The organism is Pseudoalteromonas sp. K222D (genome assembly GCF_017653575.1).
GTDB lineage: Bacteria > Pseudomonadota > Gammaproteobacteria > Enterobacterales > Alteromonadaceae > Pseudoalteromonas > Pseudoalteromonas nigrifaciens.
Window position 1 is genome coordinate 1 of the sequence record NZ_JAGGDL010000020.1, and the last position, 57,671, is coordinate 57,671.

The following is a 57,671-nucleotide window of genomic DNA, read 5'->3' on the forward strand; positions in this document are numbered from 1 at the left end:
GCTTTATTCCACAAGAATCGACAATTTCCCGCATATTGCGCCATTTTAGCGTTAATATCGGGTGTTGTTTTTAAACGGAATTTATAAGCTTTGCGAATAATCATACTGTTATTATATACAGTTAATTAAAAAGGAACAATTCATTTAGCCGCTTCGCGACTATCGCCTTATATCACCGACCTAAAGGAACGGTGTTTTACGGCAAAAGTCGATAAAGTAACGCTTAGCGTATGTTATTACTCACGTTTACTCTAAAAATTTAATGTAGGATTTACTATGGCTAAATCAATACTCACTGCTTTTTTATTTATACTTCTAGCGGCATGTTCCACTCAGTACCCCAATCAGCAAGTAACGGGTAAACAATTTCCAACGATTAATGGTGAAAGTTTAACGCAAAATAAAGTGACCATTCCAAGCGATTTTAATGCAGATAAAACACTTTTGCTTATAGGCTATAAGCAAGATAGTCAGTTTGACATTGATCGCTGGTTAATTGGTTTAGACATGAGCGGTATTATTATTCCTACCTACGAACTACCCACTATTGCAGGTATGGCACCTCGTATGTTTAGCGCATTTATAGATAGTGGTATGCGCAAAGGAATTCCAAAAGAGCTTTGGGCAGGGGTGATCACTATTTATAAAGACGGCGAAAAAGTACAAAAATTCACTGGTAATCAAAACCCCAACAATACCCGTGTAGTACTTATAAATAACAGCGGTAAAATACTTTATTTTTACGATAGAGGCTTTTCAGTTGACGCACTGAATAAGTTAAAAGTGACTATAAACTAAATTTATTGATTGCTCTTTTTTATAGCTTTACTCTAAGTTTTAATTACTTGTGCTAGCTAGCTCTAGCCTCTACTAATGTGAGTTTTTGTTTCGTTAATTATAGTGTTTTATACAATAACTAATGGTTGTTCTGGGTTAAATTAATAGATACTTAAGGCTGCAAAGCACGCTGATAGTTAGCTGCAAAATAGGTGGTTAACAACTGTGAACAAATGTAAAAACTGTATTGTAAGTTGTTCAAAAATTAGGTAGTGTTACATAAGAATTCTAAGGAAGAGTTTTATGTTACAGCAATCAGCTTTTATAAAAACAAATTTAAAATCATCGGCTTACTCGTATAGTTATAAGGATATTTTAAGAACCCTCCAGGCTTTGTTCAACACTATAAATATGGATGATGCACTGCCAAAAGTTGAGCAACGTGCACAATATACTTTGTATCTAATTGATGGCGCCACGCATAATTGGCACAACCTTGTACCTGCAGATTTAATCGCTTTAGCGAGGCAAAATAATGTGGTGATATTTAATGTTGAGCGTAAAGCAATATGTGAGAAAAACTTACTACTTAACCATGTTAATGGTGTGTTTTATAAGTCGACGCCAAGTGAGGAAGTTTTTAAAGGTTTAGTTAAAATAAATGCGGGCGAGTTATGGTTTACTAGAATGATACTTTCCCAAGCATTTAGCGATATTTTAGTTGCAACCTCTTCGTTTAATAGTTTACACGAAGGCATAGAATTAAAGCAGGACGATTATCAACATTTAACTAAACGAGAGCGTTCAGTTATTCATCTAATAGCACAAGGGGCGAGTAATAGTGTTATCGCAGATAAATTAAATATTAGCGATCATACAGTCAAAACTCATTTATACAGCGCATTTAAAAAAACAAGTTCTCGTAATAGGATTGAGCTAGCTAACTGGGCGCAGCGTTATATATCGGTTTTATTACCTATGAGTAAACAATAATTACATGCATTAAAAAATGGCTACTTTTATAAGTAGCCATTTTTGTTTGCTATTAACTTACTTTTTTAGCCCACAAGCCTTTATCAATACCTTTGGTTATAAGATCAGTGAGCGCTTTTTCAATTGCTTGAGTAACACAAATGCTCATAGGTTCATTATCGCTATAGCCAGCTTCTGCCTCGGCAAGGCGCTTATAGCTTACATACCTAAAAAAACCAGCACGCATTTCTTGGCTCAATACTTTTTTACTGGTTGCTACCGAGAGTAATACTTGCCCTGTACGTACGTCTACGGCACGTAAATAAATAGATATAGCATCTTCTCTATATAATTCAGATGCACCTATACCAAAGTACTCCATTCCTAGGCCACCGGTTTTTACATTGGTGTCATAACTAATAATACCGCCTTCTAAAATAATTTTAGCTGTTGTTAATGGCGGTAAATCGGCTTGATTTGGGTTTTCTGACTGGGCAGCACGAATGATTTTCCGCTCAGTTAGTATGTTTTGCAACCCTTCGCGCTCAACCGGTGTAAACCAATCTGATTCATGCAATGCCTGAATTAATATGGAATTAGCCCCTTGAGTAACTGCGGTTGAAAAAGAGCTAACATTCGTTTGCGGTTTGTATTGACCCGTTTGATCTCTAAATGAATAAACAGAGACGGGAATGCTGCCCATTGGCTTGGGTAAGTTTTTTAAATCAGCAAAAATCTCAGTAGGCTCTAAACTTATGGCTTTTTGTTGCGATGGCGGAATTAAATTTCCTATCGTTGTACAGCCCGTTAAAGTAAGTAATATTATTGTTATTAGCAGTTTATACATTATCCAAACCTCGGTACTTCGATGATCACAATGGTGCCATCTAGCATATTTGTTATTTTTACAGTAATAGTATCTGTGGTACTGGTGATCACTTCAATTTGGTAGTCACCACTCATAAATATAGAGTCTTGATTAAATATGCTGTCTTCAGAGTCTTCACCAAATGCCATATTGGTAATTTCTCTGACCATTCTATTTAGGTAAGTACGCTGTAAAGAGTCTTGAAATTGTTCTGCATAATCTCTTTCGATGACAGGTGCTTTGTGTTTGTTTTGCGCTTGAGCTTTACTCAACAACATATTTGCATTGAGTGGGTTGCCGCCAAAACTTGGGTTAATTGGGGTGTAAATTAATTCAGTTGCACTAGCTGAAAAGCTTAGAGTTATTATTATAAGTAGTATTTTATTCATTTTACCATCCGTTTACAGCCATATCGGGAGACGATACAGCCATGTTTGAGCGAGCCATTGCATCTATTACAATATAAACTGCTTGTTCAACGCGTTCGTCAAGAGGCTCTAACCTACGACCTAAATAAGTTGCATAAATAAGTTGGTTATTCATTATTAAAGAAAGCCTGGTGCCAGCCTTAGGTAGCACGGTTTCTTTTATTTCAATATTAAAACCCGCAGTTGAAGGTAAGTCTCTCCAGTAGTTTGAAAACTTGTAATAAAACTGATGGCCAAAACGGCTAATACTTCTATCGAGTAATAAGCCATCTATTTCTAGTTCATCATTTGCAAATGCTGCAGGTGAGAAGCACAGTAAAACTGATAGTAAGTAGCTAATATATATGCTTTTATTATTTTTCATATTATAAAAGGGGGGAAGTATACCTCCCCCCCACCTTAGCAATTACATTTGCGTAACTGTAGCTGTATTTCCGTCACCAATTTGCGTAACAGATACCATGTTATTCGAGCCGATTATGCCGCCTTGAACAAGGTTATCGTTACCAATTTGATTAACAGTAAATGAAACATCCTCTCCAGCAATTAAAAAGGCTGACTGATCCATACCTGTAACCCAGTTTCCTTCACCTTCTTGTGAAATATCAATGCTATGGCCGCTACCTTCAACCATAATGTCAACTAAGTTGATTTCACCGGTTTGCGATATATCAATTCGGTTTGCATTACTATCTAATATACCAGCAAGAGTAACCATGGTTTCATTTGCTACACCACTTTGCATGATATCAATATTGTTATCATTAGAAGTTAGTGCCGTATTAGGGTAAGAAGACTCTACAACTGTTGTATTTTCGTCACCATTTTGAAATACATCTACATCGTTACCAGTACCATTAAAGTTAACCAGATGTGCGGCATTTAAATCACCAACTTGGTTAATTAAAAACTCATTATCTGAACCAATAACACCCATGTATGCTTCGTTCCCAAAGCCATTTTGAGTTGCAGTTAATTCGTTATTATCACCAATTAATTCAGCTGTAGCTGAGTTGAGAGTATCTAACTGAGTAATAGTAATTTCATTATTATTGCCTAAAAATAGAGCCGAATCTGCTGTATTGCTAGTACCTTCTTGATCAAGGTCTATTTCGTTATCACTACCAACAATAGCAGCAAAGTTAACTGCATTAGATTCACCATCTTGCTCAACTTTTAGCTCATTAGCATCACCCGATACATCGCTAAAGGTTGCTATGTTGCGCGAGCCATCTTGTTCAATATCAAGGTCGTTATCATTACCTTGTAAAGAATTGATTGTAAATGCGTTCCAATAAACCCCTGATTGCTCAATATCAATAGTATTTTGATCACCGGTTAATGATGTTATTTCAGCTTCGTGCCACTCACCAGTTTGTACTGCACTGATTTCGTTGGCATTACCTTGCATATCAAGGTTATAAAACCAATGGCCACCAGCACCCTGAGCTACATCAATCGTATTATCGTCACCCGTGATAATGTTTATAGCTTCGTTATTTACTAAAAAGCCAACACCCTCTTGGGCAACAACTAAAGAGTTGTAATCACCGGTTACTTGCGAGATTAAACCGTTAGCAACACCATCTTGAGAATACTCTTCTGTATTACTATTGCCCACAGTAGCAACGCCTGCGTAATTACCAGTTTGGTTTTGCGTAATTTCTGTGTAATTTTCATTACCATCAATGGTAGCGAGCATGGTGTTGTTATCACCTGCTTGTACTAATAATGCATCGTTATTGTTGTTGTTTTGTATCAAAGTCATGTTATTTGATGTGCTCATTACAGAAATGGCCGTACCTATTTCTGAATTTGAGGCTGATTTAGTATCTGTATTTGCATAAGAAGCGAAGCTTGCACCCATTGCAACTGCAACTGCGCAGCTTAAAATTGATTTAGTTAATTTCATTATTTATTCTCCTTGAATAGTAAAAATAAAATACCTAGATATTATCTGTTTTAATTAGGTATTTTCTGTTTCAGCATGCCGTGCTGATATAATGTGTTGTGATCCACTTGATTACTTTTAAGTATGTAAAGTGTTAAGTATGACCAGCGCTCACTGCTTATTTGCATCTTAGATAAAGTACAAGCTGCTCACAGTGAAACAATAATCATGGTGTTAACTGTATTAGTTAATTTTAATTTGTTAAATCATCATTTTTTACCAATTTTAAAGTACTTATATTTCATGTGCTTATGGTTGTTTTTTGTTTTTATTATGGTTTTATACAAAAAGCAGTAAAAAAGAAGGAGGTCTACACTTTTAACTTATTTAACAAGTTCATAACAACGGCTGTATTTTATGTTTTTCCGATGAAAATCTAGTCAAAATGATTGGTTTTTGCTTTTCTTGCTTGTGTAATTTTATCTTTAGCTGTTTTCTAATAGCTTGCCATGTGATCCCTTGTACTGAAGTAGTAAATAAAATTACTTAGTGTTACTAAGTTAACCCAAACTATGGATAGAACAATGAAAACAAAATTATCTATTATTACACTTGCACTTCTACCTTGCTTAGCCGCCGCTAAAGTGCCCGATGTTGGTGTGATGCAACAACAAGATGCAGCGACTAGTGATTCTTTAATTGTTAAATATAAAAAAAATGCCACCCCAGCAATGCGAAAGCATGCAAGATCTTTAGTTAGAGCTAAAATTTCAGATTTAAATAATGATGAAATAGATGACAGCTATACCTCATTACTTTCAGGTCGCCTTGCTAAGTTTAAAGTAGCGGGCATGAGCACCAAAGAAGCGATTGAGCGCTTAAAGTCGCACCAAGCCATTGAATATGTAGAACCTGATTATAAAGTTAGTATTGCGAATGTACCCAATGATCCCCGTTTTGATGAACTTTGGGGCTTACATAATGTAGGCCAGTCAGGTGGTACCGTTGATGCAGATATTGATGCTCCAGAAGCATGGACTATTTCTATTGGTAGCCGAGATGTAGTGGTAGGTGTAATCGATACCGGTGTTGATTATAGCCATAATGACCTTGCAAGTAATATGTGGGTAAATACCGCTGAAATTGCAGGAGATGGTATAGATAATGACGGGAATGGTTACATAGATGACATTTATGGTATCAATGCAATTACTGATAGTGGCGATCCAATGGACGACCAAGGGCATGGTACTCATGTGTCAGGGACTATTGGTGCAAGTGGCAATGATGCGATCGGTGTTGTAGGGGTAAACCATGAAGTGTCTATTGTTGGCTGTAAATTTTTAGCTGCTGATGGCACGGGGAGTACTTCTGGGGCAATTAAATGTATTGATTATATGATTAGCCTTAAAAATTCAGGTGTTAACCTTCGTGTGCTAAACAATAGCTGGGGCGGCGGCGGGTTTAGCCAAGCACTTGCTGAAGCGATTGATGCAAGCGAAGCGGCGGATATACTTTTTGTAGCTGCGGCAGGTAACGATGCATTAGACAATGATCTTAACCCTCATTATCCATCAAGCTATGAGCACGATAGTATTTTATCTGTAGCAAGTACAGATCGTAATGATGCTATGTCGAGCTTTTCACAATGGGGCTTAACAAGTGTTGATTTAGGTGCCCCAGGTACTGCCATTTTATCTACTGTGCCAGGAAACGCTTATAGTAGTTACTCAGGCACCTCTATGGCAACGCCTCATGTTGCTGGTGCTGCAGCACTTGCTTTATCAGTTAACCCAGATCTAACAGCGTTAGAATTAAAAGAGTTATTAATGAGTAGCGGCGATGCTAACGCAGCACTACAGGGTAAAACGGTTGCTGGTACACGATTAAATGTAAACCAAGCGCTAATTGACGCAGATCCAACCCCAGGTTTTAAACTCAGCGTTAGCCCTTTGTCACAGGAGATCACTGCGGGTGAGTCAGCAAGCTATACGTTTAGTGTAGGCTCAATTGCCAATTGGGATGGTGATGTTGCGTTTGCATTGACAGGTAATTTAGATTCAGCGTCACTTTCACGAAACACTGCTCGCCCAGGTGAAGAAGTACAGTTAGTAGTACCTACCACTGAAGAGACGCAGTGGGGTGAATATGAGTTTACCGTTACAGCAACGTCGGATGATAGAGTTAAGGAAAGCACTGTAAAATTAATGGTTAAACCTATGGGGTTGAATGATTTTACTTACAGCAGTGATGAAAATATTGCTATTCCTGATAATGCGCCAGAAGGTGTAAGCTCTGTAATTACGATTGCAGATGAGTTAACCGTTTTTAATACAGTTGCCGATGTTAACATTAGTCATACTTGGTCTGGTGATTTAATTGTAAAGCTTATCTCAGCGCAAGGCACTACAATAACGTTACAAAATAAAGAGGGCGGTAGCTCAGACGATATTATTAAAAGCTTCACTTCGGATACATTTAATGGCGAAGTAGCCACTGGCGATTGGGGATTACATGTACAAGACACCGCTGGTGCTGATACAGGTAATATAAATGGCTGGTCACTTACTTTAAGTGCAATTGGAGAGGTAAGCCCGCAACCACCACGTGCTAGTTTTAGCGTTGAAACACAAGGCTTAACGGCTTCGTTTACCGATAGTAGCACAGATGCTAATAACGATATTACACAGTGGCAGTGGAGCTTTGGTGATGGTGCGACATCAACCGATGCAAGCCCTGTGCATGCTTATGCAGTGGCAGGTAGCTATGAAGTTGAATTAACTGTTACCGACAGCGAAGGCAATACCAACGCATCAACTCAAACTGTAGTAGTGAGTGATGTAGAGATTGAGCTAAGCCTTAAGCGCGCTAATAAATCACGCTTAGGCACAATGCGTGTAGAGCTAAGTTGGCAGCAAGTGGGTGCTCAGTCATTAAATGTATATCGTAATGGCGAGTTAGTAGGCACAACCTCAGATAACGGTCGTTATCGTGATTATGTACGTGGTGCAACACTACCTGCGTACGACTATCAAGTGTGTGTAACTGAAAACGTGTGTTCAAACATAGTGACAGTAACTTTTAACTAATAAAATAGTTACCTATTAATATGACACAAGCCCAGCAATGCTGGGCTTTTTAGTGTCAGGTTTTATTAAAAAAGCGGCAGCTAATCTATTTTAGTTGTGATTTAGCAACTAACTAAGTTTATATTTACTCACAATTAGCCCGTTCACATCGGCGTAAAGCCAATCATTAGGCTCAATGCAGACACTTAACATGGCAATAGCTTGATTGTTTTCACCACAACCTCGCTTTAACGTACAGCGTGGTGTTGAGCCAAGCGCCATAATAGGTAAATTTAAGGTAGCAAGAATCTCAATATCTCGGCAACAACCATTTATAACTATACCTTCCCAGCCATTTTTTAAAGCACGCTCTGCCATAATATCGCCAATAAATGCAAAGCGTTTACTAGCAAAGCCGTTAATAACCAGCACTTTACCTACGCCATTTTGATGAAGTATTTCAGCGGCAAACGAATTGTCATCGGGGCACGTTACAGTAACGACTTGACCACTAAAGGTGGTTTTGTTGCCAAAGTGCTGTAATCCACAGTCGGCTACTTGTACGCTATCACGGTGTTCGTCGTATAGATCGGGAGTCGTGAACTTGTTCATATTTGCTTTCTCTGTTTAGTGAGTTATTTAACCACACCACTGTAAAAGTGGTAATACGAGACAAAAGAGTCAGTAACTTTAATTTACCTAGCGTTTGTGCTGCTTTGCTAAATTTAAACACTGAATGGCTGTTTACGCTTATTGCTTATAACTATAGTGATAATATTTAGCTTTGATAATGCTAGTTATGCACTGCAGATTAACGGCATGTTATTGTTAAAACAAAAAATTACTGTTAGTTTAGCTTCAGATTATTAAGTAGTACTTTAGGTTTAATATGGATTTTATAAGCAAAAATAAATATACACTTTATGGAGTCGCTGCAATATTACTGTGGAGCTGCTTAGTGGCATTACTACGGGATATTTCTGAGTTGTTTAGCCCCATTGGTGGTGCTGCGGCTATGTACTCTGTAAGTGCGATATTTTTAATTTTGGTTATGGGAGTGCCTAAGTTTAGTGGTTTTTCGAAACGCTACTTGGTAGTAGGTACTTTATTATTTGTGTCGTACGAAATTTGCTTGGCACTTTCTATCGGTATGGCAAATAGTCGTCATCAGGCTATGGAAATGGCGGTAATTAATTATTTATGGCCCACGCTGACTATATTGCTCTCTATTATTATTGGGCGTAAAAAAGTAAGTTACTGGGTTTACCCAAGTATGATCATTGCTTTTTTAGGGGTTGCTTGGTGTATTACGGGCGATCAAGAAATGTCAGTCGATACGTTAGTTACTAACTTTGCTGATAATCCTGCTACTTATTTAATGGCATTAGCTGCCGCGTTTATATGGGCTATTTATTGCGTAGTAACGCAAAAAATAAGTAGTGGTAAAAATGCTATTACGTTATTTTTTACTGTTACGGCAATGAGTTTGTGGGCGCAATATGGTTTTAGTAATGAAGCGCCATTAACGTTTTCAATCAGCTCAAGCATGACATTGTTACTTGCGGGTGTAGTTGTTGGCAGTGGTTATGCACTGTGGAATCAAGCGATTATTGGCGGTAACTTAATGCTGCTAGGAACGCTTTCGTACTTTACACCGGTGTTTTCTACTATTATTTCGGCGTTGTATTTGTCTATTACGTTAAGTGCTTCGTTTTGGCAAGGGGTAGTACTAGTAACAGTTGGCTCGCTAATTTGCTACTTTGTAACGCGAGATAAACCCCAAAAATATAATGTAGAAGTAACGACTTAAATAAGCAGTCCGCTAAAGTTTAGTTACACCTAAAGCTCTTTTATAAGGGCTTTTGAAATTTATTTAGAGTTTTAACCTGCGTGAGTAAATTGAGCACTTTTTGCTGGCCAAATGTGTGTGCAAATTGCTCGGCTGTTTGGCCTGCTTTGTTTTGATGTGCGTTGTCGCAATCAAGTGATACCAGTGTTTTGGCTATACTAAATTCACCTCTAAAAATAGCGGCCATTAGCGCTGTGTTGCCTCGGTTGTCTTCCATGCAAGCATTAGCGCCTAAGTGCAAAAGTGTGTTAACCGTGTTTTTATTACCATGGTAAGTAGCAATCATTAATGCGGTGTAACCTTTATTGTTGTAGCTGTCGATAGGAATGCCGGCACTTACAAATTGCTTAATTACAGCGGTATCGTTGGTACGTGCAGCAGCAAAGTAATAAGCAAATAAACTCTCGTATTGTGTTTGCGCTGAGTGTTGGTTTTCAAGTTGTGTACTAGGTGTTTGTGTATCCGTTGTATTTTGAGCGTAAACACTACTGGTAAAACTTATTAGTAGCACTACTATAATTAATAAATTACGCATTACTTTATACCTTTTAAAAAGAGGAAGGGGATTGGTTGCCTCCTTCCTCATGGTTGTGGTTACTTATATAACAGCTTGTTTAGTTGGGACTAATGTTTTGTAACTTGCTAATTACAGGTTAGCTGCAAGCTGCTTAACTATTTTAATATCGCCATTAATGGCTTTAGTTAAACGTGTACCGTACTCACTATCAGCTTTGTAAAAGTGGCTAAGCATTTTGTGCTTAACGTTACTGTCTTTTATTTTTACTAAATCGCCCGCTAGGTTATTGATCAGATTAGTACGTTCTTGCTTACTAAAACCTCGGTATAAAACACCTGCTTGCGCAAAGTTTTGCTGCTTTTTAATGGCGGCTTGTTGTACAAAACCTTTAAGCTCTGTATTACTCCTACGGGCAATTGGGTTTTCAGCTACGTTTTCTTGGCTTGGTTGATAGTTTACGTTGCTTTGAGTATTACCATAGTTCATTGCGCCGTCTTGGTTGTAGTTAACTACCTCCACTTTTGCACGGTTAATTGGCAACTGTTGATGGTTAGCACCAAGGCGATACATTTGCGTATCTGCGTATGAAAATACACGCCCTTGTAATAACTTATCTTCTGAGGGTTCAATACCCGCAATAATGTTAGACGGTGCCATTGCTACTTGTTCTGTTGACTGAAAAAAGTTAGTTGGCATGCGATTAAGCGTTAATGTACCTGCCTTCACTTCTTTTACACCTAACCACATTTTTGTTGCATCTAATGGGTTGTAATCAAAGTCGTCAAGCTGCGACGGATCAAGCGTTTTAATGTACAGATCCCATTCTGGGAAGTTACCTTTATTTACTTCGCTGTATAAATCACGCGTTAAATGTTGAAAGTCTTGGCTTTGAACTTCAGCGACTTCTTTTGCATTTAAATTCTCAATGCCTTGTTTACTTACCCAATGAAATTTAACGTACTTAACATCGCCCGATTTATTGATCATTTTATAAGAGTGAACACCCCAACCATCCATTTTACGTAAGCTTGCTGGTGTGCCGTAGTCGCTATAAACCCACGTTAACATGTGAGTAGAGCCTGGTTCGTATGAAAAAAAGTCAAAAACACGGTTAGGATCTTGAATGTTATCTACAGGTGATGGCTTTAATGAATGGATCATATCTGGAAATTTAATTGCATCACGAATAAAAAACACCGGTAAGTTAAGGCCCACTAAATCCCAGTTACCTTGATCGGTGTAAAATTTAATCGCAAAGCCACGTGGGTCGCGCAGTGTTTCTGGGCTACCTTTTGAGTGAATTACCGATGAAAAACGTACAAAAACGTCAGTTTCTTTACCGACCTCGGTAAAAGGTGCTGCCATGGTTAAATCATCTAAACTTTTTGATGCCACAAATACACCATGAGCACCCGTACCACGCGCATGTACCACACGCTCAGGAATACGTTCACGTGCAAAGCGTTGTAGTTTTTGAATTAGTTGTACGTCTTCTAATAACACACTGCCGCGCTCGCCTGCAGTTATTGAATTTTGGTTGTCGCCAACAGCTGCGCCGTTGTCTTTAGTTAATGTAGCCGCGCTTGCTGGTAATGCCATCGCAAGTGTTAACGCGCTTAATGTTAGTTTTGTATTCTTGTTTATTGCGTTTAATAAAATATTCATGTCGACCTTATTATTTAAAATTGCCGGCAGTGCTGCTGGCTGTTTAACTGTTGAGGAGTGTATGAATATTCCTTTGTTCGGTAAAGTTGATTAAATAGATTGGAATAATTCATAAATAAGATTGCAAGAGGGGCTTAAAATATACTTTTAGATCCAATTTTAGGTTTATATATTTTTTGTAAACTTGATTAAATACAGCGGCTTTTAGTTTTGTTTATTTATGTTTGTAGTAGCGACAAGTAAATTCGTTCACTTTTTGTTGACATTCAAAAACAATAAAGGGAATATGCTCGCTAGTCGGGCTTATGCTCATTTGGTGTTTTGCACAAAAAGTAAATGTTTAAGGTAACCCAATGAACGCTAAAATTGATTTAGTAATATTTGATTGCGATGGGGTAGTCATCGACAGTGAAATACTCAGCGCTCAAGTGTTGATTGATATGCTTGCGTATTTAACGGTTAACATTGACCGCGGATATGTACAGCAACACTTTTTGGGGTGTAATTTTAAAACCGTAAGTCAAAAAATCCAAAACGCCTTTAATGTCACTTTGCCAAATAGCTTTGAAGATGATTACCGAGAAGCGCTCTTAAACGAGTTTGGTTCAGCGCTCAGTACAACCGATGGCATAAACGAAGTACTTAATAACTTAGCTGTGCCCAAATGTATTGCCACAAGTAGCAGTCCAGCACGTACAGCTAAAGCATTAGATATAGTTAATTTAAGTAACTGTTTTAGCAATACGATATTTACCAGCAGTGAAGTAAAGCGTGGTAAACCCGCCCCCGACTTATTTTTACATGCAGCTAAGCAAATGGGCGTAAAACCAGAGCATTGCTTGGTAATTGAGGACAGCGAAGCTGGCGTATGCGCAGCCATAAATGCCAATATGCAAGTACTGCATTATAGTGGCGGGCAGCACATGCAAGCGGCCATTAACTATGTTCATAAAGCGTATCCAAATGTTGCTCACTTAACCCATTGGCAGCAGTTTTTTACAGCTTATCCAGCCCTTAAAAGTAAAAACATTTAAACATAACTACTTATACCAACACACATTTATAGGGTTTATAAGTGGCAAAATATAAGCGTTGTTAGTACTGATATTAATTATAAAAACTAAAACAAGTGGTTACGCGTTTATAAAACTAAATTATAAGAAGCAAAGTCTTTAGGTATTAAGTACTTTGCTGTTAACAACTAGGAAATACCATGGCAACGAGTCCACACACACACACATTTAAAGATGTAAACGAAGAGCAACTTCCGGTTGCTAATAATAAGCTTCACGGCTGGAAACATTTTGCAGGGCTATACGCTGGTGAACATGTTGCTGCCACTGAATTTGTTATTGGCGCAACCTTTGTTGCATTAGGCGCATCAACCATCGACATTCTATTGGGGTTATTAATAGGTAACCTGCTAGCAATGTGTTCTTGGTGGCTAATTACGGCACCCATTGCAGTACAAACCCGCTTAAGTTTATATAACTACTTAAACAAAATTGCTGGTAACTCAATGACCAAGCTCTATAACTGGGCTAATGTAGTTATTTTTAGTGTTATATCGGCGGCCATGATCACGGTATCCTCCACCGCCGTGCGGTTTTTGTTCGACATACCCGCGCAGCTTGATTGGTATCCAAACAGCTTTTGGTTTGTCGCCATTGTTTTAGCCGTTGGCTCAATTGTTGTATTTGTTGCTATGTATGGCTTTTCAACCGTTGCTGACTTTTCAAAACTGTGTGCGCCCTGGCTATTTGTTATATTTATTGCAGGCTCGTTCGCGTTATTCCCTGAGCTTTCAAACCACGTATTGGGTTCTACCTCTTTAACTAGCTTTAGCGACTTTATGACCATAGGCGACTCCTCCATCTGGACGGGCACCAATGCCGATGGTGAAAAAGGCATTGGCCTATTAGAAGTGATTGGCTTTGCATGGGCTGCTAACTCAATTACTCACTTTGGTTTAATCGACATGGCTATTTTTAGATTTGCTAAACGCAAAAGCTATGGCTTGTTCTCTGGTGTGGGTATGTTTTTTGGTCATTACTTAGCGTGGATCTCTGCCGGTATTATGGGCGCAGGTGTTGCGGTATTACTTAAAACAACTATTTCATCACTTGATCCGGGCGATGTTGCATACCATGCATTAGGTTGGACTGGCTTTGTTATTGTAATTATTGCCGGTTGGACTACAGCTAACGCAAACCTTTACCGCGCTGGCCTTGCAGCACAATCTATATTTGTTAATCAATCACGTGAACGCACCACCGCTATTGTAGGTGTGGTAACCGTGATTATTGCGTGTTTCCCGTTTGTATTTTCACAAATGCTACCACTACTTACCTACGCCGGTTTATTAGTTGTGCCAGTGGGCGGCATTGTATTTGCCGAGCATGTGTTATTTCCTAAAATTGGCTTAACACGTTACTGGGCTAAATATAAAAATATTACCCGCAGCATCCCTGCTATTGCCTCATGGGCACTTGCACTTGTGTTCGGTTTTGGCTTAAACGCAATTGATGTAATGTCGTTTTACTACTTGTTTATTCCTACCTGGATTTTCACCATCGTTATTTACACACTTTTAGCTAAAAAATACGGTGCCGGTGAAGATTACACGCAAGAGATTGCAGCAGAAGAGCAAGAGCAACGTAATATTAAAGAATATCAAGCAGCTGAGGCTAAAGACATTCCAAAGCCAGTAATTGATAGCTCTGTATTTACCAAAGTTCTTAATGGCATATCGACTATTTCATTAGTGATTATTTTTATATTTGCCAGCCAAGTGATGTTTTTCAGTGACACTATGGTGATGTACAGCGCTAATAAGTCGCAGTTCGAAATTGCCTGTTTTATTTGTACTGTTATTTATTTTGTTACTGCGTACTGGTCGTTAAAACGCCATAAAGTACTCAATACAGCATCGTAATTACTTATCGTAATACAGTATCGTAATTTATATTTTATTTTTGTTTAGTAAGGTCGCACCATGACGCAACATCAACACACAAACGCTCTTGTTACAGGGCTAAACCAACAAAGCTTGGCTCAATTACCAAGCCATGTTGACACACCAAGTTACGACCGTAGCGCCGTTAAAGCGGGGATTATTCATATTGGCGTGGGCGGTTTTCATCGTGCTCACCAAGCGGTATATGTTAACGAGCTTTTAAAAACCCCAGGCTCTGAGCAGTGGGGCATATGTGGTGTTGGCCTGTTAGAGGGTAACCGTGGTCTGCGTGATATTTTAAAGCAGCAAGATTACCTTTACACGCTAACTGTTAGACACCCAGACGGTAAAATAGATAACAAAGTAATAGGCTCAATGATCGACTTTTTGTTTGCTCCAGAGGACAAACAAGCGGTAATTAATAAACTCGCACACAGCGATACTAAAATTGTATCGCTTACTATTACCGAAGGCGGTTATAACTTTAACCCGGCAACGGGCGAATTTGATTACAGCAATCCAGATATTATTAACGACATTAATAACCCGAACGACCCAATTACGGCGTTTGGTTACATTACTGCTGCGCTAAAACTGCGTAAAGAGCAAGGTTTGGGCGCGTTTACAGTACAGTCGTGCGATAACATTCAGCATAACGGTAACGTAACACGCAAAATGCTTTTAGCCTTTGCTACAGAGCAAGACAAAAACCTAAGTGAGTGGATTGAGCAAAACGTATCGTTTCCAAATGCGATGGTTGACCGCATAACACCTGTATCTAAAAAGAGTGATATTGATTACGTGGTTGATGCCTATGGTGTTAGCGACGAGTGGCCAATTACTTGTGAGTCGTTTACACAATGGGTAATAGAGGACACATTTAGTGACTCTCGCCCAAATTGGGATGTTGTTGGTGCACAGTTTGTAACTGATGTGACGCCTTATGAAACCATGAAAATACGTTTACTTAATGCTGGGCATTCTGTGCTTGGTTTATTGGGTTCAATTCATGGTTATGGCACAATTGACGAAACGGTATCTGATGAATTATTTGCTACATACCTACGTGCTTTTATGGATAAAGAAGTAACGCCAAACCTTGAACCGCTTGAAGGTATTGATCTTCAAAGCTACAAAGATACGTTAATAGAGCGTTTTGCTAACCCTAATATTAAAGACAGCCTGGCGCGTATTTGCAGTGAAAGCTCAGCTAAACTGCCTAAGTTTTTAATTGCCACCATTAACGAAAACCTAGTACAAGGTCGAGATATATCGTTGGCAACACTTGTCATTGCTACTTGGTGTTTATACAGCGATAAAGGTGTAAGTGAAAACGGCGAGAAGCTTGAAATTCAAGATGCTATGCAAAAAGAGCTAAATGCATATGCGCAGCAAAGCCAAGCTAACCCAACTGCATTTTTAAAGCTAACAAGCTTGTTTGGTAAGCTTGAACATAACGACACGTTTACTGCAGAGTATAAAAAATCGATTGCTGCGCTTTATGCACCTAATAGTAAAATTAAAGCCATTATGCAGGCTGTACTTGAGCAAAAGAGTAACTAATTATGAGTATTTTAATTAATCATAAATCAGGCGAAAACGTAAGTGTTAGCTGCTTTGGCGAAGTACTGTGGGATTGTTTTGACTCTGGTAAACGCCTAGGTGGCGCGCCGCTTAATATGTGTGTGCGTATTAACTCACTGGGCATAAAAGCCGACATGATCAGCGCCGTTGGTAACGACGAGTTAGGCGCTGAGCTGCTCGGCGAAATTGCGAGCAAAGGCGTAAGCTGCGATTATATTGCTATTAACAGTGACAAAAAAACCAGCACGGTTGAGGTAACACTCGACAGTGGTGGCTCAGCAAGTTATGAAATAGTGGCAGATACAGCGTGGGATAATATAGCGCTTACAGATGAGTTACTGAGTAAAGTTAAAAGTAGCGATGTATTTGTATTTGGCAGCCTAATAGGGCGAAGCGAAACGTCTTTGGCAACATTAAATCAATTAGTTGATGTAGCAAACTTTAAAGTATTTGACGTAAACCTACGTGCGCCTCACTACACATTAGCAACACTCGTAGATTTAATGAACAAAGCCGACTTCATCAAATTAAACGACGAAGAGCTATACGAAATTGCTAAAGCTATGGGTTGTAAGTTTCATTCGCTTGAGCAAAACTTAGCCTTTATTGCTGCACAAACTAATACCGAATATTTATGTGTAACTAAAGGCAGCCATGGCGCATTACTCACCATTAAAGGCGAAAACTACTATAACTCAGGCTATTTAATTAGTGTTGTTGATACAGTTGGCGCAGGGGATTCGTTTTTAGGCTCGTTAATTTATCAGCTGTGCAGTAGTGATTGCGCACAACATGCGGTTGACTTTGCTTGCGCTGTTGGTGCTATGGTCGCCGAAAGTGCCGGAGCAACACCTACTTTAACGCATCAACAAATAAATGAGTTTATGAACCCATAAATAAATTGGTGATAAGGTATTATTAATTTTTATCGATAACTTATCGGGCAGAATAAAAAAGGCAGATTTACTCAGTAAAACTGCCTTTTTTATTACTCTAAATCTTTACATTCTGCACAGTTAACGTTCAATAAGGCAACGAAATAGGTCTAAGTTATTTTATTCGACTATAGTATTAGCTAAACGTCTTATAGTAAGAATATTAATCCTTTGTTAATGTTCGTCAATTATTCACGTAATGAAAGGCCGGAGCGGCAAACGGTGCGCTCTTTAATACAAATACAAAAAGAGAAACATGCTTTATGATCATCTTTTTTATCTGCATCACAATTTTAATACTGGGTTATAAATTTTATAGTCCCTTTGTTGAAAAGCAAGCAGGTTTAGACTCAACGATTGAAACACCACAACAGCGCTTTAGCGAAGGTGTTGATTACGTGGCTATTCATCCTGTGCGTGCATTTTTAATTCAATTTTTAAACATCGCCGGTGTAGGTCCTATTTTTGGTCCTATTCTTGGTGCTTTATACGGGCCCGTTGCACTAGTTTGGATTGTACTAGGTAACGTGTTAGGTGGTGCTGTTCACGACTTCTTCTCAGGTGTTATGAGTATAAAAGAAGACGGGAAAAGCCTGCCAGAAATAGCCGGACATTACTACAACATTGTATTTAAAGGCTTTATGCTGATATTTACTGCCATGCTACTATTTTTTGTAGGCGTAGTATTTATTATGAGCCCTGCGGGCTTATTAAGTAACCTTGATTTTTTTGAAGGTACAATGCTGGCAAATAACACCTTTTGGGTGTTGGCTATTTTAGCGTATTACTTTTTAGCTACCTTGCTACCAATTGATAAAATTATTACTAAGTTTTACCCAATTTTTGGCGCTTTAATGATTGTAATGACAGTTGCTATTGCAGTTTCGTTATTAATTAACGCACCACACTTACCTGTTGCAGGTGACTTTTTAGCTTACTTTAGTGGCGATCATGCACATGACTTTTTAGAGCCCAACCCGGATGGTTTACCTACGTGGCCATTGTTATTTATAACAATTACCTGTGGCGCTATTAGTGGTTTTCACTCAACACAAGCACCTATTATTGCACGCTGTTTAACAAACGAAAAATATGTACGCCCCGTATATTACGGCGCCATGATGTGTGAAGGTATTGTTGGTTGTGTTTGGGCACTTGCTGGTATTGCAGCATTCCCAGAAGGTTATGCAGGTTTAAAAGCATTACTTGATCAAGGTGGCCCAGGTTTAGTAGTTAATCATATTGCTAATAGCTACTTAGGTGTATTTGGTGGTGTTATGGCTATTATTGCTGTAGCTGTATTCCCAATCACTTCAGGTGATACTGCGTTCCGTTCACTGCGTTTAACTGTAGTTGATGCGTTTAATATTCCACAAAGCTTACGTAACCGTTTATTAGTAGCGATTCCAATTTTAGCAATTGCTTACTTTATGACTAAGCTCGACTTCTCGCTTATTTGGCGCTACTTTGCGTTCTCAAACATGCTGCTTTCTACTAGCGTATTATGGCTGGCAACTAAGTACTTGTTTGACCGCGGTGCATTCCATTGGATTGCCAGTATTCCTGCAGTAATCGCCACAGCAGTGACGCTTTCATATATTATGACAGCGGCAATTGGTCTTAACTTATCAAGTGATATGGGCAAACCAATTGGTGCAGTGGTAGCAGTGATTGGCTTTATTACACTTGCCATAGTGCACTCTAAGCACAAAGGTAGAGTAAAAGTTATTAATTAAAAAATGACTATAAATCATAAGTGTTAATTAAAAACGAGCAGTTAAACCTGCTCGTTTTTTTATGCCTAATAATAAAAGCTCCATCACACTTACGGCTAAATAACATGACTTAATTTAATGCTACTAATATAACTGTTATTATTTGTTAATTGCTTTAACTGAGTTAGAAAAAAAAATGAAAATAGCCGCTGATTTTAGTAAGCGCGTTGTTGTACATAGTGAAAAACTAGAGTGGGTAGCCTCGCCAATGGCGGGAGTACATAGACGCCCTTTGGACAGAGTAGGTGATGAAGTTGCCCGCGCTACAAGCATAGTGCGCTATGCGTCTGGCAGTGAATTTTCGCCGCATATACATACAGGTGGTGAAGAGTTTTTAGTGCTCGATGGCGTATTTCAAGATGAGCACGGCGATTACCCTGTAGGTAGTTATATTCGCAATCCTCCCCAGTCAAAGCACAAACCGGGATCTCGGGGGGGCTGCGTAATATTTGTAAAATTGTGGCAGTTTCAACCACAAGATAGACAGCATGTGTGTTTACACACTAAAAAAATGCAAGGCGTTACGCACCCCCAGTTTAATAATGTTAGCGTAATTTCTTTATATAAAGATAACTTTGAAGAGGTAAGCTTACTGCACTTTAAACCTAACGCCGACATGGTTATAAATGCAAAGGATGGGGCTGAGCTGTTAGTACTTGAGGGGTTGCTTAACGAGCAAACAGATACCCTTATTAAAAATAGCTGGTTAAGAGTGCCTATTAATAGCACTGTTAATGCTAAAGCAGGAAGTACAGGCGCAACAGTCTGGCTTAAAACCGGTTATTTAACTGATGTAGCAAACCAAATCACTCGATTAAAAAATGCATAATTAACCACTTCAAATGAAGTAGCAAAACACCCGTTATAGCTGATCTTTGAGTTGTATCAGTATGAGCGCTAAGCTATCACCTATACTCAAAGTACATTTATTGTAAGAGTACTTATTATGGTTGGTTTAACGCACGGTTTATCTATTGGCATTGAACGCTCAGGAAGTGAGTTTTTTTTAACGCTAAAAGCGGTAGGTACATTAACTCACAAAGATTATAAGATTATTACACCGATGATCGACTCAGCCCTAAGTAAAGTGGATCACCCTATAGTTAAAGTGCTGATAGATGGCTCACAATTAGAAGGTTGGGAAATTAGAGCTGCATGGGATGACTTAAAGCTTGGGTTAAAACACGGTAAAAACTTTAAAAAAGTGGCTGTTTACGGCAATAAAGAGTGGCAAGCAACCTTAGCCAAAGTAGCGGGCTGGTTTGTAGCAGGTAAAGTAGCCTACTTTGAAAACGCCACCACAGCCATTGAGTGGCTAAAAGAGTAGTATTAATGTGTGGTAAGTATAAATAAAATAGCAGTAAAGTTATGTGTTTTTATTTTTTAACCTCGGCCCACTGGGCTTTTAGCCAGCGGCTTAGGGTAATAATATCGGTTTGTTTTGCTCGCGATTTTTTATATACAAAATAAAATTTACAGCCGGTTTCAACTCCATGCAGTGGCAACTTAACTAAGTGGTTATCGTGCTGTGAGTCAATAAAAAACGCATCAATAAGCGTAATACCTAAATTATAACGCGCAGCTTCTGCGGCCAGTATAACGTGACTAAAGTGATTAACTCTTACGTTTTTAGGCAGCTCAAAGCCGCCGCTTTTACACCATTGCTGCCAGTCATTGGTGCTACGTTGCTCTGACTCATCATACTGCACCGACAACAGCGGGTGCTTCCATAATTCATTGGGCAGCGATTGATTTTTTAATTGCTGCCACATGCCTTTGCCACACGCAGGGTAAAGCTTTTCTGCAAATAAAAATAAGCTGACAAACTCACCTTTAGGTGGCGTTGTGGTAATAAAACAATCGGCAACACGGTCGCTAAAATCCGCCTCATCTACAATCATATTTAAAGTTAAGTCGATATCTGGCGAGTCATGTTTAAAGCTTTCTAGTCGCGGTATTAACCACTTTACAGCTAATGAGCTATAAAGTGCTAAACGAATATGCCCAGGCTCGCCGTAACGTATTTTTTGTGTGGCAGAGGCTAAACTGGTTAATGAATGACTCACTTCTTGATAGTAACGATTGCCCGCGTCGGTTAACGAAAAGCTACGGCCACTACGGTTAAATAGCGGCTCGTTTAAATATTGCTCTAGTAATTTAACCTGATGGCTCACGGCACTTTGCGTCACATTTAGATGTTTTGCTGCTTTAGAAAAACTATTTAATCGCGCTACAGATTCAAAACACTGAACAGCACGTAATGGGGGTAATTTCATTATTAGTTAAACTCATACTAAAAGTATTTTAATCATTATACATAATTAAACGAGTTGCTCTATGCTAGCGTTTTTAATTTGCGGGCACGGAGTAACAATGCAAAAAATATCGGTTGGCTTAGGCATGACATTACTTGTGGTGGGTAATATTATTGCGGTTTTTTCTGATGCTATAATCAAAACTTTACCAGCAGAAAGCCCCACGTTTCAGTTTGTATTTATGCGCCAACTTACCGCAGTATTAATTTTGCTCCCGTTTTGTTTGTCGGCGAATAAAAAACATTTATTTGCCGGTTTAAAATGGCATGCGGTACGCGGACATGTATGGTTATTTGGTATTATATTTATGGTGTTTGCGCTAAAAGCTTTACCGCTTGCAACCGCTAACGCTATTTTTTATGCAGCGCCTTTATTAATGCTGCCTTTAGCAGTAATGATATTTCGTGAACAGCTAACAAAAAGCAGCATAGCTGTGGCTGTTATTGGCTTTATAGGGGTACTTATTGTTATTCAGCCTACCGACATTAATTGGGCGGCTATATTTGCACTTGTAGTCGCAATTACACTGGCAATAAATAATGTACTAATACGAAAGTTACCTAAACATCATAGTATTATGCAAACTTTGTTACTTACCAATTTAGTAGGTATGCCTGTGGGATTAGGTTTGGCGCTGTGGGAAAACGAGCCATGGCATTGGGCCGCACTTATTACTGCGTTTGGCTCTACACTGTTTATTTTAATTTATGCGGGAATTTGCGTGTATGTTTATAGCAAAATCGAATCGAGCCAAGTTGCTAGCGCTGAATATAGTGGCTTAGTGGCGGCTGTCGTTGTTGGTTTATTTTGGTTTGGCGAAGTACCTACACTTGGCTTAATAATTGGCGCATCGTTAATTATTTTACCCTTAGTATGGTTGGCTAACGTACAAAAAAACAAACAGCGATTGGTTAAACGTCAACTCACAAAATAAACTACTGCGCGTGGTGTGTACTGCGCAGTAGTAAAAAGTCGTTTAAGCCAAATAAACAAATATAAGTTAATTAGAGCTTATATTACTTTTGTAAACCAAACGGGTCGTCAATACTGTGGCTAGGCTCGGTAAACCATTTTGCACCACTGTCGGTCATATAAAAATGATCTTCTAAGCGCACCCCAAATTCATCCGGTATAACCAGCATTGGCTCGTTACTAAAACACATGCCAGCGGCTAGTGGCGTTTTATTACCGCCTACCAAATAAGGCCATTCGTGAATATCTAAACCAATGCCGTGGCCTGTACGGTGCGGGCAACCAGGTGTTTGATAATCAGGGCCTAAACCTTGCTCAGCTAAGTAGCTGCGCGCAGCTGTATCTACGTCTTCACATGGCACGCCAATTTTTGCTGCATTGAAAGCTGCAATTTGTGCTGCTTTTTCATTATTCCAAAATTGACGTTGGCGATCAGTTGCTTCACCAAACACATAAGTGCGGGTAATATCAGATAAGTAATCATGTACTTTACAGCCAGTATCAATAAGTACCATGTCGCCTTTTTTAAGGATTTGCGGATCTTTTACCCCATGCGGAAATGACGTTGCAAGCCCAAATAACACGATACAAAAGTAGTTACCCGGCGCGCCTACTTTTTGATGCGCTAGCTTTATAAACTCTTCAACTTCAGTGGTACTAATACCCTCGTGCAGCATGCTTGCCGTAGCTTGATGAACCACTAAGGTCATATCCATAGCGCGTTGCATTAACGCCAGCTCATTGGCTGATTTATGCATTCTACAATGTGCTGTAACAGGTTGAGCATTCACTAAATTTAAGCCCGTTTGCGCTTTATTAATACCATCAAAAATAAAGAACTGCGCGCTTTCGTCAATACCAATAGTGCCATTAGCCGCAATACCCATTTCCGTTAATATATTAACAAATAACTGATATGGGTTTTGATGCTCTTGCCAACCACGGATTGGCCCGTCAATTACTTTAAAACCATTGAGTGAGCCAATTTCAAAATAAGGAGCTATGTATTGCACTTCACCTTTAGCAGGCAAAATTGCGCCAACTAAACGCTCACTTGCATACCAACGCATACCGGTAAAATAAGCCAGGTTAGTACCTGCATTTAAATAAATGGCATCAATGCCATTGTTTTGCATATACGTTTGCGCTTTGGCTATACGAGATAAATATTCTGCCGGTTGAATAGGGGTTAAATCGCTGGTCATATTGCTTAAGCTAGCGAGTGCTTGTTCTTTGGTTTGGGTGCCAATACCAATTGTGGTCATAATGATCTCCTCTTTTATGCGGCTATTGTGCTTGTGCGGCAGGTTAACTGCAAGTTGCTTGCGGTAAAACTTTGTAATCTGAGCATGTATTTAATAAAGCCAATGCGCTATATTAATCTAAGTGCTAGGCAGTTTGATTGCTGCGTATGTTGTTTAGTAAACTATAAAAATAAAAACAAAGGTGGGTGTATGGCTCTGTTGTGGTTGGGGGTTTTATTTATAATAATTGGCACTTTGCCATTTGTACGCTGGTTAAAATGTAAAGTAAGTAAACGCCACTGGCGGGTTTGTGTGGTAGAACAAATAACTGCCGTGGCAAATAATCAAATAACAGCACCCGAAATGTTGCATCAGCCAACTATGCTAGTGAGTTTTCGTTTTGATGGGCAGGTGCACAGTGTATTAGTGGAATATCGTGAAAAAATGTTTACCCGTTTTAAACAAGGTAAAACCTGCACACTGTTAGTTGACAAAAATAACCCGCAACAGGTTTATAATAACGCAATACTTTGGCAAAGCTACGGATTAGTATGGTTATTAGCCGGTATTAGTTTATGTGCTTTTAGTTATTTTAGCTTGATTTAAATCCCCTCGTTATCCCTTAATAGCGTTTAAGTGCAGCGCTTTTGAGGGAGCTTACCATGCGTTTTATACTCTGTTTACTCTTCTTTTATTTCATCCTAACACTCGTTTTACAGCTACCAGATTAATTTTACAGTTGCGCAGATGATCAAAAAACTCGTCATTAGTTTAATTATTGCGCGGTGGTTTTTTATGCTGAAATGTAAGTAAGTGGGCTCATTGTTTCCTCTGTGTTTTTGTTATGTTTACTTTGCGTTTGCCTTTGTTAATCAATGGTTTGTGACCCCTGTAAAATCTTATACTATCGCTGTTTGCTATATTGAATAACCCCCAGTGGTTGGATAAAATCCTTTTCAAATTGGTTATTACTGATCACAGCTCATTTACTACGAGTTATCGTAGCTGATCATTATTAGCGCCAAAATAGCTAGCTTAAAGTTAACGGCTTTATGCCTTTAATTTTTACTGACACAAAGTTAACTAAAAACTCCACCTTTAGAAGTAACTAATTTCGTATTTGTAGCTAGCAACCAGCACTGCTTAGCTAAATTACGGCTGCATTTTAATTAAATAGCGCTGCAAATACATTTAATGTAACCCCACAACGACTATGGTAAACATGAAATATAACAAACGAATTAAACCCTCTTTATCACTACTTTCAATATTATGCGCAGCTACAATGAGTGTTCACGCAGCAGAGCGCCCCGCTGGTTTATCGGATGAAGATATTGCATACGTTAAACAGTTAATTAATAATGAAATGCAAGCGCAGGATGACGCTAAAGCTAAGCAAGAATTGGATAATGGGTTTGAATTTAATGGGTATTTTCGCTCAGGTACAAACACCATTATAGGGAGTGGCAGTAAAAATAATGGCTCTTGTTATTCACTAAACTACCCTAAAAATGATGGGGTTTATTATCGCTTAGGTAACGAATGCAGAGACTACAGCGAGTTTCAGCTGACTAAAAAACAGCAGCTAAATGGGGTTAATTTTAAAGCCGTATTTATGATGGACTTTGCCGGGGATTCAAGAGATCCAACCGCAACGGAGGAGTGGTCTAGACGCTCAAGGCAGCTTTATGTAGAAACAGACAACTTACTCGATAATGGTACGCTATGGATTGGCCGCAGATATTATTACGATAAGGCAGTTGGTAGCGTACATATATTAGATTACAAACATATGCAAAGCTCGGGTAACGGCGTGGGTGTGTCTGACATTACGGTAAATGAAACCGATAAGCTGCATCTTGCTGCCATCACTTATGGTGGCGAGGGCGAACTTACAGGTAACAAAGCCACTGCAGATACTAACTATCAAAACTTTATGGCCGACGTACGCTATGAAATGGATGTAGGCGATGCGGGTAAAGTGGTATTTGCACTGCAAAACTTATTTGTAAATGATGCAATTGATGAAGCAGGGCTTACCGATGGCAGAACTTTTACAGTGCAATGGCAAAAGCAGTTAGGCAATGTTGATCAAAAAACAGTGATTCAATACGCAACAGGAGCCATGGCGCAAAACCCAGGCGCTGCCGGTACTGATGGCGGAAGCTTTGATTATGCGGCAGATAGCAGCTCAAGTGGCTTTCGTATTTTTAATAATGGCTTAGTTGATATTACCGAAAAATTCAAACTAGATTACATGGTAATGTACGAAAAATCATCTGATTACCACACCCTAAAAAGTGTTGGTGTGCGCCCGCATTATTCAATATCGCCGCATTGGAGTGTGCTTGGTGAAGTGGGTTATAACGCTTATCAAACTAAAACCAATGGCATTGAAAATGATGAGCAAACACTCATGAAATATGCGCTAGCATTACAAGCAACAGCCGATTCTACCGAATATTGGTCGCGTCCATCGTTACGCTTTTATCTAAGTAACTTTGATTGGAACAAGGCTGCTGGGCAAGAGTCTGGGTTAAGTGTTGCAGGCAAAGAGGGCGACGAAAGTGCCTTAGTTGCAGGCGCTCAGGTTGAAATTTGGTTTTAATACTCAGTATTAATGCGCCATAAAAAATACAATAAAATAAGTTTCGTAGGCGCATTTAGTGCCTACGAAACGTTAATTAACCTCGCTATAAAATTAATCTAAACCATCACTTAATGGTTTTTTTTGGCAATGCTTGCTGGTGGTACGCCATAGGCTTGTTTAAATAATCGGCTAAAATGGCTAGGGCAATTAAAACCCAGCTCATAACATGCTTGGCTAACCGTGCGCCCCTGTAACAATTTACTATAGGCTTTTTTAAGCCTAAGTTGCTGCTGCCACAGTGCTGGGCTAGTACCAAACGCCAACTTAAATTGTTGATAAAACTTGCTGCGACTCATGCAGGCAATTTTACACAGCCTCTCTATATCCAATGCCTCATTTAAGTGCTCTTCTATGTATTGCAAAGCATTATTTACCGGTGTTTTAAGCTGCGGATTATTGCCATGTTTTAGTAATAAATCTCGACTTTGTTGCTGTAGCAAACGGGTAATAAGCTCGTTTAACGATAAGTCGATTAAATAACCTCGTTGCTCGTCTGGCTCACTAAATAAATGCACCATACGCGCTAAAAGTTGTTGGGTTTGGCTATTATGTTGGCTATGTACCAGCTGCGGTGTATAGGCAAATAAGTCATCGCTGGCAAAGCGTTGCTCAATATTGAGTGCATTAGCCACCTGCGTTATTTTATCTGTACTTATTTCTATGGCAAGGCAGGTGGTAGGCGCGCTTAAAGATGCTTGTTCAAAGTCAATTAATACCCCTTGCTCTGGTGCTAATACAAAGGATTCGTGAGGTAAAAATGCCTTATGATATTGGCAGCTCTCTACATGCATTACCTTTTTACCACTAAGCATGGCGCAAAAAAGTAATTCTTTTGAATGCAAAGCTACTTTTTGCGCATTTTGATAAGTATCGTAAATACTTAGCTCGCTATTATCGGCAGCAAAGGTCACTTTATTTTCAATTAGCACCTTTAATTGCTGACGTTGCTTATTTAATTGCGGAGTATGCATTTTAATCCCTTTTAAATCTGGACTCATAGACAACTTTTGTGGACAGCAATACATGCTTTTAAGTGTTTGATAGTCTAATGTCAATCAATGCTGATTAATTATAAAACAGCACTTGATTAAATATAAAGCAAAAAGACTTATTTAATAGCTCGACTTTTAGCTAATAACAACAAGAGAGTGTCACTATGATTTATGCAAATCCAGGCGAAAAAGATGCACTAATTACCTTTAAAGCGCAATACGAAAACTACATTGGTGGAGAATGGGTAAAGCCAGTAAACGGCCAGTACTTTGAAAATATTAGCCCTGTAAACGGCAAAGTGTTTTGCAAAGTAGCGCGCTCCGACAAAGACGACATTGAACTTGCGCTCGACAAAGCCCATGCAGTAAAAGCGCAGTGGGGCACTACATCGGTTACCGATCGTAGTAACGTATTACTAAAAATAGCCGACCGTATTGAACAAAACTTAGAGTTACTTGCAGTTGCCGAAACGTGGGACAACGGCAAAGCAATTCGCGAAACACTCGCGGCCGATATTCCACTAGCCGCCGATCACTTTCGCTACTTTGCAGGTTGCCTGCGCTCACAAGAGGGCGGTATTAGTGAAATTGATGAAACTACCGTTGCCTATCATTTTAATGAACCGTTAGGTGTAGTTGGGCAAATAATTCCGTGGAACTTCCCAATACTAATGGCAGCGTGGAAGCTTGCCCCAGCCTTAGCTGCGGGTAACTGTGTAATACTAAAACCAGCAGAGCAAACCCCTGCCTCTATTTTAGTGTTAATGGAAGTGATTGGCGACTTACTGCCAGCGGGCGTACTCAACGTAGTTAATGGCCTTGGTAAAGAAGCAGGTGAAGCCCTGGCTACTAACACCCGTATTGCTAAAATCGCCTTTACGGGGTCTACCCCAGTGGGTTCACATATTTTAAAATGCGCCGCCGAAAACATTATTCCATCAACGGTAGAGCTAGGTGGTAAGTCACCCAATATTTTCTTTAGCGATGTAATGGACAAAGACGACGCGTTTTTATCTAAAGCAATAGAGGGCGCAATACTGGCCTACTTTAACCAAGGTGAAGTATGTACTTGCCCATCGCGACTATTTATTCAAGAAGATATTTACGAGCAATTTATTGAACGTATTTTACAGCGTACTGCACAAATTAAACGCGGTAACCCGCTAGATACCGAAACCATGGTAGGTGCGCAGGCGTCTAAAGCGCAATTCGATAAAATATTAAGCTACATCGAAATTGGTAAAAAAGAAGGTGCCGAAGTACTTACTGGTGGTAACGTAGAGCAGTTAAGCGATGATCTTAACGGCGGATATTACATTCAGCCTACGCTATTAAAAGGCACCAACGACATGCGGGTATTCCAAGAAGAGATTTTTGGCCCGGTTATTTCAATGTCGACCTTTAAAGACGAAGCCGAAGCGTTGGCACTTGCCAATAGCTCTGAATTTGGTTTAGGCGCCGGTGTATGGAGCCGCAACATGAACCAAGCATATCGTATGGGGCGTAAAATTGAGGCAGGCCGTGTATGGACAAACTGCTACCACATGTATCCGGCCCACGCCGCGTTTGGCGGTTATAAAAAATCAGGTATTGGTCGCGAAAACCACAAACTCGCACTGGGTCACTACCAACAAACTAAAAACCTATTAGTAAGCTATAGCGAAGATCCGCTCGGCTTCTTTTAATCAAAAAGTTTAAACTTAAATACAACAACCATTAAGTAATGAGCGCTGCATATTTGCAGCGCTTTTTTGTACATTGGTTTAATGAATTTAAAACGACTCAGCCGCGTTATCGCTCTTAGCACCAATCGTGTTTTTTGCATGTTTTTATTATATATGTGTTCTTTTTTCAGTGTTAAAAAAGGGTATTTCACACAAGCTAAATTTATAATTAATAACTGTATAAATTGGCAATAGTTGCGGCTTTGTCGGATAACATTATTAAAAGTCGTTCTGAGGTATTTAAACAAGGGTAATTTTATTACACACGTAATTTTGTTTACATTAGAGTTGTTTGATGGAATTATTAAGCTATGTAATATACGCCGTTTTGGGGTGTTATAAACCCCCATAGTGGTGTTCAATAAGCTGTTAGAATGAAGTGCGTATTACTGAGTTACCAGGATTGATATATGAGTGTATTTTCAAAAAAAGTTGATATGGAAGCCTGTTTACGAAAAGGATTGAGCCAAGAGTTAATTCTTATCATGGCATTTATTGAGCAACAAGATTACCAGTTAGAAAACTATATTTCAGAGTTTTCAGAAAAGCTTGTAGTTGGCGGGCAAGGAATAAAAACGAATGAATATACTGATCAAGTATCAGTATCAAACATCAGTAATGACCAATATGATTTAGATGCTACATTTAAGCAAGACTTGCCTAATTATATTCGTAAATCTCAATTATTAATGCTTTGGACAATGCTGGAAGATACGTTGGGTTATATTGTAAAAGAGCTCAGCGCCAAGAAAAACATAAGGTTTAGAAAGAAAGGTAATAAAGAATCCATTTTTATTTATTACGTAAAATGGCTAGAGAAAATTGATGGAGCAGGATTGGCATCTCATCGTTCTGTAATATTTTTGAATGACAATGTAAGAGAGATTAGAAACTCAATAGTACATGGCTTTAAGCCTAAAGTTCAGCACAAAGAAATTGAAGTCACTAAGTCAGGTGTTTTAGTTTCAGGGAAATATGTAAGAGAAGTTTGTATGACTATAAATGAACTTGCAAGATGTGTGTAAACATTCTAACAAGCAATTTAACAGGACTAAAAACAGTGGTCACTCGTTCGTGCCTCTCTCATTTTAGACCACAATTTTTAGCCCGTTAATATGGGCGTTTTAGCTTACATGGAGAGTTTACCTTTGAGTCGTACCAAAAAAGTAAAAATAACTGTTGAATGCCCTGAAATAATACCGCTTCAATCTATTGCAAGTAACCAGTTAAATATGGCGGAAAAAGAAGAACCAGGCCATAAATTTAGATGGATAATTCCATCGTAAGCGTCTAGCTAACGACACCTAGCCTTTCTTAATGTTCCAAGGTAACAGCGGCTCAAGGTTATCAGGTTGCTCAGCTAGGTGCTGTAAGCAACTAGAAATATAGTCATGCACCACAAGGTTATTTGCCTTCGCAGTTTCAACAAGGCTATAAAGTACCGCACTGGCATGTGCACCCTTGCTGGTATTTGAGAACAACCAGTTTTTTCGCCCTATCACGAAGGGTTTTATGGCTCGCTCTGCGCGGTTGTTATCTATTTTAAGTCTGCCATCATCAAGGTACCGCCGGAATTTTTCAAATTGATTTATCGCGTAGTTAATGGCTTTACCTAGCGCCATTTTGGGCGGGATTTTATCTTTGTGTTTGAGCAGCCATTGGTATAACTCGTCAACAATGGGTTTGGCTTTTTGTTGTCTAACAGTGTACTTCTCTGTGGCTGGTTTATCTTTGATGGCTTGCTCAATACCGTAGAGCTTGCCAATGAGGTTGAGCGCTACATCCGCTTTGCCTGTTTTCTTATTATTGCCTTTCGCTTCGATGAATTTACGACGCATATGAGTAAGGCATGCAACCAGTGTTGCCTGGGTTTGCTCATAAGCCTTGTAGCCATCAACGTGCATATAGCCTTGGTAACCATCAAGAAAATCAACCGCACATTGGCCCGCACGGCTGTTATGATAATCGAACAGGACAATATTAGTGCTTTTACCCGGTTTATCATCACCACAACAATACAGCCACATATAGCTTGTCGCTTTATCTGCGTTAATGACGTTTAACGGGGTTTCATCGCCATGGATAACTGCTTGCGATAACAACACCTCTTTTAAGCGTTGATACAGGGGTGACAACAATTGTGCACAACGTAGCATCCAGCTCGACATGGTTTGTCTGCTTAATTCTATACCAATATCGCCTAACATTGTTTCTTGGCGATAAAGCGGTAAGCCAAGCGTAAACGTCCGGTGATCATCACCTAGATATTGATATTCCAAGGCAATAATTGTTCTATGTCTGGCTCAGGCTGACAAAGCTCATCGAGGCAATGCATGATGTAATCAAATGGCGTTAAGCCGTTGGATCTTGCAGTTTCGATGATGCTGTATAGGTGAGCGCTTGCTATTGCCCCGCGTGAGGTTTGGCTAAACATCCAGTTCTTACGGCCAATAACAAATGGTTTGATAGCGCGCTCGGCGCGGTTATTGTCGATATTAAGCTGACCATTTTCAAGATAAACTATAAGTTTATGCCATTGATTAGCGAGATAGGTTGCTGCCTCTGCTAACTTGGTTTTCCCGACTAAACGTGGCTGGTTTTGCTCTAGCCATTTATGCAGTTTATCGATAATAGGTTTCGCTTGCTCTTGCCTTATTTCATGCTTTTGTTCTGGTGTTTTATCGTTGAGTTTTGATTCAATGCCGTACAGTTTTTGAATAAGACTCAAGACTACGTCGGCTTTGCCTGTCTTGTTTTTACCCTGCACGTGTTTTGCTTCTATAAATTTACGACGTGCATGGGCCCAGCAACCAACTAGTGTGGATTGCGTTTGTGCATACGCTTGATAACCATCAACCTGTAAATAGCCCGAATAGCCATCCAGATAATTAACCACACAGGAAGCTGCCCGACTATTTTGATAGTCGTAAAGCACAATGTTTGGTATTGAGTTGTGTTTATTTATAGCCGATGGCGAATCCGTGCCGGTACAATATAGCCACATGTAACTTTTTACTTTGTCGGCGTTGACCACATTGACCGTCGTTTCATCGGCATGTATCGCAGGCTGTTTAAGTAACGCGTGTTTCAGTCGTTGTATCAGCGGTTCAAACAAGGTAGCGGATGCGAGTACCCAGTCACTCATGGTTTTACGGCTAAGCTCAATGCCGTATTGCTTGAACATCGACTCTTGTCTGTGCAGTGGCAGTGCATATTGATATTTGCTGGTGATGATTTGACTTAACAAACTGGACGTGGCCATGCCTTTGTTGATGGCCATGTTTGGCATCTTGGCTTGTTTAATACTGTTATTCGACCCTGACTTATCACATTCACGACACGCGTACTTTGGGCGAATATGCTCAATGACTTTTATCTTTGCGGGAACGAAGTCGAGCTTTTCGCTGACGTCTTCACCCATTTTATGCAACTCATTACCACAGCAGTTACACAACTTGTCTTCTTCGGCAATGTCATGAATCACTTGCTCACGGGGTAAGTCTTTGGGTAATGGTTTGCGCTTTGGTGTTTTGCGAGTGTAGCTAATCTCTTGCGTAGCAAGCTCATCAAGTTGCTCAATGATGTCTTCGGCTTCATTAAACAATTCACCTTGTGCGTCAAAGACTTCGGCACTTTTACCAAATTGTTTTTGTTGCGCTAGGCGGAATTGTTCCTCTAGATACCGGTTTCTTGCAGTCGCTTGCGCTAATTTTTCAGCGTGCTCTGCCAGCAGCTTTTTAAGCAAAGCCGGATCGTCTGGAAGGCAGTTAACATCAATGTTCATCCTTTTATTTTATAATGTTTTTTACCGTAAACTAGCTTAATGCGATGGTTAATATTGATCCCGCGACGATCTAAATAATGCTAGCGTTTTCGATGTTGATTTGTTGATGCCCTATGACATTATACCCAGATAATAACCAGTGTAATTGTTGCTCGGTTAAGTTTAGGGTGTCGGCGCTGAGATTTTTCGGCCATTTAAATTTGTGCTTATCGAGGCGTTTATACCACAGGGCAAAGCCTGTGTTATCCCAATACAATATCTTCAGCTTATCTCGGCTTTTATTACAAAAAACAAACACGGCACCGGATAGCACTGACAGTTCGAGTTCACTTTCAACAATGGCCGCTAAGCCATTAATGGATTTTCTGAAGTCGACAAACTGATTGCAAAGGTACACGTCGGGCACATCAATAAACATGTTCATGCTTGCAGCGCCTTTATTAAATTAGCCACCCATGTAGGCTCAGATGAGGTTGGTATAGTTAAATGAGTTTCACCATGAGATAACGTGATTGAGGCATTCACTTTATGGGGAATGGCTTTGTTTTGCACTTTCACCAATTTAGGTGCTTTTGCAGCGTCTTGTAACTTAGACCGATATTTATAAAAGTTTGAAGTGGGTAACATGTTTTCTTTACAAAATGCGACAATAGATAAGCCGCTGGTTTGTTGCTGCTCAATCAATTTTTGCCAGTCATTAAGGGTTCTTTTTTGCATAATACCTCCAGTAGAAACTGACGGTATTTTCAATTAATTAAATCCACTCTGCTAGGTGTCGTTGCTCGGACGCTTACAGCCAAACTGGTATTTACACGTGATTATTTGACTCAGCAAGCTGACCGTTGCAATACTTTTTGGAATGGGTGATGCGGGCATCGGGGCGGATTTCACCACACAATCAATGCCTTCTTGCTCACAGTGACGGCATGTATATTTCGGGCGAATCGTTTTAATCACTTTGATATGTGCTGGCACAAACTCTAATGCTTCACTGCTGCTTTCACTCATTTTATGTAAGGTGCTTTGACAGCAATCACATACTTTTTCATCCTCATCGAGGTCAACAATCACGTCTACTCGTGGTAATTGCGCCGGCAGTGGGCGGCGTTTCGTTTCGGTTTGGCTTTTTCTTTCTTTACTGAGGGCGATGTGGCCAATTGCGCTTTATCATACTCATCAAGCGTTTCTTCTGCTTCATTGAATACTTCACCCGCCCCCGGCATTTTTTCTGATTTCTTAGCGTACTCTTTGGCAAGTTTCGCATTATAAGCTTGCAGCAATTCGTGAATTTGCGCATCCTTTTTAGCTAACTCTTCATCTTTTTTAGCGACGACATGTTGCAACTCAAGCAGCATGCGCTTGAGTTGTTCTGGGTCATCAGGAAGTGAGTGTGCATCAAGTTTCATCCCTGCAATTTAACAAAGTTTTATGCACTTTTCTCGTTTGCAGGGCAAATAAAAACGGATGTGTGGCAATGATCGTTTACTGTTAATTAGATCATAGATTGATACTGCAATTTTTCATGGCCAAGCACATCATATCCCGACAACAACCAATCCAGTTGCCCAGAGCTGAGTTCAAATTCTTGCAAAGTGGCTTTGTTTGGCCATTTGAACTTTTGTTTTTCGAGTCGCTTATACCACAAAGCAAACCCTGTTTTATCCCAGTACACTAATTTGAGTTTATCTTTCGCTTTGTTGCAAAACAAAAACAGCGCGCCAGTGTAGGCATCACGTTCAAGCTCGCCTTCAACGATGGCGACCAGACCATCAATCGATTTTCGAAAATCCACCGCATCGCGGTGTAAATAAATACGCTCGGGTTCAACAAACATTTTCATCAGGCAAACTCGCGTAACAATTGGCTGAGGTAAGTTGCAGGCGTTGTTGATGGCAAGCTGACTTTTACTTTGCCAACAGTGAGGGTTATCGGCTGTTGCGGCTTGATAACGTCAGGTTGTTTAGTGATTTTGGAGCGAACAAAATTGCCAGGTAATGCCTTTAGCTTGTTTTTTGCGGCATAAAAAGTTGTTTTTGATAAAGTATTTTGCTGACAATACTCAGTGGTAGTTAAATCACTCGATTGTTGCGCTTCTATAATACTACGCCATTGCTCAAGGCTACGTGTTTTTCTCATAGCTATCTCCTAATTGAAATTCAGGGGTAGCTTAATCGTTTTGACGAGTTACTTGCAGGCGCACTTGCTAGACGCTTACGAATGGAACATCAGTCCTGTCGGTTGCGAGTTCAAGCGCTTTTAGCGTTAAATTAGTATCTGGCGACGACGACATTGCCCAACCAACGACTTTACGCGCAAATAAATCGATAACGACCGCTAAATAAGCCCAGCGATTGCCTGTCCAAAGATACGTCACATCACCACACAGTATTAGTTGATCATTACACTTGTTATTAAAAACCCACTGACGAGCTAAGATGCAGTGGATTTTCAGATAATAGGTTATTAATTGCGCCATGCACGCATTTTATGCCCTTTAAGTGCATAAAATAAAATAAACAAATAACAAGGTAAGGTGACCCAGTAGGCATCTTGTGTATTATTTGATTCAGCGATAGCACCATAAATCATGGGTAATAATGCACCACCAGAAATACCCATAATTAATAGAGCAGAACCCTGTGCGGTAAATCGTCCTAAACCATCAAGTGCTAGCGGCCAGATTGACGGCCATACTAGTGCGTGAGCTAACCCCATTAATGCAACAAAAAACACTGGGTTGGGAACCACCGAAATACTTGTAAACCCCCATACAATTTCACTAATTGATGATGAGTTTGGTGAACTTGTCACTATGCCAACTACACAAATAATACCTAAGGCGGCAGAGCTAATCAGTGCATGTTTTTGACTAAGATATTTAGGAATACAAATAACACCAAGTATGTAACCGATTACCATAAACACCATAGTGTAAGATGTTAGGGTAGTAAAGTTACTCATACCTAAGTCAGAACCGAATAAGCCAATAGTATCACCGGCGATAACCTCAACACCTACATACGCAAATAATGCGATAGCCCCAAGAATGACTTGTGGAAATTGCATAATACCCGACTTGTCATTATTCTCTTGTTGCTGTGGCGGCTCTATTTCAGGGAGAGATGAAAATTTAACCAGTGCGATAAGAAAGATTAATGCTCCAGCCATACAAAGGTAGGGCATGATTAGGCGATCTGATAAAGCTTGAAGTTGTTGTTCACTAAGGGCAGCAAGAGCTTGTTCAGAGGTATCTCCTAAGTCTGACAAAATCAGTGCACTAAATACTAAAGGCACAATAACTCCTGCGCCTTTATTGACAATGCCCATCAGGCTAATGCGCATTGCAGCGCTTTCTTTTGGCCCTAAAATAACTAGGTAGGGGTTAGCGGCTGTTTGTAAAATGGTAAGTCCGGTACCTAGGATGAATAACCCAGATAAAAAGAACAGATAATTTGCAGTGCTTGCAGCAGGAATAAACATTAGAGTGCCGACTACCATCACCGCTAGGCCATAAGCCATACCATTTTTATATCCAGTACGCGCAAGCAGCCAAGACGACGGTAATGCCATTATTGTATAGGCGATATAAAAAACGAGTGTAACGTACAATGCCTGAAATGTGCTGAGATCACAGATCACTTTCAAGAACGGTATGAGTGAGCCATTAAGCCAAGTAACAAAGCCAAAGATAAAAAATAGTAAAGCAATTATTGTCATTGGCATTAGCGTTGAAACTGGCTTCTGATCCGCTTTTAAAACAGATTCCATTATATTCTCCTAGTTTTATTTTTTTTGTAAGTATATAGCGTCAGATTTTTGTATTCACATGCTTATAAAGTCTTTCGCTCAAGGTTAATCTTTTTAAATTATTGGTCTATTTTTTAAAACGCCGATATGTAATCTCTTTTATTGATGTAATTAAAAAACAGCAGAAGCTAAGCTAAAAACTCATATTTCGTAAGGCGATATGGCTATTATTTTATATCAAGGAATACCCATATAGAATTCAATACCCACTACACTTTATATTTATTATACATAACTTTCATTTGCTTTCAATGATGTTTTGTTAATACATATCACATTAATTTAACTTTGTTGTTTATTTATTTTCGATGATTAAGCTTATATTTAGTACTTTAGACTTGAAATAAAGGCTTGTGCAGTTTCAATAACTTTATTTATTCATCACGTTACGCTAATGAAATAGCACTTGTTAAAATATGAGCTTAGTCAGTGTTTCTCTCAGGTACACAGGGGCATAATTTGCAGAGTTTTATTTCGCTGAGATATGTTTTACTTTTAAGGAAACGGTTAGAGTAAATAGGCTCTAATTGATTCCCACCAATGGACGAGAACGCAGCATAAGAAACGACTATAGAGGTTTAGGATTCACAGAGGTGAGCTTCCCAATACAATAATAGGCCTTTATCACTCAGTAAAATTTGAGTACAACAGCCAAACAGATAATACTTAAAAAAGTAAAAAGATGTCGTATCAGAATCGTACCGAACAAAAATTGTAATATCTCTTTTTTAATTTCTCTTTTAATTTATTTCTAATCTCCTTCGTAGTGTTTCAATATCGCTTTTAATTTTCTTTCACTTTAATTTAGCTGTAAAAACAAATTAATTTGAAAGTTAATGAAACTTTTTTATTGAAATAAACCTCATTGCTTGTTAATAATGAGGCTTGGTTGTTAATTTTGCGTATCTATATGGTTATTGATAGGCAACTGAGAATTAGAAAAAGCTTATAGAGCTTTCTAAAATAGGCATCAGGTGTAAATAATTTCACAGCAATCTGGATTGGTATTTTAGTCGGCAGACAAGTATCGCTAGTAAAGTCACTAAAGAGAGGAATAATAATGAAAAACTATAAAATGAAGTATATCAGCCTAATGGTCAGTACTCTGTTATGCACAACGACTAACGCCGCTTTTGCTCAAGTCAGCCTTAACGATTCAACTATTGAGTTACCATCAAATACAAAAGCAGACACTAAAAATACTGATGAAGAGATAGAAGTTATTGCAGTTACAGGGTTGCGCAGTAGTTTAGCAAAATCATTATCGGTTAAAAAAGATTCACTTAATATCGTGGATGCCATTAGTGCTGAGGATGTTGGCCAATTACCTGATGTAAATGTAGCCGAGGCGCTACAACGTATCGCTGGTATAACAGTGTCACGAGAGCGCGGTAATGGGCAAAATATTTCTGTGCGAGGGCTAACTGGTGGATTTAATATGACGACATTAAATGGTCGTAAATTAGCTACCGACAATTCCGGTCGTAACTTTAACTATGATGTATTATCTTCAGGGATTATTTCTTCAATAGAAGTATCTAAAACACCCAAAGCAGAATTTACGGAAGGCGGTATCGGAGCGACTATTGATATTAAAACCGTACGCCCGCTAGATACGGTAGGAACAAACGTTACTTTTTCTGCGGAAAATGTTTACAAAGATTTAGCGGATAAACATAACCCTAAAGCTTCAATCTTTTTTAGTGAAAATATTGACGATACGTTTGGTGTTGCAGCTGGCTTAATTTATTCAAAGACCCAAGGTCGTTTTGATTATATGTCGATTGCTGATTACTATCGTCAAGAAACCTTAGATATAGGCAATGATAACGATGCCAGTAATGATATTACTGGCAATATGGCTGATTATATCTCTTATAATACCTCCAAAGATGATAACGATCGCCTCAGTGGGAACTTAGCATTGCAATGGCGACCAACGAGTGACTTAAATATTAACTTTGATGCTTTGCATAGTAGTTATAACGTTAATAATATTGCTTCAGGAATATCTCTTGGCCTTACCCAACCTTTGTATCCAAATCACGGGATTTGGACAGATGGTGAGGTTGACGAAAATGGCAATATCGTTAAATTAACGACAGCCGATCCCTTCTTGATAGATTTACTACACATTGAAGAGCATCGTAAAACTACCACGCTGGCGCTTGGGCTAAATGTGATGTGGTATGTTGGTAATTTTACTCTTGAAGCAGATGTTTCTCATTCAGCAGCAAAAAATGAAAATGATGGAGACAATAAGTTTGTAGTCGCACGATCAGCAATAGACTCAGCAACTTACGATAACTCTCGTGGTAGTAATGTGCCCGATATGATCTTTTCAAGCCAACTAGACGCGAGTAGTGGTTTTGGCGCCCATTATACTTCATTTAGCGGTTTGGGGTCTGAAGATAATGTGGATCAGCTAAATTTGAAAGGAACTTGGGCTTCTGATATTAAACATCTTACTTCTCTGGATTTTGGGGTGGGCTATACGGGTCAAACCAAGTCACGAGATAACTGGAGAGCACCAAATTCAAGTGCTTTTAGTAAAGGGAAAATAGATGGTGTTGAAGTAACTGATGAGTCGTTATTAATTCATAACGGTGAATTTACTTGGATAAAAATACCTGATGAGGTCATGCAAAACTCTTCGACTGACGATTTCTTAAAGCAGGAGTCAGGCAATTTCCCTCGTCAATGGGCTGGTTTTGATATTAATGCCTTAAATGCTTTTTACCAAAGTGTCGATCCCACAGCTGCAAATAAACTCATTGCGCAGCATAACCAAGGAAGCTCTTATACGATATCTGAAAATGTATTGAGTGCTTATCTTCAGGCGAATATTGAGGGGCAATTATGGAAGTACGATTATTTCTTGAACATAGGCGGTCGCTTACTTGAAACGACCATTGAGTCTAAAGGCTTCACTGAGAATGTGGATGAAATAATTCGTGATGATGAGGGCTATCCCATCAACACAACGTTTAAAGATCTGGCACCGGTAACCAAAAAAGATAGCTACCGTAATTTCTTACCGAGCCTTAACTTTAGGTGGAACTTGTTCGATGATTATGTATTCAGAGTCGCTGCATCTAAAGTATTAAGTCGTCCCGATTTAGCCAGTATGTCTCCTTATGAGTCAGTAACATCTACAGGACCTGCATTAAAAGAAAATACTAAAAATATATCAAACCCTGGACTGAAGCCCTTTAAGGCAAATCAGTTGGATATAAGTTTAGAGTGGTACTTTTCTGAGCTAGGTGCCGTTACTGCAGCATTTTACTACAAAGATATAGCTAATTTTGTCAGTAGTGAAACGTATATCGAAAATATTGATGGTTATGATTTTGAGGTTTTCAGACCTGTAAATAATGATGAAAACTCGATTATAAAAGGAACGGAGCTAGCGTATCAACAAGGTTTAGACAATATATTGCCTGATTACTTAAGCGGTTTCGGCTTTCAGTTAAATTATACTTACAGTGATACAGATAGTGGTAAGGATAATGCCAGGGGTGAAAAAGTTGGTTTTATAGGTATGTCTAAAAACTCTTATAATATTCAAGCTTACTATGATGAAGGTAACTTTTCGACACGATTTGCTTATAACTACCGAGATTCTTACTTGACCAACATTCACTATTCAGAATCTGGCTACGACACTTTTGCTGACGCAGTCGGTTACCTAGACTGGAGTATGAATTATGACGTCACAGATAGTATTTCTGTACGTGCATCAGTAAATAATTTAACTGACGAAGGCGACCGAAAATACAGTGGTGACAAAAATAAAGTAGCGTATCAGGCATATTGGGGAAGAACATTAACTTTAGGAGTGACGGCTCGTTTTTAAAATGTCACTAAATACTTAGCTAAAATAAAAATCACAGGACCGTTTTGACGTTCTGTGATTTTTAATATGACAGCATAGACGCTGAGTGCCATTTAGCTAATTTTTTATTTTTACGTTGTCTATCTACGCCAAGAGTACAAGGCTTGGTATACAAAGAGTAATAATAAAAATTTAACGATAGTATCCGCTTTATACATGTTTGGTTTGGCTCGATACATGCCAGATAATTTTAATCGTCAGTATAAATAAAGTTAGTAAAATACACGCTATTAGAGCCAAAATAACATTATTTATTGTTATTACATACAGTTACCATTGAAGTGTAACAAGCCAATTATAGAGTTTAATGTTGATTTGCTCAGTTATTATTCTGAGCGCTTAAATTATAGGGTTCATTATGAGAAGACTTAATTATATTTTTATTCGCAGCCTTGTATTTATGGCAGCACTGTTTTCATTGACCGCGTTTGCAGAGGAGTTACCTGAAAAGCCTAATATTATATTCATTATGGCCGATGACTTAGGTTATGGAGATATAGGCAGCTTTGGCCAACAACGTGCTCAAACGCCAAATTTAGATAAACTAGCTGCGCAAGGGATAAAGTTTACACAGCATTATGCAGGTAGTGCTGTTTGTGCTCCGTCAAGAGCTTCTCTAATGACTGGTCAACATACGGGGCATACACAGATCCGTGGTAATCATGAGCTAGGAGGTTACCGCGATGAAGAGGAAAGGGGGCAAATGCCGTTAAAATCGGGTAGCCATACACTCGCTACAGTGCTTAAGTCAGCAGGGTATAGAACTGCAGCGATAGGTAAGTGGGGGTTAGGAGGACCAGGCTCAGAAGGTGAACCTCAACATCATGGCTTTGATTATTTTTTTGGTTATTTAGATCAAAAACAAGCACATAATTATTACCCTACCCATCTTTGGCGTAATGGTAAGCGAGTACCATTAAGCAATGAATTTTTTATTCCACATACCCAGCTTAATGGCACTTCGAAAAAAGAAGAAGATTACAAAATTTATATGGGTAATGAATACGCCCCTGATAGATTAATAGAGGAAGCGACGGATTTTATTGCTTCATCCTCAGATAAAAATAAGCCCGAGCAGCCGTTCTTTTTGTACATGTCATTTGTGACGGTTCATGCTGCTCTGCAGACCCCAGATGATCGTTTGCCAAGCTATGCATCAGACTGGCAGGAACCACCGATGACTAATTTCGGCTACACACCACACCCAAGACCTAGAGCGGCAAGGGCAGCTATGATTAGCAATATGGATACCTCTATCGGTCGTATTATGACATTGCTTAAAGAGCGAAATTTAGATAGGAATACTCTCGTCATTTTCACCAGTGATAATGGCCCATCGCCTGAAGGTGGAGCTGATATGGACTTTTTCAATAGCTCAGGAGAGTTACGTGGAATTAAGCGAGATCTTTATGAAGGAGGCATACGAGTTCCGATGATCGCTCGTTGGAGTAGCCGCATACAAGCTGGTACCGAAAGCAGCCATATTTCAGCTTTTTGGGATATTATGCCCACCCTAGCAGAACTTTCAGGAGCAGAGATGCCTGCTGATCGCGATGGTATCTCATTCGTACCTAGCTTGCTTGGCAAGGAAAGTAGTCAAGAAAAGCATCAAGCTCTATATTGGGAGTTTAAACTGCAGCGCCATGATGCAACGGCGACGCAAGCGGTTCGAATGGGTAAGTGGAAAGCATTGCGCTTTCACCGTTCACATGGCATTGATTGGGAGCTGTATGATCTTTCCACTGATATTGGAGAACAACATAACTTGGCAAAACAGTTTCCTAACATCATCGACGAAGCAAATGAACTGATGAAAAAACGAACCAAGCCGATACTGCCTGAGTGGGAATTTTGATTTGCAAAATGCATACCAATAAAGCGAAACATTATATGAGTTGAATGATTTTTTAGAGTTCGTTTTCACTCACGATCTCTAAAAATCAACATGACCTTATTCATTCCTAGATTTCTAATTAACCACCAGGTTTTGCCAGCTGTCGGAAGAATAGCGTTAATATAACTTGTAACCAAAATACGGACAGCGATAGTTATAAAAGCTCTTAATTTTTTATCATTATTATTCCCTTTTTAATGATCACACTTTAGAGGTGTTTTACTGTGCGCTAATAGTTTTTAAAGCTATTTAAAGTATATCTTTGAGTGTAATAATTGCTGTAAAAAACGAGGGCATCCTTAATTTTAAATATTTAAAAAAATCAATGTTTTAATTTTATAGTTAAAACAGCAAAGGAGAGAAAATGAAAATATTATTTGTAATATCACTGTTGATATCGAGCTTTGGCCTATACGCTCAGGATATTTCTATTCTTCCAAAACCTAACTATATAGAAAAAAAACAAGGGCATTTCTATGTCAATGAACAGACAACTATTAGCTTTTCAAGTGGACTGAATAAAGAATCAAAAATAATACAAGACTACTTTTTTGATATCGCAGGGTTACAAGTACAAAAAACATCTAATAATATTTCTAATAATATTTCTCTAAAAGTAAACCCTAGCTTGAATAAGGAAGCATATAAACTTTTTATTTCGCCGCAAAAAGTGCTTATAGAAGGAGGAACAAATACTGGAGTGTTTTATGCGTGGCAATCTATTAAGCAATTATTATTAGAAGATAATTCAACTTTTAGTCTGCCAGCCCTAATTATAAAAGACGAACCACGCTTTAAGTGGCGCCAATATATGCTTGATGAAGCACGTTATTTTCATGGTGAAAAGTTTGTAAAAAAAATCCTGGACCAAATGGCATTACTTAAAATGAACAAGTTTCATTGGCATTTAACAGATGATGCAGGCTGGAGGATTGAAATTAAAAAATATCCGCTACTTACGACTATAGGCGGATTTCGTAAAGATACAGAAGTAGAAACGTGGAAAAGTGGTAAGACTGCAGGTGAACCTCATGGTGGCTTCTATACCCAAGAGCAAATAAAGCGAATTGTCGCCTACGCAAACGATCGTCACATTAGTATTATCCCAGAGTTTGAAATGCCAGGCCACGCTAGTGCAGCAATTGCATCTTATACTTGGTTAGGTACTGCAGGAGTACCTATTGAAGTGCCTGCAAAATTTGGTCGTTTATATGATAATTTTGATGTTACAAACCCTAAGGTTATCAAATTTTTTAAAGATGTATTATTGGAAATGTTTGAAATGTTTCCGTCGGAAGTTATTCATATTGGGGGTGATGAGGTTGGATACAAAGTGTGGGAGGAATCTGATCATGTTCAAAAGTACATGAAAGATCATGGAATTAAAACACCAGCAGACCTTCAGGTAATATTTACAAATAAAATGTCTAAGTTTATTGAAAGTCATGGAAGACGCATGATGGGTTGGAATGAAATTTTAGGTAAAAATATACACACAGATTTTGTTGAAAAAAAACATGATAGACAGGCTGAAACAGAGCTAGCAAAAAATACAATTGTACATTTTTGGAAAGGGGATATCGATTTAGCACGTGATGCAGCACAGCAAGGTTATGGTATTGTTAATTCTCTTCATGAATTTGCTTATTTAGATTATGGTTATACAACTACAAGCTTAGAAAAAGCCTATCGCTTTGATCCTGTTCCTGCAGGGCTAGAAGAAAAATATCATAAAAATATTTATGGATTGGGGACTCAAATGTGGAGTGAATGGACACCTAAAAATGCAGATGTTGAGTTCCAAACATTTCCAAGAATTGCAGCTCACGCAGAAACCGGTTGGACACAAGTTGAAAATAAAGACTTTATAGAGTTTAAAAAGTCTCTCAAAAAGATGCAGGAATACTGGCAAAGTGTTGGTATAAATTATGCCAAAAAAACTGCTGGTACGCATTGAATTTAACTGAAAGCTATTTTAATAGAGTTAAATATCCAGCGTACTACTTAGAAGTACTTAGAATTGAATGGTTAATTACGACAATGTCAGACTCCTTATGGATGGGCATTGTCTATTTCATTGACACATTTAATATCCCAGCATAGAGCAGCTTTAGCGAGCAGTTTTCATTTTGAAAACAGCCTTTGGCTTTATTATCAATCTGTATAAATATTGCATGATGTGTATGCGTCTACACAGAACATCTGCCAGTAACGCGTCAAAACTATGAGGCTATTTCCACGTTTGAATTAGGAGGTAACCATGAGGAAAACGCGTAATCTTGCGCCGTCGCGTAGCATCAGCGAAGCGCAACAGTCTAGCGATTTAACTATCACTGAGTGTGAGCAGCAAAATTCTTTATCAAAAACAACTTTTAATGCTGCACAAAATAAGCTTGGTGCATTATCAGGAAGTTTTGTTCGTGCCAAGATCACTAAATAAGTTGACGTTATCGAGCAGCAACAGCCGATCACCCTCGTGCTAGGTAATGTAAAACTCAGCTTGGAGGTAACAATATCAGCAACTTGCCTAAATCAATTATTACAGGAGCTTGGCTGATGAAGGTGTTTGTTGAACCTGAGAATATTTGCTGACACCGTGATGCCTATGCTGGCGCGTTATTTTCGTTTTGCAACATAGCTAAAGATAAACTCAAGCTGCTGTATTGGAATAAAACGGGCTTTGCTTTGTGTGGTAAAGCGACTCGAAAAACACAAGTTTAAATGGCCAGAGAAAGCCACCATGCAAGAATTTGAACTCAGTCCTGAGCAATTAGGCAGGTAACGTAAAACGCTGTTTGATTATGAACATGGGAATTGATACTCACTTATTACCTGACGATCCAGAAAAAACTCAGCACCTGTTGCTTGAGTTGCAAAAAGCACAGGATGAAGAGTTAGCTAAACGATCTTGTAGTGCATGGCTTTCGATGTTTTTATATTTTTAATTGTGCTTAATTGCCTAATCCTTAAATGTTAAATAGGGTCTTAAAGTTAGGCAATTACACAAAATTAGTTAGCCTCTCCAAACCAAGACAATAAAATAAACTGTCTTGGTTTGGAGGCTATCTAATAGTTTAGTTATTTCTCTGTAATGGGCTGATTACAAAGCTAGTCTCAAACTTTTTATCATGAATTTGATATTCTTCCAGTGCAGCAGTTCCCCAGCTATTAACGCCACCAACTCCTGCTTGAACAATATCTAGGTTCAAGTTAATCAAATCACGAGGTTTGAGATCTCCCGAGTGATTATGCCTGCCATGCCCTTTAGCGTGGGGGTTAATATCTAAGTCTTGGCTTAAAAAATTAAGAGCAGTAAAGCCAATCGATGTTTTAGCGTCGATACGTATACCAACTCCGTTATTATCAACCAAACTTAACCAACGCGTGTCGGTTTTGCTGCCATTTTCTTGGGCGCGAACATACGGATGAAACTGTTGAGCAACTAAACCTTGATATAAACCAATATCAGCAGAGGTTTTACGATCTTGGTAGCTTTCATGTGGACCGCGGCCATACCAAGTTAGCTTATCTAAACTATCTACTAATTGCATCTCAAGGCCAACGCGAGGAATTGCGGGGGTTTTATCTTGGCTGATATTTACAGTATAACTGACATCAATCACACCATTAGCTGCAACAATGTAAGTGACTTGAGCATTACCGGCTATCGGTTTCAGACTATAATCAATCACTAAAGACACTGAATGGTCATCTTGTTCAGTAACTTTAAACTGACTTACAGCAGTCGCATTATCTACGTGCTTCCACACACTAATAGCCTCTAAATTACTACTTCGGCTATCGTTATCAGTTAGCGGTCGCCAAAAGGTTGGTAATAAGCCATTAACTAATATTTCTTTATCGTGAACTTGCATTGATAGCATAGCACCGCTGGTTTTAGAAAAACTGTAATGGAAGTTTTTACCATTTATAGTCACTTTATCTGTATCTTCAGCAACTTTCAGCTTGTCTTTTGTAATGCTAGTAGGGGCTTTGAAAGTACCTTTCTTTATCAGTAGTTGTTCTTGGGCTTGCGCATAACCTTGTTGAGTTAAGTCAGAGGTTGCTTTTGTAACAAAACTTATATTAAGAAAATATTCTTTGTTATCATTTTTAAGCGAACGAGCATAATCTAGTTTAAACTTTTTGGTAGCTTGTGGCCCAAGGTTGATATCATTAATAGAGCCAGATTTTACGGTTATCCCGTCAGCAACAAGTTGCCAATTTAAACTAAACTCAGATAAATCTTTAAAAAAGAATTCATTGAATACTTCAATCGTGCCGCTTTTCGCATCGATTAATTTAGTATGGATATCTTGCTGAACGCGGCGTACTTCATGATAACCAGGGTTAGGTATTCGATTAGGTAGCACAATACCATTAATTACAAAATTCTCATCTTTTGCCCATGCATCAGGGAATTGACGGCCTCTGATTAATGTATTTTCAGTATCAAACTCTTGCGGTAAATTACGGCCAAATTTAATTAAACTGCCATCGCTATCTATGCCTGTTGGCCCAAAATCGCCACCATAGCCATAAATATGGTTGCCTTGCAAACTAGTCATATCTAACCCTTGGTCAACCCATTCCCAAATGAAGCCGCCTTGTGCATTTGGCACATCTCGAATGGCATCCCAATAATCTTTGAAATTACCCAGTGCATTACCCATACTATGAGCATATTCACTCATAATAAGAGGGCGATTACGGGAGTCTTTATAGTTACGTATAAAGTCAGGCTTAGGATACTGCGGTACGATTAAATCAGTATTCCAATCTCTTTCTGCTCGCTCGTATTGCACATATCTCGTGTTATCGCGATTTTTAATCCAATTATAAATTTTAAAAAAGTTAACGCCATTACCAGCTTCATTACCCATCGACCAAGTTATAATACTTGGGTGGTTTTTGTCTCGTTCAACCATGGCAATATTTCGCGCCATATGCGAATCTAACCAGCGACTATTGTTAGCAAAACTCTGGTCAAGTTTATAGCCTTGACCATGTGATTCAATGTTAGCCTCATCGACGATATATAAACCATAATGATCAGCTAAATGGTAAAAGTAGGGGTCGTTAGGATAATGAGCCATTCGAACTGCATTAAAGTTAGCTTGTTTAATGAGTTGTACGTCTTTAAGCATCATTTCACGACTGATCACATGGCCAGTAGCTGGATCATGTTCATGGCGGTTTACGCCTTTAATTAGTACAGGCTCACCATTTACTAAGAACTGACCATTAGCGATATTAATCGATCTAAACCCTACATCCTGTGCAATAGTTTCTAAGTGGGTGCCTGTTTCTAAGGTTTCATTTTTTGTTGTACCATAATAGCCTTTTTCTAACTGCTGATCTTTTTGTGCGTATAAGCTTAGCAACAGACGATATAGATGTGGCGTCTCAGCACTCCAATTTTTAACAGCTAGGTTATCAAAATTGATGGTTAACTCATTGTTACCTGTATAGCTATTGTGTGGATCAATAAATAACCGCTCAGTACTTGCTATTATTTTGCCTGCGGTATCGAGTAACTGCACTTTAAGGATAGGCTTAACAACGGATGGCTTTTGGTAATTACTAATTTCAACATCAATACTTAATTTACCATCGGCAGCACGAACAAAATAATCACGTATATGGGTTTTAGTTCGGGCAACCAAATATACATCGCGCTCGATACCACTTATGCGCCACATATCTTGGTTCTCTAAGTAACTACCATCACTCCAGCGGTAGACTTCAACCGCAATCACATTTTTACCAGAATTAAGATAGGGTGAGATATCAAATTCGGCAGGTGTTTTACTGCCCTGACTATAACCCACTTTTTTACCATTTACCCATAAGTAAAAAGCAGATTTTACCGCCCCAAAATGAATGAAAACCTCTTTTTTATCCCATCCATCAGGTAAGTCGATGGTTTTTCTATACGAGCCTACGGGATTATATTGATGATGAATAAAAGGAGGGTTTTGTTCAAACTCTGAAGGGTGGTTTACATAAATAGGAATACCATAGCCATTTAGCTCCCAGTTTGCGGGCACTTGAAAGTCATCCCACCCTGAAACATCATAATCCGGTTTGTAAAAATCAACTGGTCGATCAGCAGGTTTTTGCACCCAATTAAACTTCCATGTGCCATTTAAACTAAAATAGTTACTTGAAACTGAGTTGTGATCAGCAACAAAATCGAAATCACGCGCTCTATCAACTGAAGCAAAGGGTACAAAAGTACTGCGCGCAGCTTCTTTATTAATTGCAAAAACACGGGGGTTCTCCCAATCATTGGCGTGTATCGTACCCATCGTACCGGATAACAATACAACACTTGTAACTATGGTCTTCCAATTAAACTTCATATTATCTCCAAAAAAGTTTTTCTTATTGGGTGGTATTTCCAGTGACTCACCAACAAGGTGAAAACATAAAAACTAGTTCATTATTAGTGTAATTATTATGGGAGTTAAGTGTTTAACTCCATGAAATAAATATCGACTTTTATCATTTACACTCTAAGTAAGCCTAAATGTCATTGCAGTACAGAACAGACGTCTTAGTCACAAAGTAACTGTCATGATTTACGCTACTCTGGTAATAGTTAACTATTGATGCAAAATAGATAGTGTTTATTTCACCTGATCGAGCAAAGGCTTAGGCATAGATGTGTTTATCTTGTACTTCTCTCACCTCGACAATAGAGCGCTCAGCATTTTTAGTGGACTGCCTTCGACTTTATAGTGAACCAAAGTAAAGTAGATAATTTGTCAGCCATTAACCTACTATATTACGCAATTTTTAGATACTTTCAATAGATTTCCTTTTGTTTTGTTTGTTTTTATTCTATTAACTTTGCTTTCAAATAAACGGAGTGTTATCACCATTAAGATACGAGCTTTACAAAACGATCGTGGCTACGTAAGAAATATATATTACTGATAGTTAACGATATAGAACATATAAAAGCGATTGGTTTTCATACTAATATACTAGGGCGTGTGACCTTTCATGATTGAAATTCGTTCAATCTAGGGGAAATTTAATCGCGGCGCGAGATTTATAACCGAGTGGGCTCGATAACGGCTCTTGCATTGCTCTATCTTCTGCATCTATGCAGACGTATTTAAGTTATTTTTAACACAGTCAGTAAGCTATTTAATACGCTAGAATAATCATGTTTTTAATAAAATTGGTATTAGTGTGTGTACTAGAATGTTCATGGTTCTAATTCAATATGTATTATTTGAATACTTTAAAAATCAATGCGCAGAGTTGACAGCAGAGCTAGGAATGCATGCCAATATATTTGGCAGTGACGATGTAAAATGTAATAGTGGGAAAGTGAGTTTAGGTGAGTCGTATTTAGCTTAAACTTAACCGACAGTTACCGGTTGAAATGGGTAACTGTCATCAAGATACTGTATGAATATATTTAATTAACATCGACAATGATCAGCTTAATATTTAGCGACTCAAAATATTCTTTATACGCTTTAGGAATATTATTATCGGTAATTAGCGTTTTAATTGAGTTTAAAGGAGTAATAATATGAAAACCACTACGATCGAATTTAGATGAGTCTGCTACCACAATCACCTCTTTTGCCACGCCACACATTAACCGGTTTAAGCTTGCTTCATGTTCAAAATGGGTCGTCAATCCAGAGGTAAACTCAATACCATCGACGCCTAAAATAACCTTATCAAATCTTAAGTTTGTTAGGCTTGTTTCAGCTTGTCGACCATAAAAAGAAAGCGATTTTCTTCGTAGTGTGCCACCAGTCATCAATACTTCAACACTATCAAAATGAGCAAGCTCAGTGGCTATATTTAAGCCATTAGTCATCACCACTAAGTTTTCGTGGCTATTCAAAAGTTTAGCAACTTCTTCAGTGGTAGTACCTGAATCAAGAATAATAAGTTCATTATTATTAATTAATTTTGCAGCTTCAGCAGCGAGCTTTTGCTTTATATGAGAGTTTTCACTGTGTTTCTCTTTTACTGATAACTCTTTAGTCATTTTACTAATAGCTACAGCACCGCCTCGAGACCTAACTAATAGCCTTTTTTTATCAAGATCATTTAAATCGGTTCTGATTGTAACAGTCGAAACTTTAAACTCTTGCGCTAAGTTAGTGACATCCACACGACCAATTACATTTACTTGTTTAATGATCTCTTGGCGTCTTTCAATTGTATTTAGCATAGCGTAATTCACCGAATGTTTTTCTAATTAAAAATATTAACAGTTATTATGTTTTTCATCAATGAAAGCTAGTGAAATTTAAATCGCACTATTTATTGTTTAGCTCATAATTAGCTATATAAAGAAATCTCGGCAAATAAAAACAAGTTATTATTGACCGAGCGTAACTATTACCATCAGGCTGAAACAGCGATACCTAGCTGAAAAATTGCTCATTTATCGTGGCGCGCCTAGTATAAGGTAAGCGATTGCGTATTATTGCTTAATTAAGTAGCTCAAACACCGAGCTTAATTTTTTAACAAGGGCTAACGTAATGTATACGCTTTTTGACTTAGCGCCTAGTCATCAAATTGATAATAATGTGGCTGATTTAAATCCACCACATAATACTGGTTTGCTAGGATGATCATGGTTTTAGTTTAATTGGTACTACCATTGGTCCAAACCTGCTGTACGTCTAACTCAGTATTTAGTGCTACAAAATTAGCATTAAACCCGGGTTTTATTAAGCCAATTTGTTGCTCTAACCCTAATGCTTGAGCAGGGTAGAGTGTGGCCATGCGAACGGCTTCTTGCCAGTCTAATTCTGCGAATAAAGCCGCATTTTTAACTGCGGTGTTCATATCAAGGGCTGAGCCTGCTAAAGAGCCTGCAGCATTTTCACATTTGCCGTTAACAGCCTTAATGACCTCGTTATCTAATACAAAATAGTCTTGCTCTGAGCCAACCGTGGCCATTGCATCTGTAACCAAAATTGCGCCGCCGCGTTGCTTGGCATTTACTGCAACTTTAAAGGCGCTTGGGTGCATATGAAAGCCATCGGCAATAATCCCAAACCAAGTGTTGTTACTGCTAAGTGCTGCGCCAACCATGCCAGGCTCACGACTGAGCAAGGGGGTCATTGCATTATACAAATGAGTAAACCCGTGTAACCCAGCCTCTATGGCAGTTATGGTTTGCTCATAATTAGCGTTACTGTGACCCGCGCAGATAATCACGCCAGCCGCTTTTAATTTAGTTATAGTGTCTGATTCAGTTAATTCAGGCGCGATAGTAATGAGTGTTTTACCTGTGCGCATGGAGGTAACAATAGCAAAGCCTTGCTCATCAATAGCACAAAATTTACTCGCATCATGAGCCCCTTTTTTTACTTCACTTAAAAAAGGGCCTTCTAAATGTATCCCTAATACGCCGGGAACGCCTTCCTCAATTGCCTGCTCTACAGCGCTGATGGCGCTTTTCATTGCGTCGTAGTTGTCAGTGATCAAGGTTGGCATAAATCCTGTTGTACCAAACTGCTGATGGGCTGCTGACATTTGTCGAATAGTCTCAACGCTGGGAGCACTATTGAACATAATACCGCCGCCGCCATTAACTTGCAGATCAATAAACCCTGGTGCGAGTGTATTGCCCTGCAGGTCAAATCGTTGCGTAATACTGGCTGGTAATTGCGCCTGTAAAATAAGTTCTTTTATTTGCCCATTCTCTATAATCACCGCGTGCTCGTTAAGCAACTCTTCGCCGGTGAAAATAGGACCATTTACTATTGCTGAAATCATAATATTTTTTCGTTTTAATTTTGACTGTGAGAAAGGAAAGCTGCACCTCGACCACCACTTGCATCGCCAAATTTAGCTACTACAAATGCTGGAACCACTACACTTTTAAAAAGGTAGGGTATTACCGCAGTGGGCAGCGCGGCAACAACGTGTGCTATTTTAGACACCCCACCACCTAAGACAATAATGTCTGGGTCATGATTATGTATAATCGTTGAAAACGTATAACCAAGTAAGTCTGTATAGCAATTAAATACGGCTAAGCTATCCGCATCACCATTTGCTAAATTTTCACTGAATTGGAGTGCACTCACTTCACGCTGATAAAAAAGCTGAAATAACCTTGAAATGCCAGGGCCAGCAATATAATACTCCATACATCCTGAAAAACCACAGGCACAGTCATTGAGACTTAGATCGTACTTTTTTTGTAAAAAAGCAGGAATAGGTATATGGCCATACTCACCAATAATACCGTTACGGCCAGTATCGAGTTTACCATCGATACATAGCCCTCCTGCAGCACCAGTACCTATAATTGCTCCGTATACGCGAGAATAGCCTTCCCCAGCACCTTGATGAGCTTCAGATAGAGCAAAACAACGGCAGTCATTTTCAATAGCGATATCACGATTTAATAATAACTGCAGATCTTGGCGAACATTTTTTCCTGTTGCACAGGGAACATTGGCACTTAATGATTGTTCATTGTGGTCAATTAATCCCGGCATGCCAATTCCCACTTTACCTTGCACATCACAAAGGTTATCGGCTTTTGTGACTTGCTCGACAATAGTACATAAAAATTGCTCATAATCACCGGTTGGCGTTGCTACGCGCCAACATTGTTGTTTTTCAAAATCTGCATTAAATATGGCTGTTTCTATCTTAGTTCCGCCGATATCTATACCGTAAATCATGCTGTTATCCTTTTATTAAAGAGCAGTTTTACCCGAAAGGATAAAGATTAACACCTTTAACCACACGGTTTACCTCGCCGGTTGGGCAGGGGTTATCGGGTGTAAAATTCAAGGCAAGTGATTTATAAAATGACAAAATTTGGCAATAAACTACATAAGGTAGGCCAAGCCATGCATCATTTAGCTGTTTCGCAGACTCAGGTAAAATATCACCTAAAGTAACAACTTGCATTGCGATATTATCTGCTATTAACTCTTTTACTATGTCCTTATCATAACCCTGGATATAGCTGTTATTAGCATCGAGCATAATGATGATGGATGTTGCATCTACATTAGATTTCGGACCGTGGCGAAAGCCTAAAGAGCTTTCACAATAACACCCTATTTTACCAGCCGTCAGTTCGAGATACTTTAACGACGCTTCTTTGGCAATACCAGATAATGACGCAGAGCCTAAAAATATTTGTTTGGTGTTACTCTGTGAGCTGAGCTCTTTAATAGAATCACACAAGTTGTCAATAATATATTGCGTAGTGTTAATTGCAAGTTGCAGTTGCTGCTCATCTTGAGAAAACACACACAAAGTAGCGACATACATAGACGTAAAACTACTGGTCATCGCAAAACTTTTATCAAGTGATTGATCAGGCATCAGCACACTGTACGCTTTTTCAGACTGATTAGCATATTGAGCAAGACTGCCATTGGGGTTGCAGGTCATCACTAAATGGTAACAATCGTCAACAACTTGGTCGGCAAGTTCAACCGCTGCAACACTTTCAGGGCTATCACCCGAGCGTCCGTATGAAATTAGTAACGTGGGGATGTTACTAATAAGGTATTGATCCGGGCTCGATACAATATCAGTGGTACTGATTGCTTCAACTAAACGGCCACACGTTTTAGTTAAATGTGGTGCTAACGCATCACCCACATAAGCAGATGTACCAGCACCAGTTAAAATGATACGTAAATTAGGTTTAGCTAAAATAGTTTCTAACCAAGGTTGCAGCGCAGTTTGCTGTTGTACTAACTGATTAGCAAGAGACCAACACTCAGGCTGTTGACTAATTTCTTTTGCAGTCCAATAGGCATTTTTTTGTTCTAAAGTTGATGTTGGTATTGATAAATACTGGCTCATTATCATTTCACTCTTTGCTTAGTTTGAAAGTAGCATGCATCTGCATAAAGTTGGGTTACTTGCATTATTTTATTTAATACTAATGCTTTAGGTGCATTATCAAGTTTTTTGGCAATGACCGCATCATATTGACTTGGCATAAACTGACTAATTAACGGTAATGGCATATCAATAGCGGACAGATTAGCAAATAACTTAGTCACTGCTGTTTGAATTTGTTCATTATTCCAGTAGTAACGGATCCGATCACTAAAGCTATAACGTCGATATACCGCTAAGTTTTGTTGGTCCTGGGGGTAAAAGCTTTCCCAGCCACCTTTCTCATTTAGCATTACCTGTTCACATACTTCACGTAGCTGTGATTGTGCGTCGGGTGCCACTAACTCTTGCTCAATAAAACTTAAAGCAAATAAAGCTTCACGAAGCGCGAATGTGAGCTGTGGGCCGACTTTTAAAATAGCAAAATGATCTCGTACTAATGCTTTGTATGCTTCAGCAGGTTGATAGTCTGTGGAGTGGGCTTCAAATACTAATCCAGCAGTGTTTGCTGCAAAGTTTTTCAGTGCTTGAGCCTTACTTGAATCGTATTCAAACACGGTAAAATTATCAAATTCAACACCCGGTTGCACAACTAAGCCAATTACGCGACTCCATGCATCATGTAAGCCTTGTTCAGCAAATATCTTTGCATGCACGCTCAGAGTTTCATTTACATTTTCAACCGGCGTTACTTCTAATGTATCTATTTCTTCTTTTGCACCGCCAGGAGGAGGAACTTCAGTGCCAACAATATAAATAATATCGGATTTACCAAACTGACGAATAGCCGTTTGCTCTGCGACTTGGCATAACATCGCCGCGCGTTTAGCCACAGTTTCATCAGACAGTGGCAGCGTATCATCAGCGCACTGCATGCTGGTATCAAGGTGAATTTTTTTGAATCCTGCCGCGACATAAGTTTCAATCAGTTTTTTCGACTTTTCCATTGCTTCTGCAGCAGGTTCTTTAGTCCAGCAAGTGGGTCCTAAGTGATCGCCACCGAGTATAATTCTATCAGTAGGGTAGTTAACTTTAACGGCAATATCATGAACAAAACTGACAAAATCGGCTGGTAGCATATTAGTATAACCACCAAATTGGTTAACCTGATTTGCGGTCGCCTCAATCAGTACGGGTGAATCATCTGCTAACCCTTGCAATAAAGCGGCTTCTATTACCAAAGGGTGCGCACAACACACTGAATAAATACCACTAGGGATACCTTTTTTATTATTCAGCATACTTTCTATCATTTCATTCATAAAAACCTCATATTGAAAAAGTGAGAGGGTGTTTAACTGTTAAACCCAATCTAGCATTGATTTCACATACTTTCAAATGCTTTTGTAGCGTTTCTTTTTTTTCTTTCGATTTGTTTGTGATGCCTCATTGTGATTTCACTAGCTTGTTTATAGTTATAAGAGCAAAAGGCAGTACAAAGAAAGTAAATAGTAGAATGTATTACGCAAGTAACGGTATAGCTAACCTAGCCGCTAATAAAATAAGTAATATAGATATAACAACTGCTAATCAATAAGATGAAGAGAAAAAAGCCAGAAAAAGGCAGCGCATCACGTAGATAATATAATGCTTACGGTAAACCCCTATACAGGCTTAATTTCTAATCTATTAGTTGAAAGAGAGTAGAATGGAGTGCTAGAGAAATGAAAAATTGTAAGTGTATAATTCGTTTCATTTGGGTTATACCAGAACAAAAGCTTACGAAAGTAAAGGGTAGTGTTCAAAAATCTGTGTCTGTAGGGTAGGCACCATCTCTCCAAAGGGTATTAAACTATTTAACTCCTAATGATATAATTAAAAACCAGTTGCACTGACCACTTGATATTACCGTAGCCTTTTTTAATATATCCTTCTCTAATTCAATGCGTTGGACTTGTATTTTAAGCTCACGGATTTCAATTTTTTCGGGTGTCATAGGTGAAGCTAAAGGTGACTGACCATTATGCTCTTACTTTAATTGAGTAACCCATTTACTTACGGTTGATTTACCAACACCCATCGCTTTGCTGCTTCTTCTTACGTATAACCTTGGTCTAGTACAAGTTGAGCTGTTTCTAATTTGATTGCAGCTAATACGTTGCACGTTTTAATTTCGTCTTTTTTTCACCCAAATTTGTACGCAAATAGCATAACACTTCTTTCTAAATGGGTAACCCAAATTACAGCAGCACTACAAGTGATTTGCCATCGCGCGCAGATCGAAGACGTTATTTATAGCTACAAGAATAAGTAATAGTATTGCAAAGGAAAGAAAATCTTGAACCTGTGACAGACCCTGGCTTTTATTTAGGTGACAATAAAATTGTCGTTTCTTGGGAGAACTGAAGAGGAGTGCGTGTTGGAGTTTATACAGTGTTATCGCCTACTTATAAGTAGGCGATAACACACGTTTGCTTTACTTAAAGCCTAAACGCACTGGAACTGTTTTTAATATCGAGTTGTTGACAGCTACGATACAATGCCAAGCGGCTTACCTGTTTGCCATGCGCCACGGGTAAAGTCAGGAATTGTTTTGCTATTACTTCTATCGTTAATTGAGTCGACACTAAGTGGGAAAATAGCAGACCAAGCAGCGGCATCATATACATCTTGATCAAGTGGTTCATTGTTACGTAAGCAGTAAATCATGCGCCATAACATAATGAAATCCATACCACCGTGACCTCCATTACGTACCGCTTCTTCACCCATACGTTTCCATAGTGGATGATCATACTCGGCACGCCATTTTTCCATATCATTATCCCAGCTATGGAAGTTTTGTAATTGCGGTTTACGGCCTTTAGAGCCTTGCTTTTCCCATTCGGCTAGTTCAGCTTGATATTGCTGTTGATAAACTTTAGCAATCGCTGGCGGCATTTGCTCTAACGCAATACGGTTAGGGAAACCTGCAAATGTACCATTGGTGCCTTGGATCAGATTATGGCGGCTATATGGGCGAGGGCTAGTTGTATCATGTTGAACCATGATACTGCGACCATTCACTGTTTTAATCATGCTGGTATTCATATCGCCAGCAATAAAGTCTAGTGAGCGGCGTTCATGTCCAGCAGGAAATTCACGTTTTGCGTAAGCAGCGCGTCCTAGAGCAGGCGAACTAACTGAGGTTACATAGTCAAAACGATCACCGCGGTTAATGTTCATATACTGTGAAACTGGACCTAAGCCATGAGTTGGGTAAAGGTTACCGTTTACTTTTGTATGCCAGTGAGTACG

Annotated in this window: 48 protein-coding genes and 3 pseudogenes (1 of these 51 running past the window's edge); 22 read left to right on the forward strand and 29 right to left on the reverse strand. The window is 39.0% G+C overall.

Annotation, left to right across the window (positions count from 1 at the left end):
- The coding region (locus tag J5X91_RS11165) for a helix-turn-helix domain-containing protein (protein WP_208834892.1) at positions 1-104 on the reverse strand (104 nt) is incomplete at its 3' end.
- Positions 105-276: 172 nt separating this feature from the next.
- On the opposite strand from J5X91_RS11165, the gene J5X91_RS11170 reads away from it, so the two are divergent.
- Positions 277-798 (forward strand): hypothetical protein, encoded by a 522-nt coding sequence (locus J5X91_RS11170; protein WP_208834858.1) that lies wholly within the window; start codon positions 277-279, stop codon positions 796-798.
- A 282-nt stretch (positions 799-1,080) separates the two neighbouring features.
- Positions 1,081-1,770, forward strand: a complete 690-nt coding sequence (locus J5X91_RS11175) for a LuxR C-terminal-related transcriptional regulator (protein ID WP_208834859.1) — start codon at positions 1,081-1,083, stop codon at positions 1,768-1,770.
- 52 nt (positions 1,771-1,822) lie between these two features.
- Here the strand turns inward: J5X91_RS11175 and J5X91_RS11180 are convergent, their stop codons facing one another.
- Genes J5X91_RS11180 through J5X91_RS11195 form a run of 4 tightly spaced genes read right to left on the reverse strand, consistent with a single transcriptional unit; the run spans position 1,823 to position 4,957 of the window.
- Positions 1,823-2,596, reverse strand: coding sequence for a CsgG/HfaB family protein (locus tag J5X91_RS11180; RefSeq protein ID WP_179807727.1), 774 nt, complete (start codon positions 2,594-2,596; stop codon positions 1,823-1,825).
- Positions 2,596-3,006, reverse strand: a complete 411-nt coding sequence (locus tag J5X91_RS11185; RefSeq protein WP_011329831.1) for a curli assembly protein CsgF — start codon at positions 3,004-3,006, stop codon at positions 2,596-2,598. Before J5X91_RS11185 ends, J5X91_RS11180 begins: the two co-directional genes overlap by 1 nt.
- A 1-nt stretch (position 3,007) precedes the next feature.
- Positions 3,008-3,409 (reverse strand): curli production assembly/transport protein CsgE, encoded by a 402-nt coding sequence (locus J5X91_RS11190; protein WP_011329832.1) that lies wholly within the window; start codon positions 3,407-3,409, stop codon positions 3,008-3,010.
- Positions 3,410-3,451: 42 nt separating this feature from the next.
- Entirely contained in the window at positions 3,452-4,957 is a 1,506-nt protein-coding gene (locus J5X91_RS11195; RefSeq protein ID WP_208834860.1) for a curlin, read from the reverse strand.
- 563 nt (positions 4,958-5,520) lie between these two features.
- On the opposite strand from J5X91_RS11195, the gene J5X91_RS11200 reads away from it, so the two are divergent.
- Positions 5,521-8,025 (forward strand): S8 family serine peptidase, encoded by a 2,505-nt coding sequence (locus tag J5X91_RS11200; protein ID WP_208834861.1) that lies wholly within the window; start codon positions 5,521-5,523, stop codon positions 8,023-8,025.
- A gap of 108 nt (positions 8,026-8,133) precedes the next feature.
- Here J5X91_RS11200 and J5X91_RS11205 read toward each other — a convergent pair whose 3' ends face one another.
- Positions 8,134-8,616, reverse strand: a complete 483-nt coding sequence (locus tag J5X91_RS11205; protein WP_011329835.1) for a putative 4-hydroxy-4-methyl-2-oxoglutarate aldolase — start codon at positions 8,614-8,616, stop codon at positions 8,134-8,136.
- 277 nt (positions 8,617-8,893) lie between these two features.
- On the opposite strand from J5X91_RS11205, the gene yddG reads away from it, so the two are divergent.
- Positions 8,894-9,814: an aromatic amino acid DMT transporter YddG gene (yddG, locus tag J5X91_RS11210; protein WP_208834862.1), complete on the forward strand. Its 921-nt coding sequence runs from the start codon at positions 8,894-8,896 to the stop codon at positions 9,812-9,814.
- Between the two features lie 40 nt (positions 9,815-9,854).
- Here the strand turns inward: yddG and J5X91_RS11215 are convergent, their stop codons facing one another.
- Positions 9,855-10,388 (reverse strand): ankyrin repeat domain-containing protein, encoded by a 534-nt coding sequence (locus J5X91_RS11215; RefSeq protein WP_208834863.1) that lies wholly within the window; start codon positions 10,386-10,388, stop codon positions 9,855-9,857.
- A gap of 111 nt (positions 10,389-10,499) precedes the next feature.
- Entirely contained in the window at positions 10,500-12,035 is a 1,536-nt protein-coding gene (locus J5X91_RS11220) for a catalase (RefSeq protein ID WP_208834864.1), read from the reverse strand.
- Positions 12,036-12,388: 353 nt separating this feature from the next.
- On the opposite strand from J5X91_RS11220, the gene J5X91_RS11225 reads away from it, so the two are divergent.
- From J5X91_RS11225 to J5X91_RS11255, 7 genes are all read left to right on the forward strand, one after another.
- Entirely contained in the window at positions 12,389-13,069 is a 681-nt protein-coding gene (locus J5X91_RS11225; protein ID WP_197107835.1) for an HAD family hydrolase, read from the forward strand.
- Positions 13,070-13,248: 179 nt separating this feature from the next.
- Positions 13,249-14,970, forward strand: coding sequence for a hypothetical protein (locus tag J5X91_RS11230; RefSeq protein WP_179807724.1), 1,722 nt, complete (start codon positions 13,249-13,251; stop codon positions 14,968-14,970).
- Positions 14,971-15,030: 60 nt separating this feature from the next.
- Complete coding sequence (locus J5X91_RS11235) at positions 15,031-16,554, forward strand: mannitol dehydrogenase family protein (RefSeq protein ID WP_208834865.1); 1,524 nt, start codon at positions 15,031-15,033, stop codon at positions 16,552-16,554.
- A 2-nt stretch (positions 16,555-16,556) separates the two neighbouring features.
- Complete coding sequence (locus J5X91_RS11240) at positions 16,557-17,471, forward strand: carbohydrate kinase (protein WP_011329842.1); 915 nt, start codon at positions 16,557-16,559, stop codon at positions 17,469-17,471.
- Between the two features lie 302 nt (positions 17,472-17,773).
- A complete protein-coding gene (locus J5X91_RS11245) occupies positions 17,774-19,246 on the forward strand; it encodes a carbon starvation CstA family protein (RefSeq protein WP_011329843.1) in 1,473 nt (490 codons plus the stop codon).
- A gap of 175 nt (positions 19,247-19,421) precedes the next feature.
- Positions 19,422-20,114 carry a cupin domain-containing protein gene (locus J5X91_RS11250; RefSeq protein WP_208834866.1) on the forward strand — a complete coding sequence of 231 codons (693 nt, stop codon included), beginning with the start codon at positions 19,422-19,424 and terminating at the stop codon, positions 20,112-20,114.
- A gap of 117 nt (positions 20,115-20,231) precedes the next feature.
- Positions 20,232-20,612, forward strand: a complete 381-nt coding sequence (locus J5X91_RS11255; protein WP_208834867.1) for an STAS/SEC14 domain-containing protein — start codon at positions 20,232-20,234, stop codon at positions 20,610-20,612.
- Between the two features lie 49 nt (positions 20,613-20,661).
- Here the strand turns inward: J5X91_RS11255 and J5X91_RS11260 are convergent, their stop codons facing one another.
- On the reverse strand, positions 20,662-21,561 hold the full coding sequence (locus J5X91_RS11260) for a LysR family transcriptional regulator (RefSeq protein WP_208834868.1): 900 nt from the start codon (positions 21,559-21,561) through the stop codon (positions 20,662-20,664).
- Positions 21,562-21,658: 97 nt separating this feature from the next.
- On the opposite strand from J5X91_RS11260, the gene J5X91_RS11265 reads away from it, so the two are divergent.
- Positions 21,659-22,534 (forward strand): DMT family transporter, encoded by an 876-nt coding sequence (locus J5X91_RS11265; RefSeq protein ID WP_010553617.1) that lies wholly within the window; start codon positions 21,659-21,661, stop codon positions 22,532-22,534.
- Between the two features lie 82 nt (positions 22,535-22,616).
- On the opposite strand, the gene J5X91_RS11270 is transcribed toward J5X91_RS11265, so the two are convergent.
- Positions 22,617-23,837, reverse strand: coding sequence for a Xaa-Pro peptidase family protein (locus J5X91_RS11270; protein WP_011329847.1), 1,221 nt, complete (start codon positions 23,835-23,837; stop codon positions 22,617-22,619).
- Between the two features lie 189 nt (positions 23,838-24,026).
- On the opposite strand from J5X91_RS11270, the gene J5X91_RS11275 reads away from it, so the two are divergent.
- Entirely contained in the window at positions 24,027-24,422 is a 396-nt protein-coding gene (locus J5X91_RS11275; RefSeq protein ID WP_033012968.1) for a hypothetical protein, read from the forward strand.
- A gap of 679 nt (positions 24,423-25,101) precedes the next feature.
- The gene (locus J5X91_RS11280; protein WP_208834869.1) at positions 25,102-26,424 is read left to right on the forward strand and encodes a carbohydrate porin; all 1,323 of its coding nucleotides are present in this window, start codon (positions 25,102-25,104) and stop codon (positions 26,422-26,424) included.
- Positions 26,425-26,534: 110 nt separating this feature from the next.
- On the opposite strand, the gene J5X91_RS11285 is transcribed toward J5X91_RS11280, so the two are convergent.
- Entirely contained in the window at positions 26,535-27,437 is a 903-nt protein-coding gene (locus J5X91_RS11285; protein WP_208834893.1) for an AraC family transcriptional regulator, read from the reverse strand.
- A gap of 185 nt (positions 27,438-27,622) precedes the next feature.
- On the opposite strand from J5X91_RS11285, the gene J5X91_RS11290 reads away from it, so the two are divergent.
- Together J5X91_RS11290 and J5X91_RS11295 are read left to right on the forward strand one after the other, a co-directional pair.
- Positions 27,623-29,143: an aldehyde dehydrogenase family protein gene (locus J5X91_RS11290; protein ID WP_208834870.1), complete on the forward strand. Its 1,521-nt coding sequence runs from the start codon at positions 27,623-27,625 to the stop codon at positions 29,141-29,143.
- Between the two features lie 449 nt (positions 29,144-29,592).
- A complete protein-coding gene (locus J5X91_RS11295) occupies positions 29,593-30,207 on the forward strand; it encodes a hypothetical protein (protein WP_208834871.1) in 615 nt (204 codons plus the stop codon).
- Positions 30,208-30,486: 279 nt separating this feature from the next.
- Here the strand turns inward: J5X91_RS11295 and J5X91_RS11300 are convergent.
- The 10 genes and pseudogenes from J5X91_RS11300 to J5X91_RS11345 form a co-directional block, all read right to left on the reverse strand.
- Positions 30,487-31,416: pseudogene (locus tag J5X91_RS11300) on the reverse strand (IS66 family transposase); the annotation flags it as partial.
- Between the two features lie 26 nt (positions 31,417-31,442).
- The gene (locus tag J5X91_RS11305; RefSeq protein ID WP_208834872.1) at positions 31,443-32,966 is read right to left on the reverse strand and encodes an IS66 family transposase; all 1,524 of its coding nucleotides are present in this window, start codon (positions 32,964-32,966) and stop codon (positions 31,443-31,445) included.
- Between the two features lie 70 nt (positions 32,967-33,036).
- Positions 33,037-33,390, reverse strand: coding sequence for an IS66 family insertion sequence element accessory protein TnpB (gene tnpB / locus J5X91_RS11310; protein WP_208834873.1), 354 nt, complete (start codon positions 33,388-33,390; stop codon positions 33,037-33,039).
- Positions 33,387-33,683 carry a hypothetical protein gene (locus J5X91_RS11315; protein ID WP_024596032.1) on the reverse strand — a complete coding sequence of 99 codons (297 nt, stop codon included), beginning with the start codon at positions 33,681-33,683 and terminating at the stop codon, positions 33,387-33,389. The genes tnpB (J5X91_RS11310) and J5X91_RS11315 overlap by 4 nt, the downstream gene beginning before the upstream one ends.
- A 51-nt stretch (positions 33,684-33,734) precedes the next feature.
- Positions 33,735-33,974, reverse strand: coding sequence for an IS66 family transposase zinc-finger binding domain-containing protein (locus J5X91_RS11320; protein ID WP_244363846.1), 240 nt, complete (start codon positions 33,972-33,974; stop codon positions 33,735-33,737).
- A gap of 65 nt (positions 33,975-34,039) precedes the next feature.
- Positions 34,040-34,372 carry a hypothetical protein gene (locus tag J5X91_RS11325; protein WP_208834875.1) on the reverse strand — a complete coding sequence of 111 codons (333 nt, stop codon included), beginning with the start codon at positions 34,370-34,372 and terminating at the stop codon, positions 34,040-34,042.
- 86 nt (positions 34,373-34,458) lie between these two features.
- Positions 34,459-34,800: an IS66 family insertion sequence element accessory protein TnpB gene (tnpB, locus tag J5X91_RS11330; protein WP_208834876.1), complete on the reverse strand. Its 342-nt coding sequence runs from the start codon at positions 34,798-34,800 to the stop codon at positions 34,459-34,461.
- A 5-nt stretch (positions 34,801-34,805) separates the two neighbouring features.
- Complete coding sequence (locus tag J5X91_RS11335) at positions 34,806-35,102, reverse strand: IS66 family insertion sequence element accessory protein TnpB (protein WP_208834877.1); 297 nt, start codon at positions 35,100-35,102, stop codon at positions 34,806-34,808.
- A 103-nt stretch (positions 35,103-35,205) separates the two neighbouring features.
- Positions 35,206-35,355: pseudogene (locus tag J5X91_RS11340) on the reverse strand (DDE-type integrase/transposase/recombinase); the annotation flags it as partial.
- Positions 35,356-35,429: 74 nt separating this feature from the next.
- Entirely contained in the window at positions 35,430-36,734 is a 1,305-nt protein-coding gene (locus J5X91_RS11345; RefSeq protein WP_208834878.1) for a sugar MFS transporter, read from the reverse strand.
- A 1,099-nt stretch (positions 36,735-37,833) separates the two neighbouring features.
- On the opposite strand from J5X91_RS11345, the gene J5X91_RS11350 reads away from it, so the two are divergent.
- The 5 genes from J5X91_RS11350 to J5X91_RS11375 all read left to right on the forward strand — a co-directional run bounded on the left by J5X91_RS11350 (position 37,834) and on the right by J5X91_RS11375 (position 45,507).
- The gene (locus J5X91_RS11350; RefSeq protein ID WP_208834879.1) at positions 37,834-40,629 is read left to right on the forward strand and encodes a TonB-dependent receptor; all 2,796 of its coding nucleotides are present in this window, start codon (positions 37,834-37,836) and stop codon (positions 40,627-40,629) included.
- A 397-nt stretch (positions 40,630-41,026) separates the two neighbouring features.
- Positions 41,027-42,523 (forward strand): arylsulfatase, encoded by a 1,497-nt coding sequence (locus tag J5X91_RS11355; RefSeq protein WP_208834880.1) that lies wholly within the window; start codon positions 41,027-41,029, stop codon positions 42,521-42,523.
- Between the two features lie 403 nt (positions 42,524-42,926).
- On the forward strand, positions 42,927-44,519 hold the full coding sequence (locus J5X91_RS11360) for a beta-N-acetylhexosaminidase (protein WP_208834881.1): 1,593 nt from the start codon (positions 42,927-42,929) through the stop codon (positions 44,517-44,519).
- Positions 44,520-44,822: 303 nt separating this feature from the next.
- A complete protein-coding gene (locus J5X91_RS18110) occupies positions 44,823-45,002 on the forward strand; it encodes a hypothetical protein (RefSeq protein WP_244363842.1) in 180 nt (59 codons plus the stop codon).
- Positions 45,003-45,363: 361 nt separating this feature from the next.
- Entirely contained in the window at positions 45,364-45,507 is a 144-nt protein-coding gene (locus J5X91_RS11375; protein ID WP_208834882.1) for a hypothetical protein, read from the forward strand.
- 129 nt (positions 45,508-45,636) lie between these two features.
- Here J5X91_RS11375 and J5X91_RS11380 read toward each other — a convergent pair whose 3' ends face one another.
- Complete coding sequence (locus J5X91_RS11380; protein ID WP_208834883.1) at positions 45,637-48,927, reverse strand: glycoside hydrolase family 2 TIM barrel-domain containing protein; 3,291 nt, start codon at positions 48,925-48,927, stop codon at positions 45,637-45,639.
- Positions 48,928-49,777: 850 nt separating this feature from the next.
- On the opposite strand from J5X91_RS11380, the gene J5X91_RS11385 reads away from it, so the two are divergent.
- Positions 49,778-49,936, forward strand: a complete 159-nt coding sequence (locus tag J5X91_RS11385) for a hypothetical protein (protein ID WP_208834884.1) — start codon at positions 49,778-49,780, stop codon at positions 49,934-49,936.
- A gap of 61 nt (positions 49,937-49,997) precedes the next feature.
- On the opposite strand, the gene agaR is transcribed toward J5X91_RS11385, so the two are convergent.
- From agaR to J5X91_RS11420, 7 genes and pseudogenes are all read right to left on the reverse strand, one after another.
- The gene (gene agaR / locus J5X91_RS11390) at positions 49,998-50,771 is read right to left on the reverse strand and encodes a transcriptional repressor AgaR (RefSeq protein ID WP_208834885.1); all 774 of its coding nucleotides are present in this window, start codon (positions 50,769-50,771) and stop codon (positions 49,998-50,000) included.
- Between the two features lie 420 nt (positions 50,772-51,191).
- A complete protein-coding gene (gene nagA, locus J5X91_RS11395; protein ID WP_208834886.1) occupies positions 51,192-52,331 on the reverse strand; it encodes an N-acetylglucosamine-6-phosphate deacetylase in 1,140 nt (379 codons plus the stop codon).
- Between the two features lie 14 nt (positions 52,332-52,345).
- Complete coding sequence (locus J5X91_RS11400) at positions 52,346-53,251, reverse strand: ROK family protein (RefSeq protein WP_208834887.1); 906 nt, start codon at positions 53,249-53,251, stop codon at positions 52,346-52,348.
- 28 nt (positions 53,252-53,279) lie between these two features.
- Positions 53,280-54,395: an SIS domain-containing protein gene (locus J5X91_RS11405; protein ID WP_208834888.1), complete on the reverse strand. Its 1,116-nt coding sequence runs from the start codon at positions 54,393-54,395 to the stop codon at positions 53,280-53,282.
- A 2-nt stretch (positions 54,396-54,397) separates the two neighbouring features.
- Positions 54,398-55,696 (reverse strand): D-tagatose-bisphosphate aldolase, class II, non-catalytic subunit, encoded by a 1,299-nt coding sequence (locus J5X91_RS11410; RefSeq protein ID WP_208834889.1) that lies wholly within the window; start codon positions 55,694-55,696, stop codon positions 54,398-54,400.
- A 593-nt stretch (positions 55,697-56,289) separates the two neighbouring features.
- Positions 56,290-56,546: pseudogene (locus J5X91_RS11415) on the reverse strand (transposase); the annotation flags it as partial.
- Between the two features lie 357 nt (positions 56,547-56,903).
- Positions 56,904-57,671, reverse strand: partial view of a Gfo/Idh/MocA family oxidoreductase gene (locus J5X91_RS11420; protein ID WP_208834890.1) — the 3' portion only. Its footprint extends 687 nt past the window's final position; only the last 768 of its 1,455 coding nucleotides appear in the window; the start codon falls outside the window, past its right edge; its stop codon occupies positions 56,904-56,906.

Excerpts from the sequence above, each read along its gene's own strand:
- J5X91_RS11170 (WP_208834858.1), top strand. The coding sequence starts at position 277 with ATGGCTAAATCAATACTCACTGCTTTTTTATTTATACTTCTAGCGGCA.
- J5X91_RS11175 (WP_208834859.1), top strand. The coding sequence starts at position 1,081 with ATGTTACAGCAATCAGCTTTTATAAAAACAAATTTAAAATCATCGGCT.
- J5X91_RS11180 (WP_179807727.1), bottom strand. The coding sequence starts at position 2,596 with ATGTATAAACTGCTAATAACAATAATATTACTTACTTTAACGGGCTGT.
- J5X91_RS11185 (WP_011329831.1), bottom strand. The coding sequence starts at position 3,006 with ATGAATAAAATACTACTTATAATAATAACTCTAAGCTTTTCAGCTAGT.
- J5X91_RS11190 (WP_011329832.1), bottom strand. The coding sequence starts at position 3,409 with ATGAAAAATAATAAAAGCATATATATTAGCTACTTACTATCAGTTTTA.
- J5X91_RS11195 (WP_208834860.1), bottom strand. The coding sequence starts at position 4,957 with ATGAAATTAACTAAATCAATTTTAAGCTGCGCAGTTGCAGTTGCAATG.
- J5X91_RS11200 (WP_208834861.1), top strand. The coding sequence starts at position 5,521 with ATGAAAACAAAATTATCTATTATTACACTTGCACTTCTACCTTGCTTA.
- J5X91_RS11205 (WP_011329835.1), bottom strand. The coding sequence starts at position 8,616 with ATGAACAAGTTCACGACTCCCGATCTATACGACGAACACCGTGATAGC.
- yddG (WP_208834862.1), top strand. The coding sequence starts at position 8,894 with ATGGATTTTATAAGCAAAAATAAATATACACTTTATGGAGTCGCTGCA.
- J5X91_RS11215 (WP_208834863.1), bottom strand. The coding sequence starts at position 10,388 with ATGCGTAATTTATTAATTATAGTAGTGCTACTAATAAGTTTTACCAGT.
- J5X91_RS11220 (WP_208834864.1), bottom strand. The coding sequence starts at position 12,035 with ATGAATATTTTATTAAACGCAATAAACAAGAATACAAAACTAACATTA.
- J5X91_RS11225 (WP_197107835.1), top strand. The coding sequence starts at position 12,389 with ATGAACGCTAAAATTGATTTAGTAATATTTGATTGCGATGGGGTAGTC.
- J5X91_RS11230 (WP_179807724.1), top strand. The coding sequence starts at position 13,249 with ATGGCAACGAGTCCACACACACACACATTTAAAGATGTAAACGAAGAG.
- J5X91_RS11235 (WP_208834865.1), top strand. The coding sequence starts at position 15,031 with ATGACGCAACATCAACACACAAACGCTCTTGTTACAGGGCTAAACCAA.
- J5X91_RS11240 (WP_011329842.1), top strand. The coding sequence starts at position 16,557 with ATGAGTATTTTAATTAATCATAAATCAGGCGAAAACGTAAGTGTTAGC.
- J5X91_RS11245 (WP_011329843.1), top strand. The coding sequence starts at position 17,774 with ATGATCATCTTTTTTATCTGCATCACAATTTTAATACTGGGTTATAAA.
- J5X91_RS11250 (WP_208834866.1), top strand. The coding sequence starts at position 19,422 with ATGAAAATAGCCGCTGATTTTAGTAAGCGCGTTGTTGTACATAGTGAA.
- J5X91_RS11255 (WP_208834867.1), top strand. The coding sequence starts at position 20,232 with ATGGTTGGTTTAACGCACGGTTTATCTATTGGCATTGAACGCTCAGGA.
- J5X91_RS11260 (WP_208834868.1), bottom strand. The coding sequence starts at position 21,561 with ATGAAATTACCCCCATTACGTGCTGTTCAGTGTTTTGAATCTGTAGCG.
- J5X91_RS11265 (WP_010553617.1), top strand. The coding sequence starts at position 21,659 with ATGCAAAAAATATCGGTTGGCTTAGGCATGACATTACTTGTGGTGGGT.
- J5X91_RS11270 (WP_011329847.1), bottom strand. The coding sequence starts at position 23,837 with ATGACCACAATTGGTATTGGCACCCAAACCAAAGAACAAGCACTCGCT.
- J5X91_RS11275 (WP_033012968.1), top strand. The coding sequence starts at position 24,027 with ATGGCTCTGTTGTGGTTGGGGGTTTTATTTATAATAATTGGCACTTTG.
- J5X91_RS11280 (WP_208834869.1), top strand. The coding sequence starts at position 25,102 with ATGAGTGTTCACGCAGCAGAGCGCCCCGCTGGTTTATCGGATGAAGAT.
- J5X91_RS11285 (WP_208834893.1), bottom strand. The coding sequence starts at position 27,437 with ATGCATACTCCGCAATTAAATAAGCAACGTCAGCAATTAAAGGTGCTA.
- J5X91_RS11290 (WP_208834870.1), top strand. The coding sequence starts at position 27,623 with ATGATTTATGCAAATCCAGGCGAAAAAGATGCACTAATTACCTTTAAA.
- J5X91_RS11295 (WP_208834871.1), top strand. The coding sequence starts at position 29,593 with ATGAGTGTATTTTCAAAAAAAGTTGATATGGAAGCCTGTTTACGAAAA.
- J5X91_RS11305 (WP_208834872.1), bottom strand. The coding sequence starts at position 32,966 with ATGAACATTGATGTTAACTGCCTTCCAGACGATCCGGCTTTGCTTAAA.
- tnpB (WP_208834873.1), bottom strand. The coding sequence starts at position 33,390 with ATGAACATGTTTATTGATGTGCCCGACGTGTACCTTTGCAATCAGTTT.
- J5X91_RS11315 (WP_024596032.1), bottom strand. The coding sequence starts at position 33,683 with ATGCAAAAAAGAACCCTTAATGACTGGCAAAAATTGATTGAGCAGCAA.
- J5X91_RS11320 (WP_244363846.1), bottom strand. The coding sequence starts at position 33,974 with ATGAGTGAAAGCAGCAGTGAAGCATTAGAGTTTGTGCCAGCACATATC.
- J5X91_RS11325 (WP_208834875.1), bottom strand. The coding sequence starts at position 34,372 with ATGAAACTTGATGCACACTCACTTCCTGATGACCCAGAACAACTCAAG.
- tnpB (WP_208834876.1), bottom strand. The coding sequence starts at position 34,800 with ATGTTTGTTGAACCCGAGCGTATTTATTTACACCGCGATGCGGTGGAT.
- J5X91_RS11335 (WP_208834877.1), bottom strand. The coding sequence starts at position 35,102 with ATGAGAAAAACACGTAGCCTTGAGCAATGGCGTAGTATTATAGAAGCG.
- J5X91_RS11345 (WP_208834878.1), bottom strand. The coding sequence starts at position 36,734 with ATGGAATCTGTTTTAAAAGCGGATCAGAAGCCAGTTTCAACGCTAATG.
- J5X91_RS11350 (WP_208834879.1), top strand. The coding sequence starts at position 37,834 with ATGAAAAACTATAAAATGAAGTATATCAGCCTAATGGTCAGTACTCTG.
- J5X91_RS11355 (WP_208834880.1), top strand. The coding sequence starts at position 41,027 with ATGAGAAGACTTAATTATATTTTTATTCGCAGCCTTGTATTTATGGCA.
- J5X91_RS11360 (WP_208834881.1), top strand. The coding sequence starts at position 42,927 with ATGAAAATATTATTTGTAATATCACTGTTGATATCGAGCTTTGGCCTA.
- J5X91_RS18110 (WP_244363842.1), top strand. The coding sequence starts at position 44,823 with ATGAGGAAAACGCGTAATCTTGCGCCGTCGCGTAGCATCAGCGAAGCG.
- J5X91_RS11375 (WP_208834882.1), top strand. The coding sequence starts at position 45,364 with ATGAACATGGGAATTGATACTCACTTATTACCTGACGATCCAGAAAAA.
- J5X91_RS11380 (WP_208834883.1), bottom strand. The coding sequence starts at position 48,927 with ATGAAGTTTAATTGGAAGACCATAGTTACAAGTGTTGTATTGTTATCC.
- J5X91_RS11385 (WP_208834884.1), top strand. The coding sequence starts at position 49,778 with ATGTTCATGGTTCTAATTCAATATGTATTATTTGAATACTTTAAAAAT.
- agaR (WP_208834885.1), bottom strand. The coding sequence starts at position 50,771 with ATGCTAAATACAATTGAAAGACGCCAAGAGATCATTAAACAAGTAAAT.
- nagA (WP_208834886.1), bottom strand. The coding sequence starts at position 52,331 with ATGATTTCAGCAATAGTAAATGGTCCTATTTTCACCGGCGAAGAGTTG.
- J5X91_RS11400 (WP_208834887.1), bottom strand. The coding sequence starts at position 53,251 with ATGATTTACGGTATAGATATCGGCGGAACTAAGATAGAAACAGCCATA.
- J5X91_RS11405 (WP_208834888.1), bottom strand. The coding sequence starts at position 54,395 with ATGAGCCAGTATTTATCAATACCAACATCAACTTTAGAACAAAAAAAT.
- J5X91_RS11410 (WP_208834889.1), bottom strand. The coding sequence starts at position 55,696 with ATGAATGAAATGATAGAAAGTATGCTGAATAATAAAAAAGGTATCCCT.